This window comes from Paraferrimonas sp. SM1919 (assembly GCF_010993985.1).
Lineage (GTDB): Bacteria > Pseudomonadota > Gammaproteobacteria > Enterobacterales > Shewanellaceae > SM1919.
This window is the reverse complement of the sequence record NZ_WINH01000026.1, coordinates 1-56,594: the sequence shown is the minus strand read 5'-3', so window position 1 is coordinate 56,594 and position 56,594 is coordinate 1. Positions and strand designations below refer to the sequence as shown.

The window sequence follows — 56,594 nt, the reverse complement described above, 5'->3', positions numbered from 1 at the left end:
TGGATGCTCGATTACAACAATGAACGTCCACATGAAAGCATTGGCAATATTCCACCATCGGAATATCACCAGAGCTTAATAGGAGAAACCTCTACTTTAGATGTGACTCACTAATGGGGAAGTGGACAGTAATAAGGGGTATCTTCAACTGAAATTAACGTACTACGGGGTCTATGCATAACAACCTCCTACAACTCGCTATTAAACAAGTTTAGTAGGAGGCTGAAAAAGCAGCAATTAATTATGGCTGTCTATGTGTGTTATTTCTATTCTATTGGCCTTCTATCACTGTGATCATTTCGGTGCCTCTTAAACTCCCATACATGGGAGTTAATTAGGTTATAACAAAATTCAGAATCTATACCTTTAGAAGCACTTAACTGATAAAAGCCTGAACTGCTTTCTATGCTCGATAAGTAATTCTTAATGTTATCATTTTTATAATCAATATTTTTTAGACAGTTAAAAACTGTTAACTTATCTCTTCCTGAAAACTGATGTAAAAGGGTATCTATACTTTCCTTGTACAACCCTGCATTCTCATCTGATATCAACTCCATCAAAAATGGTATTTTCTCTCTGTAGGGGTTAAATCTAAGGGCGTATAAAGCCTCCCTCAAAATCACTTTATGCGTATCTTTTGTCAGATACTTTGCAATATAGTCAGCTGTTATCCATGAATAATACTTTTTTAATCCAAGTAATGTATGTAATTTAAGCTTTAAAATAGGGTGTTGAAGAACTCCTTCATCTCTGCTCTCAACAAGCTTAATTAGCAGCTTAGCCCTATCCAGTTCTTGATCAGGTGTTAAATAGTTCCAATCAGAGTAAAATGCTGTATGTATTTTCGAAAATAAGCCTGAGCATACATCATTAGGTTTTCCTATATCTGTTTCACTATAGACATCACAGCCATGTTTATCTGCTGAATGGATCGCTTCTAGAACTGACTCTTCCCATGTATTAGCAAAAGCAGTACTTGAAAAGAGGGTTAATGTTAAAAAAATTATTTTATACTTAATCATAAATATTTACACATTATCTTGTTAAAGGAGATAGTGCTGGAAGTAGCGTAGGTGGTGAAGGTAGCGGAAACTCCACTGTATCAGACTTCGCTCCCGTCTCAGGAAATTAACTATGCCTGTCCATATGTGTGTCACTTGTTATTCTTAACTATTTGTATTTTTAATTAACAAAGAAACAATTTCATCTTTGGCGTTTCCCTTTGCCCAGGTTACGAACTTAACACCTTCGTGAGTTATAAAGTCAGTACTCGCTCCGTATTCTAATAATAACCTTACTGCTTCGACATTACCTTTTGAAACAGCATAATAAAGTACTCTATCTTCAAACTTTTTGGGGCCTTTGCTACTGAAATTACCATATTCAGTTTGCTCTGAATACAAATGATCAGGTGAAAAGCCATGTTTTAAGAATACTTTCAGCATAGCCATATCATTATATAAAATTGGCCAAAATAAATAACTATGAAATGGGTGGTCTGATAACTTCATACCGTTACTAAGAAAAGCATCGATTATTTCAGCATTTTGGGTTGTGAGTACATGACGCGACATTGTAGGTGCCATTCTATATCTCAACCCCATCCAAGGCTGATTTACATTAGCACCTTGTGAAATCAATTTACGGATATTATTAATATTTTTAACTTCCACGGCCTTCCAGAGCTGTTCGTCGATCTGTTGCTGTTCCCGTTGTGCTTCAGTGAGTGGCTGCTCTAAATATTTCGTAGTTAATTCACTCAATTTAACTTTGAACATCACTCGAACCTGATCATTACCGTCTACAGTGACTAATAACTTTCTAGAAGGGTTACTTCTAAAATTTTTGGGTACCACTGCAGAAAAATCAAGAAATTTTCCTTTAAAAGTGTCTTGGGTTGTACTCCACCTAACAGATATTCTCGAAGGTAACTCTCCACAGTATTTTTGCCGATAACCTTGATAAGCACCATCAACGTACTGTTTGCTTCCTATTTTAACATTGATTCCTAGTGGGTAATCTTTCCAGTTTTTTCTTCCTTTTTTCAAGACTTCTACAGGAAAACATGAAGCCGGTGAACTTTTTGAAAAGGTACAAGAGGTTATAAAGAGTAGTAGCACCACTTTAACTAGATTCTTTATTAAACTATTCATATTTTAGAGTCTCAAGCTCCAAATCATAACTTACTCCATAAATTGGCCTATCAGGTGTGCTACCGAATATTGTAGTATGCAAGATTTGTTTGAAGCCTTCATAAGGTAATGCAAAATGTGGGAAACTAGCTGATGAATCATGATATTTAAAATGAGTATCTGCATCAGGCTTGAGATTAAAAATCCTTTTTTGCACTTTATCACCATGTTCATATGCTGTACGAGATTCATTAATACCCTTTTCGCCACCATCAATAAATTGACGCATATCATTTACTCCCAATATAAGATCATTTTGGTTACTATCCATTCCATTTATTGCATTCATAGCTTTCAGAAAATTTAACTGAGCTAAGTTATCGTTGTCAAGATAGCCACCACCCACATCCGAATGAGCTCCCAACCCACTTATAGTTAAAATATTATCTGGTGAATCATCAACTAAATTTAGACCAAATGAGCTTCTGTATTCATGCTGTGCAACAATATGAACAGCACTAAAATTATTTAACTTATCTGTAGGGAGTTCTAAATTAAGTAATTAATTATGGCTGTCTATATATATTCCTTTGATTTTATCAAACGTTCCTTTACCGTCAGCTCCCTGAGGTTATATTCAATTTTTGATTTTATGTAATCTAACGCTTTCTCTCTATTCTTATTTAAAAAGGCCTCATCTTTATATATAAAAGTTATAATTCCATCCATCGAAAATCTTTCATTTTCAAATTTAGAAAAAGACAACTCACCATATTCGTCAATATAGTGAAGTACAAAAGCCATAGACTCCATTGTATCCAAATCAATTAACATTCCAGACTTTTCATCGCATGAATGTATTCTGCAACTAGAGATAATAACTATACTATCTTGCTTATCAATCTCTTCTGGAAGCTGAGTTATCACAGGTAGAACCTCTAAAATCATATGCTTAGGCTTTTTCTCCCTAAAAAATGATGATTTTTCATCAAGAAAAAACTTGCTTGCATAGTTATAAAAGAGAGGATAATCAACTTCATCATTAGTTTTCGCATTAATAATGCTTTCTTTAAGTAAAACCCTATCTAATATTTGTTTGAGCTCTATATACCTTCTTGAGTATGAACCCATACAAGAATAAACAGATGTACATAGACCGTTTCTTACCTTAAGCCAATCCCTCTGAGTTGAAACAAAGCTCTCAGCTTCATGCTTTGGAAGCGCATTACGAATATCCCTGTATATTTTAGATAACTTTACATCCAGCTCTCCAAGCTCGTCATCATAACATATAAGGTTTTCGACAGATGTTGAACGTTTAGCACAATCAAAACTGGCGGCTTCTGCTGATTCAAACATTGTTAACAACATAACAGTCCACAGCATTCTATTGAGTAACATTTAATTTTCTTCCCACGGCTAGACAAGCCAAATATCAATCACTAATCAATAATCTACAACACTAAAACCTGAGCATCAATTAACGATTATTCATCTTGGTGTGATCCCAAAATTTAAGCTGATGGTTCAATTTACTAACTTCCTCTCCTCCTCAAATACAAAAAAAGCGCCCCCCTTTCGGGCAGCGCTTTGTAGATCGTTTTGAGCCAAGTACTTAAAAGCGAAGCGCCCTAGCCCCTCGCAACCTAGTCCCTGAAAACCTATTTGTTTTCCATCTGATACGCTAACTTCTCAGTCAGGCTGTCGGTTAACACACCTTGGTAATGCCATACTTGCACATCGTGGGGAGCTACTGTGGCTTTAAGTTCGCCTTTAATACCCATGCCATCATCAGACAGTAGTGACTGCCAACGGCCTTGGGGTAAATCAGCCACGCTAAATTCAGCGGCAATATCGCCTTTGTTCAACAGCACCAGTGATACTTCAGCGTTATCTTTAGTGCCTAAAACACGTAAGAAGCTGGCTTTATCGCCGCTAAATTCTAGGTTTAGCTGCACGCCAGATTGCAGTGTTGGGGTAACTTTGCGCAGGTTAGCAATGCGGCTGAGTTTGGCATGGATTTGATGCTGCGCTGCCAGCTCGACATTGTCTTGGCCAAAGTAGTTACGGTTACCCGCATGCTCGCCTGTACCACGCATAAAGCCCATTTCAGAGCCGTAGTAAACCACCGGAATACCACGGGCAGTAAATAACAGGTTATGGGCATCAATAAAGCCGTTATCATCGGCATTCATGCGCGCCATATCATGGTTGTCATAGAACGTAGTGAGTTCGTACACATTACGGTATGGGCCATGGGTTAAATGCAATGCTGGGGCTAAATCGGCAAAGTCTGAGTCCTTATTTTCAAAGGTTTTCAGCATTTGTTCTTTTAGCGGGAAATCCAGCACTGAATAAGCGCCATTCTTCTCTAAGGTATGCTGGGCAATAAAGTTGGCGTTGTAGTCAAAGCTTTCACCAAACATAAAGAAATCTGGATGCTCAGCGCGAATGTTATCGCTAATTTGCTTCCAGAAGTGATGCGGCATGTGCTTAATGGTATCCACGCGGAACGCATCTGCACCTTGGTCAATCCAGTGCAGGTAAGCACGGGTTAGGTAATCCACTACCGCTGGGTTGTCTTGGTTAAAGTCAGACAGCTCGGCAATGTCTTTTTTACGGTTAAAAAAGTCATGCATTGGATTATTGTCATCCAAGTCCTGCGGCATCACATTTTGGTGATCGGCAATCAAAGTGCCGTCTTGGTCGAAGATTTTACCAAACTTAGGTTGCTGGCTTTCCATGGTAAAACTTGGGCTACCGTGGTTGGCCACAATGTCCATAATGGTTTTAATGCCATGCTTATCACGCAGGGTTTGGCTGTACTCTTTAAAACCTAAACCTTCACTTACCCAGTGCTCATCTTCTTTGAAGAAGTTAACGCCCCAATAGCCATGGTAACCAGTTTTACCGCCATCTTTAAACATGCCGCCAAATTCAATTGGGGTGCCGCCAGTAAAGGCTTCATCTGGGTTGTCCCAAATTGGCGTTAGCCAAATGGAAGTAAAGCCCATATCCGCAATGTAATCGGCGTTATTAAGCACACCTTGGTAGTCACCGCCTAGATAACCCACGTTGGCGGTTTTGCCATCTGGGCCCTTTAGCTCACGGTTAAACGTATGGGTCGCATTACCAAACTCACCGCCTTGGGTTTCATGGTTATTGGACTTATCACCATCAACAAAGCGGTCGGTCATTAAAAAGTACACCGACTCTTTGGCAAATGGATGTTTAGTGCCGTAAAACTCAACGGCTGACTCATTATCAGCAGTCGTTTCACCGCAGCCCATCAGTATTAAAGCGGCTAACGGCGCTAGCGTAAACTTCTTCATGTAAATTCCCTTCAACAAAAATTATTGTTTTTGTACTGGCTTAACAAAGGCCACGCTTAACGCCGCAATCACGAAGCTGATTGCACCGATTAATAGGGCGTAGATTGGTTCATTATTAAATAGGTATTTCACCAATAAACCTAAGATGGTCGCCGCTAAAATTTGTGGCAATACAATGAAGAAGTTAAAAATCCCCATGTAAGTACCCATCTTGTTAGCTTTAATCGAGTTTGAAAGCATTGCATATGGCAGTGACAAAATAGAGGCCCACGCAAAGCCAATACCCACCATAGAAATGATCAGGTAATCGGCATTTTCAATCACTAGGAATGAGGCAAAACCGGCAGCGCCCAGTAGTAGGTTGACCGAGTGCGATAAACGAATGCCAATAAAGCGAATAAACACAGGAATAAGCATCGCCGCAACCACAGAAAACGCGTTGTAAGAAGCAAACAGTACCCCTACCCAGTTGGCGCCTTCGTTGTAGGCATCCGAGCTAGTATCTGTGGTGCCAAAATGGAATGAGGTGACTGCCGCTGTGGTGTAAATCCACATGGCAAATAAACCAAACCAAGAGAAGAACTGCACCACCGCCAGTTGCTTCATGGTGCTTGGCATCATGTATAAATCGTCAAACACGCGCCATAGGCCAGGTAGCTCACCTTTCGATGATTTGATTTTGGCAACGATTAACTGCACCACACCAAACACCATCAGTCCGATAGATAGTATATAAAGTTGCTGATCCGCGTCCTGCACATTTACCACAGCTGTAAGCACTGCACCAACGGCTAGGTAAATCGCACCTAGTTTGGCAAACTTAGCACTTGCCAGGCCAGGCTCATTAGCCTCAGCTTCCTCGTCAATACCATCAAAACGGGCTAACTCTTCAGGGGTGTACTCTTTAGATTTAAGTACCGTCCAGCCAACCGCTAAAAACAATACCACAGCACCGGCGTAGAAAGAGTAAGTCACCGAATCCGGTAGGCCACCGTCAACGGCTGAGTTCGATACACCAAACCAATTAGCAAAGATCCACGGCAGCATTGACGCTACAACCGCACCAATACCGATAAAGAAGCTTTGCATGGCATAACCAGTAGGACGTTGCTTCTCGTTAAGTTGATCCCCCACAAACGCACGGAATGGTTCCATAGACACGTTAATCGACGCATCTAGAATCCATAGCATACCCGCCGCAATCCATAGGGTTGGCGAGTTAGGCATAAAGATAAGGGCAATAGAGGTAGCAATAGCACCGTATAAGAAATACGGGCGACGACGACCTAACCCAGTCCAGGTTCTATCTGAAAAATAACCCACAATTGGTTGCACAATCAGGCCAGTAATTGGCGCGGCAATCCACAATAGTGGGATTTGATCCATTTCCGCCCCTAGGGACTGGAAAATACGGCTCATGTTCGAGCTTTGAAGGGCAAAACCAAATTGAATGCCTAGAAAGCCGAAGCACATGTTCCAAATTTGCCAGAAGCTTAAATTTGGTCTTTCAAAAGTATTTTGACTCATTTAATCATTTCCATGATGTTGTAATGCAAAAGCCAAACCCTTAATGGGTTTGGCATTTTTGATAATTAAGACTTAACGACTAGTTTTAATCCGTTGTTATTAAGTTCAGTCTTAACCGTTAACTTACCGCTGCTTTTATCAAAATCAAAATCAACGCTTTGATTATTAATGGTAACCTTTGTCGGCTTAGCGCCAAAGTGATGCAGCACTAGGGTCAGCTCACGAGATTGGGGCTCCCCTTGGTAACCTTTACCTGAAGCGTTAATGCTGATGGCATAGTTATCATCTGCACGGGCAGCTTCAAAACCGAACAGGCGGTAATTGCCAGACTCGATGGTGTTAACACTTACGCCATCGTCTTCAAACATTTGGCCTTTGGCCGCATTGACGCTGGCATCCACATAGTGGTGCAGAGTTAATGCTTTCGAAGAGTAGTTATCCGCCGATTGCACTGAAGCTACCATAGGGATAAAGCTACCTGCCTTTACAAATACCGGTAGGGTTTCAATATCAGTTTTAGTGGTTACAGTTTTGCCACCTTCAAAACGCTGACCATTAAAGTAATCAAACCATACGCCCTTTGGTAGCTCGGTATTAACGGTTTCCACGCCAGCATCGACTACTGGGGTTACGAGGAAATTCTCGCCCCATAGGTAAGAATCTTTATTATCTAGGCTGGCATCATTGTGGTGGTAGAACACTGGACGCATTAACGGCGTACCCTTAGTTGAGTTTTCAAAACTCAGGGTGTAGTTGTACGGCAGCATTTGGTAGCGCAGTTTAATAAAGCGCTTCACTATGGCTTGCGTCTTTTCATCGTGGAAAATAGGCTCAGGGGCGATGTGTTCTTGACCGTGTGGGCGGTATACCGGCTGGAATGAACCAAACTGTAGCCAACGGGTATAAAGCTCGCTGTCAAAGGTCTCGCCACCAGCAAAACCACCAAGGTCCGAGTGAATGTAACCAAAGCCAAACATGCCCATTTGTAGAGCCAGCTCAACCTGTGGTTTTAGGCCGCCCCAAGTACGGTTAACATCGCCCGTCCACGGGATCATACCGTAACGTTGTGAGCCTAAGAAACCGGCACGCATCATAATAAATGGGCGATTTTCAGGGCGTTTTTGCGCTTCAAATTGCGCAACCATCTTAGCCCACTGGTGACCATAGGCATTGTGGATTTCATCCGCGCTGCCTACCGCATGGATGGTGTCTGATGGATGCACCTCTGGCTCACCTAAATCGCCCCACCAGCCTGCTACGCCTTGGTCGGCCAAGTCTGAGTAAATGCCTGATAGCCATTTTTGACCGTCTTTATGGAACACATCAATCAAGCCAGTGTTACCAAAGTAAAAATCAAAGGTCTTTGGCTTACCGTTTAAGCCTTTGGCTAGTACATTTTGTTGTACCGCCTCTTCCCAACGCTTTGAGCTGGTTAGCACAAAAGGTTCTGAAATCAGGATAGTTTTAACGCCTTTAGCTTTAAAATCCGCAATCATTTGCTCTGGATCCGGCCAAGCTTCTTTATCCCAGTCAAGGTTACCCATATGGCCCTTGATGTCTTTACCAAACCAGTATAAATCCAGCACGATGGCGTCTAGGGGAATGTCTTTTTTAATAAAGTCATTCACCACTTGGGTGGCTTCTGCCTGAGTGCGGTACCCAAAGCGTGAAGCAAAATTACCTAGGCTCCAGCGGCTTGGTAAAGGCTGTAAACCGGTGACTTCCGCGTTCGCTTCTACTAATTCTGGGAAAGAATCTGCAGCGCTCACCACGTACGATGTACGCCCTGCGACAGCTTCAAATTGTAAGATGTCTGCTTCAGTGGCACCAAGGTCAATATGCCCCGTTGCTGAGTTATCAAACATGATGGAATATTTGTTTGAACTCATTACCGCAGGCAAGCTGAAGTACATTTGCTTAGATTCCGTCTCGTAACCATAGTGGGCACGGTTATAAAGCGGTAAGCGGTGACCACGACGGTCCATACCTAATACACGTTGGCCTGCACCAAGCAATTTTTCACCATCTTCAAGTTCAAAGCGGAAACCACGCATGGTCTCAGTGGCAAAAAAGCCCACTTCTTCGTTTACTAGTGGCTCGCCTTTATAGAAGTAGCTAATGCGCACTGGGCTTTTATCAACCACGGCCTGCATGTCACCTGCAGTAAAGGTAATGGCTTTGCTTGACGCTTTGACACTGGTTGCCACCTGCTGTGGTTTACCCGCAATGGCATAACTTGGCAGCTGCTTCATGTGCTGCTTTTGGTAAAAGACCTCCATCGCGCCATCATGCTGTGGCGTTAGTTTTAGCTTACCTTCGTCAGTGTAAATAGTCAGCGCACCATTATTTAAGGTGTGCGACACATAATCGGCCGACAGTGCTGGTAGAGCCATCATGCCCGCAGCAATTAATGAGTATTGTAATTTTGTTATCTTCATTTATTTTTCCTGCAAAAAAGCGCCCGATTAAGATGGGCGCTTATAAGCAATAATTATTTTGCTAAACGGTAAACCGCGCTTTGTAGGCCATCAAGTTCAATAGCAGCCGTGTAGCCATTGTCACCCTTAGTAAAGGTAATATCGCCCTTACTGTTTAGGACATCGCTGAATGCTTGGCTGTTATCTAGCTTCCAACTCGTTGCCAAATCGCTAGGAATGGTTAGGGTGAAGCTTTGCTTGTCGTAGGAGAAGTTGTTTAGTACTACCAGCTTTTCGCTATCCGTGTAACGGGCAAATACGTTCACTTTTTGTGGGTAGTCAGTACCTGCAGCTAGGTTTTGGCTGAACAGAGGTAAGTACTCACCTTCACGAACTGATTCTAGCTTGCTAAGTGGTAGCAGACGCTTGTAGAAGTCATGCAGTTTAAGTTCGCTATCGGTTGATTTACCGCCGTCCCAGTTGCCGCCATTGTTAAAGCGAATGAGCGAAGGCACGCCTACGTAATCAAAAATAGAGGTACGGGTTGGCTTACCAAAACCGGCCATCTCACTACCGTCTTCGCCAAACTCTTGAGCGAAGTACATCAGCGTTGGTGAAGTACCTACTAGGGTTGAGTAAACCATAGCTGGGCGGCCCATTTCGGCATCACCGGCAAAGTCTGGAGAAGCAATACGTTGCTCATCGTGGTTCTCAAGGAAATGCAGCATGTGCTCTTCAATGTCCAGCACCTTGTCGTGCTCTGCAATCACCTTCTCAAGGCCGCCTTTATCCTGCATAACCAGTTTCAATGCATCGTAAAAACCCACTTTGTCGTACAGATAATCCATACGACCGATATCGATGTACTCTTTGTACAGGGTTGGGTTGTAAACTTCTGCCACCAATGCTGCATCAGGATTCTTGTGTTTAATGTGACTATTTAGGTAGCTCCAAAACTCCGCAGGAACCATTTCTGCCATATCAAAACGGAAGCCATCTACGCCCTTATCCAGCCAGAAAAAGGCTATGTCACGCATTTTGTGCCAGCTTGGTGGCACGTCTTTACCCTGCCAGAAATCATAATGGGCTGAGGTTGGCGCATTGCGGAAGCTGTCATCCATTTGTGGGAAATCTTCGCTGCCATCAGGGCGCACGCCATAGTTAATTTTTACGGTTTCATACCAGTCATGCATATTTGGCTGGGCTGCGCGGGCGCCGTTGCCTGTCCATTTCGCTGGGCTTTCGGCAAATTTACCGTCTGCTAATGGGTGGGCTTCGCCACCTAGAGGTGCATCACCTTTAGATACGTCAGGCACGATAAAGTCTTGGCCTTCTACGTAGTAAAAGTCGTTATTGCGAGCGTAAGTAACCGAAGTGTCGTCGTTGGCACCTAGGTCTACCACGCCCTCAGGCTTAGAAGTTGAGGCGTAGTTACGGGCCACATGGTTCGGCACGATATCAATGATCACCTTCATGCCATGCTTATGGGTACGGGCAATCAGGGCTTCAAACTCTGCCATACGTGCAGCAGGGTCAACCGCCATATCTGGGTTGACGTTGTAGTAATCTTTAATGGCGTAAGGCGAGCCAGCGCGACCTTTAACGACGTCTGGATCGTCATTAGCGATACCGTAATCGGTGTAATCACGGATCACGCCATGGTGTAATACCCCCGTGTACCAAACATGGGTAGAGCCAAGCTCTTTAATGGCTTCAAGTGCCGCATCGTTAAAGTCGTTAAATTTACCTACGCCGTTTTCTTCAATGGTACCCCAAGGCTTGTTGGTATCGTTCTGGTTACCCCACAGACGGGTAAACACCTGATAAATAACTGGCTTAGATTGCATCTGCACTTCAACTGTGACGGCTTGATTCGTTTGCTTTTTAGGCGCTTCACTACACCCGGCAACAAGGGCAAGTGAAACTACAATAGAACTGGTTAATTTTGATAAACGCATAGTGCACCTAAAATTGTTACTGAGCGGTTCCTTATTAGTGGCAACAGCAATGCTCAGCTTGTAATTATAATGCTAAAAATATTACTTGTTTGCTCGCTTAAGGTATATGTCATGCATACGTATTCAAGAATCATGCTTCAAGCAAATAATTCCATGTAAATAAAGCAAATCCAAAAAAAATGACCTCTCACTTTTATCATAAAAACAGCATAAATTAACTCTAATTGATTGCATCAAAAAAAACTTTAGCTAAAAATCCGCTTCAACTCAGCCACTTAATCAAAGACTCATGAACACGATTCATGTTGTCATAGAGATATTTTACTTGCATACGTATGCACATGATTGGTTTTAATACCTCGGTAAAGTATTCTTTAATGGTCTATATAAAAGAAACCCTTATTCACAAAAAGGCCTGACATGAAAGATTTAACTTGGTGGCGAGGCGCCGTTATTTATCAAATTTACCCACGCTCGCTACAAGACAGCAACGGTGACGGCATTGGTGATCTTCGAGGCATCATCAATCGTTTAGATTACATTGCTAGCCTGAATGTAGATGCGATTTGGATTTCACCTTTCTTTACTTCTCCGCAAAAAGATTTTGGTTACGACATTGCTGATTATCGAAATGTTGATCCTATGTTTGGTACCTTAGCGGACTTTGACGAGCTAATTGCTAAAGCCCACAGCTTAAACGTTAAGGTGATGATTGATCAGGTTCTAAGCCACACCTCTAACGAGCATGCTTGGTTTAAAGAGTCCCGCGAAGACAAAACTAACCCGAAAGCCGACTGGTACGTATGGGCCGATTCCAACGAAGATGGCACCCCACCAAACAACTGGCAATCTATCTTTGGTGGTTGTGCTTGGCAGTGGGAACCGCGTCGTTGTCAGTACTACCTGCACAACTTCCTAACTGAGCAGCCAGATCTGAACTTCCATAACCCAGATGTACAACAAGCCGCCCTTGATAACATTGAGTTTTGGTTAAAGCGTGGTGTGGATGGTTTCCGTTTAGATGCCATTAACTTCTGTTTCCATGATGCTGAGTTAAAAGACAACCCTGCTAAGCCATTAGAGCTTCGCACTGGTCGTGGTTTTGCTGCTGACAACCCGTACGCATTCCAATACCACTACTACAACAACACTCAACCGGAAATGATTCCGTTTATTGAGAAAATTCGAGCCCTACTTGATAAGTACCCAGGTACTGCGGCTTTAGGTGAAATTTCATCAGAAGATTCACTAAAAACCATGGCCGAGTACACTGAAAAAGACACCGGCCTGCACATGGGTTACAGCTTCGAGCTGTTAACGGAAGATTTCAGCCCGCAGTACATTGCCAATACGGTTGCGACTCTTGAAGAAAACATGACTGAAGGTTGGCCTTGTTGGTCAGTTTCAAACCATGATGTTAAGCGTGTGGCTACCCGTTGGGGCGGTGAAAATCCAAGCCCGGCATTAATTAAAATGTTAGCCCGTCTGGTCAGTTCATTACGTGGCAGTGTTTGTATGTACCAGGGTGAAGAGCTTGGCCTGCAAGAAGCCGATGTTGCCTTTGAAGACTTACAAGACCCATACGGCATGACCTTCTGGCCAACCTTTAAAGGCCGTGACGGTTGTCGTACGCCCATGCCTTGGGAAGCAAGCCAAGATAACGCCGGCTTCTCAACCGGCACGCCTTGGCTGCCAGTGAGCAAACAGCACGTACCAATGAGTGTGTCTGAGCAAGAGCAAGACGATGCCTCTATCTTAAACCACTACCGTCGCTTTATGGCATGGCGTAAGCAGCACAACGCCTTAGTTGTGGGCGATATTAACTTCCATGACATCAATAAAGACGTGCTGTGCTTTACCCGTAAATCTGATGAGCAACAGGTTCTGGTTGCCTTTAACCTATCAGATAAACCAGTAAGCATTGAAGCCAGTGGTAAGCTGCTAGCAGACAGCGATGCTGCCACAGCGAGCCTAGCAGGTAGCAGCCTAACCCTACAAGCTTGGGGCAGCGCGTTCATCGAACAATAAAGCTGATAAATTAACGCTTTAACTCAAGGCTGTTACTCGTTAGAGTAACAGCCTTTTTTATAGGAAGTCGTATGAAAACAATAATGAAGATTGCCGCATTAACGGCAGCCGTTGCCAGCTTAAGTGCTTGTCACACCCACACCAACCCACAAACCGACTTTATGGCTAAGCTAAATGCCCTTTGTGGTCAAAGCTTTGAAGGTAAAGTCGTGACGACTGATAAGGCCGACTCTGGTTTTGCCAGTGAACGCCTAGTCATGCATGTAAAAGAATGTTCAACTGAACGTATGGCGATCCCATTTAATGTGGGTGAAAACCGTTCTCGCACTTGGTTAATCACCAAAACTGACAATGGTTTACGTTTAAAGCATGATCACCGCCATGAAGATGGCAGTCATGACGAAGTTACCATGTACGGCGGCGATACTGAAACCCTGGGTAGTGCCAACAAGCAATCTTTCCCTGTGGATCAGTTCTCTATTGATATGTTTAATAAAACGGGCTTAACGGCCTCGGTGACCAACGTTTGGCATGTCCATATTGATGACAACACCTTTAGCTATCAGCTTACCCGTGAGAACCGTAACTTTAAGGTCGACTTTGACTTAAGCCAACCTGTGGCTACCCCCGCGGCGTCTTGGGGCCATTAATAAAATATAGGGCTTGGCTTGAGCCATCGAACTCACAAAACCGCGCCCTTCCCTTTCACATATCATCCTCGCCTGTCGCTTGTACAGTATTGCACCCCTGTCATAGCGCAGGCACAATATCTGCACCCACTGGTAAATTGGAAAAAACATGACCATTGCAATTGTTATCGGCGCAAGCGGTGCTGTAGGTAAAAGTCTTACCAAACAACTCTCTACACACCCTCAGTTTAATAAAGTCATTGCGGTGACTCGTAGACCAATTGATTATGCTAGCCCCAAAATCATTAATATGGTCATTGATGATTTCAAGCAGCTAGATAAAGCGTTAGCAGCAACCAACGCGGATTGTCTATTTTGCGCTTTAGGCACCACTAAAAAAATCGCTGGCTCTATTGCAGCACAAAGAAAAGTGGATGTGGACTTAGCAACCTTAAGCGCCACTATCGCTAAAGATATTGGCATAAATCACTTTTTATTAGTCTCTTCACTAGGAGCAGACCACAACAGCAATAACGCTTATTTAAAAATGAAAGGTGAATTAGAAAATAATATCAAGCAGCTTAATTTCAATAAAACCACGATTGTTCGACCTTCATTACTACTCGCACGCAATCGAGCCGATAACAGAATAGGGGAAACTTTAGGGACTATTTTTATGCCACTAATTTGTAAATTGCCAGGACTAAGAAAATACGCCCCCGTTGCTGTTTCCGCTGTGGCAGCAACACTAATAAAACAAGCGGTAGAGCAATCCCTCCCCCTTGAGATCATAGAATCAAAACATATTCAATGATCTTACAGACCTAAAAAAACAGCCTCACCTTAATGGTGGGCTGCTAACAGGTTAGATGCCATTGGCAAAAAATAATTCACTTACAATTAGTATAGACAGCTTTGATTATAAAAGTTCCTAATAGAACAAACTTTGTTCAAAAAAGAATGAATCAATCATCAACCCATTGCCAGTAAGCCCTCAAAAAAAACCGCTAGGCACTTGGCATAGCGGCGGTACAAAACACACAAAGGTGCTAACATAAAGGGGAATGTTAGCAACATTTATAACGCTCTCCACGGTAAAAGGATCACCGGCCGCATAGTTTTTGATCAAGCCAGTACAAAAAAACCGCCAAATTGCTTTGGCGGTTGCAGTTTGTCGACAGTGTGGCTAACACTTGCTAGTTTTGAGTCACCGTTAATTTCATATCAGCCTTATTAAAGCCGCTAAGAGTAAAGGTATAACTGCCAGCGGTAGCGACATCAATGCTAAGGTTAGCAGGATTGGCGCCATGCGCGACGGCTATCGCTTGCCCCAACTCAACATCAACGGTTCCTGCAGCACCAATATTATTGGTACTCCAGTCCGCTGAAGCAAACTTAAATTGGTATGATTGTGCCGCCAAGGTGGTGGTTACCGAATAACGATAAAAGCCGCTTTCAGTTAATTTAAACTGATCCGTAACATCACCCCAGCTGGTCATTTCACCACGTAAATAGATTGGCGTACCCGCAAAAGGATCGGCATTATAAACTGCCGCTTTTGGTGTTGCTCTATCAGAGTAATCTAAAACAAAGGTATAATCACCATCCACATCTGGGGTGAAGCTTAGGTTTCCAGCTCCGCTGACAAGCTCTGTCTCAGCTGCTAGAGTGATCATACCGTTATCTGCGCCCCAATTGACAGGCCCCCAATCGGCATCAGCAAACTTAAACTGATAAGTTTGACCAGCTGTTAATGAAGCTTTTGTGGAATAAACCCCGTTAACATGATGCACCAATGCATAATTAATATCATTACTCCAACCATTCATATCACCTTTTAAGTAGACAGTGGTATCGGCGTAGAGATCTTCAAAATACACTGAGATAGTCGGTGCCGCTGGATCAATGGCATTAACATTCACCACATAGCGACCGGCCTTGGCTGCATTAAAGAACAAGTTAGCACCGCCTGGGGCCATGGTCACCACATCGCCTTCACCAAAGTTACTGACACTGCCACCACCGAAGTCAACGGTAGACCAATCAGCTGATGCGAACTTAAACTCATTATCACCCACGTTAAATTGGGTGATCACTTGATAAATACCACCACCAATATAACTGAACTCAATATTTTCGTTCCAAACGCCTTCAGGCAAATTACCTTTTAGGTAGACTCCTGTCGAACCATATGGCACGACATCTGGCGCACCAGCGGTAACATCAGCAGCAAGTCCATAGCCTTGCGCTAAACCTTGGGGTTTAACAAATACCGCAGTGGTGTAGGCAGGTACGCTAAAGGTACCGTTGTCGTTGTCTTCATCACGGCTGAAGCTTGATGATTGTACCGTTGCATCAAAACTCATTTGCTGAGTCGCGTGCAGCTCGAAGCCAGCAGCGGTCGCAACCGTGTGGCTTTGCTCATTTGCAGTGGCGTTCACCACTACTACCATAGCGTCTAGGTTAGCATCTAAGTCAGCTAAATCTGCGCCATCATCAATGCTCATCACAATCAGACCATGGGTTTGGTTTTTACCAATATTATGGAAACCTACACGGTCAATAATGTCTTGGGCAGTAGTTAAACGCAGCAGTGGACTTTGGCTACGAATGCTCAGTAACTCATTAAATACATTAGATGCAAAATCAATCTCAGCATAACCCACCTTAGCGTATGGGTTTGAGTTCATTGTATGCATGTAAGCGTACTTTTCTTGGTTATCTTGGGCTAATGGCAAGCCAATGTCCCAGTTATTGGTTGCTTTAGTGAAATCCACATAGTTAAACCAATCGCCAGCATCATAGGAGTTACGGTCTAACGACTTAGAACGAATCAAGTCCCCCCCCATTTGTAAGAAAGGAATTCCCTGACTCACCAGTGGTAAGGTCGCCGCAATATTTTGCATGCGAACACGCTCATCCATGCCTAGGCCAAAAGGCATAATGTACTGCAGTTTATCCCACAGGGTTTCATTATCGTGCTTAGATACATAGTTAATGGTATCAGCAGGGTCTAGGGTGTAACCCGTTTCCTGACTATCCCAACGGAATGCCGTCGCTTTAGCTTGGTTACCGTTAGCATCCATTAAGATGTAATCTTGTAAGCTACCTGCCATAGCAATACGTAGATTGTCTTGCTCACGAATATCAGCATCAACGTCACGGGCTGCCTCTTTCACTTCGCCATCTTGGTTTTCCATGTTGATTGCGACAGGGAATAAATGGCCACGACGAATAGTTTCACGGAAACGGTCGTTAAAGGTACCCACTTCTGTACCAGCCATATCTTGCTGTTTAGCTTGAACAAATAGTGAGTTGTTTGCTACCTCGCCAAAGTTCCAACCCTCGCCATAGAAGTAGTTGTCTGCATCTACTGCCCATACAGCATCACGCGCGGCCAATATGGCATCCTTAGGAATATGACCCATGATGTCAAAACGGAAACCGTCATAGCCGTATTCTTTAGCGAAGTGCACTAAAGAGTCTGACATTAGTTTTGCCATCATCTTATTTTCAGGCGCAGTATTTTCACAACAAGTCGAACGCTCAAGACCCCCCGCTTGGTTGTATCTGTGGTAGTAACCCGGTACGACTTTATCCAGTACTGAGTTGTCCCATAGACCTGAAGTGCTGGTATGGTTGTACACCACATCAAGCACCACTCGTAGACCAATTTCATGCAGTGATTGGTTCATTGAACGCAATTCTTTTACGCGAGCAACACCTTCAGAAGATGAAGCATAGCTGCCCTCTGGGGCAAAGAAGTGCTTAGGATCGTAACCCCAGTTAAAGCCATCTAAACCACGCATTGCTTCAACAATCTCTTGGGCACTGCCATGCATATCATAGCTAGGTAAACCAGTTAAGATATCGATAATTTGAGAGCCTTGATCATGCTTAGCACAAAGCTCTTCATTATCAATTTGCGCACATAGCTCACCGAATGTTGAGGTTAGCTCAATGCGCTTAGACTCATCTTCTTCAATGGAAGATATGTCATTAACTGGTAAGACTTGGAAGTGAGTTAAACCATTATCCGCAAGGGTTTTAAGATGCTGCATAGGGGCAGAATCTTGCTCGGTAAAGGCTAAATACTTACCACGATTGGCTTCAGTAGTAGACTCATCACGTACTGAGAAGTCTCGCACATGGCCTTCGTAAATCACCATGTCCTCTGGTGCGTTTACGGTAGGTACCATGTGGTCATCCCAACCATCAGGTTTGGTTTCATCGCTGCTTAAATTCACTAGCTGCGAGTACATGCCATTGGTAGATACGTTCACCGAATATGGATCTGAGGTAAGCAGGGTTTGTAACTGCTCAGTCTCATGGTGGTAAACGGCAACTTCATACTGGTAATACAGCCCATCGTTACTCGCATCTAGTGTGGTTGACCAAATACCTGTAGCCGCATCTTCAGTTAATGCAACTGAGGCGGTTTCGTTTTTGGCGGCATCAAACAGTTTTACCGCAACCGATTGTGCGGTAGGAGCCCACAACTTCAGCTCGATTCCGGCATCGCCATAAATCACCCCAAGCTGGGCTTCATCGGCGTCATCTTCGCCCATGGTATATAAGCTATCCAGTAGCTTAGCTTGCTGCACATAGGTAGCATAAATCGGTGCATTATCAGCATCAAAGCCGGCAACCATTAGCTGGCCTTTTGCCGCCGCTTTTGCTTGTTCCGCAGTTAAACCCGTTGAGTATGCTGGCCAGCTTTGCATTCCAGGTACACGCGCTTGCTGCTCCTCTGTTAAAGAGGTTTGAGCGAGCACAACGCGCTCACCACCAGTGATATTGTCTGGATCAACATCTATAGTAATATCAGCATTTTGAGCATGTATTAGCTGTAATGATGCAATGAAGCCATTTTCTGGATTGACCAAAATCGTATCGGCATCCAGCCAATAGGCGGAACGGCCAGAAATGGACAGTGGCGGCGTACCAAGGCTTACCACAGGGTATTCAAACACACTTGAATTACCATGGAAGGTCCAATTCATTCGTACAGCACGTTCATCGTCTTGCATTAATGGCATTTTCAGGTCGTTATTCCCCAACGCCTTTTCATCACCATCGTGAATAATGAAGTTGGCACAATCACTGTAACCGTCTTTTAGCTCTAGGATCCAGTAAGCACCATAATTCGCATCAACGCCATCAATTTTATGACCGTTATTCCAATCAGTGGCATCGAACGGCGCGGCATAAGCGTCACAAGCATCATTGTTCCATGTATGCAGCTCAAAGCGAGTATATTCAGGATTGCCGGCTTCATTAGCTGTAAGTTCGTTGTTGTAATACAGCACCGCTTGATTAGGCCCTGGTTTAAATACTGGCTCCGGTGCCGTCTCATCAAAGCCAACAATACAAGCTTCATTCTTCTCATCAGGCACCGTTGGTACTGGACATTCAATAGGTTTCGGGTCGACGCACTCAGTTCCCGCACTATTAGGAACCATAGGAACATCACAGGTCAAAAGTTCCACAGCCTGTTGTTCGTTATCTGAACCACCGCAAGCCGTTAGTCCAAATACTGCCAATGTCAGGGCAGTAAATTTATATAAAGTTGAGACACGCTTCATTAGAAAGCTCCTTGTTCTCGTTTTTTATTCATTAACTAATTAATCGTTTTAGTTAGCTTAGAAATTGATATTGGTGCCTAAGTAGAACTGACGACCGAAGTACTGCAGAGTACCGGTACGAGATTCACTACCGAAATATGAACGAGTCGGCTCATCCGTTAAGTTATTCACTTGGAACAACACGCCAACATTGTCATTGATCTGGTAAGAGGCTTGGTAATCCAATACTGTCTCAGGGGCAAAGTTGACAATTTGTTCGTTAATTGCCACTTGCTCAGACACAAACTCACTACGATAGCGGACTGATAAACGGGTATCGAAACCTTGGTAGCTATAGAAGAATGAGCCATTAGCAACATGCTTAGATAAACCTGGTAGGGTTTGTTTTAAGCTTAAATTGCCGGATTCATTGACCATTTCAACTTCGGACTCAGTTAGCGAGTAACCCGCCGTTAAACCAAGGCCGGCAAACGGCTCAGGCAGGAAGGTAAAGATATGGGTGTACGCCAACTCTAAGCCACGAATGTAACCACCTTCAGCGTTGTTAACTGCAGTAGTGTAAATCCCGTTTTCGGTTGGCGTCTCTACGCCACTTTCAGGATCAATTACATAATCAGGAACGTTAAAGCCATTGCCCTTAAAATCATAATCTTCAATGGATACCGTCTGAATAAAGCTATTAATATTTTTGTAGAACAGGGCTGCCACTAAGGCGCCGCCTTCAAAGTAATGCTCTAAAGAAATATCGTATTGATCAGCATAGAAAGGTTTTAAATAAGGGTTATTAGTACTCGAACCATTAATAATGCCATCATCATTGGCAGAAGCACTAATATCTCCTGCTAAACGGTTGATTGGTGGACGAGACATGACCTTCGCAGCAGCAAAGCGTAGCTGTAGATCGTCCATTAGGGCAAAATTCAAGTTCACACTTGGTAAGTAGTCGGTATATTCTTCGCCTTTGATCGTTGGTGCATACAGACTATTAACAATACCGTTTTCATCCATAATGTATTGGGCACCAAGGCTTGGATCACCATCAACGTTTTCTAACATTGTCGCTTTCTGATCGGTATCCACTCGACGTAAACCGATATTACCAGTCCAAGCTAAGTCCCCAATTTCACCGTCCAAATTAACCATTACATAGCTTGATAGTACTTTTTCAAATACATCGCCCGATTGCAGTACTGACCAGGAATAGTTGGTGGTGTATCCCATAGGGTCGTTAACGCCATTGGCATTACCCCAGGTTTGCACCGGTTGTGGCACACCTTGTGGGAACCAAGCATTTAATGCTGAATCAAGATCGATCGCTAGGTATGATGGGAAGTGAGCAAAGTCGCCTGACCAATCCACTTGAGTCACCATATCTTCAGTTAACTGCAGTGGCGGTTGGCTTGATGAGAAGTCACCATCGTTGCCATATTCAAACACTGAGCGATCATTAGAATATTCACGATCTGAATAACGCACCCCAAACTCAACAGAGGCAATCGGACCAAGCTCTAAATCCCACTGAAAGTCAGCGCGATAGGCATTTAATTTATCTTCATTTAGATAAGGATAAATACCATACTTACTGACCATGACTTTATTAATGTCAGCAAAATAATCCCTTTGGGAAAAACCAACATCCGGCAAATCTAAGCCATTAAGCTTATAGTTAATGCTGACATTGGTGTCTAGTTGCGGGACTTGGGCATTAGCATCTTCAGCCACGAGTGACCAAAGCAGGCCATTTCTAAAATCAGACTTAGCTGAAGAGTGGGACACATCGAAATTGGCACGGAAAGTATCAGTAATTTGCCAATCGGCATTAATACCTAAACTGTTAACTTCATCCTTGTCCTGGTTATCGTCATTAACGATTTCAACTCGAGTCCAACCATTGGTAGTGCGACCAAAGTTGCCCCCAATCACTACGTTGTCATCAATAATTGGGTTGGAAATAGCGGCAGTATCACCACCAAGTTTCACCCTAAAACCACGGGCAAACGCTTCTGAATCAAAACGAGAAATAAAGGCATCGGCTTTTAAGTTAAAGTTATCTACGGGTTGCCATTCAATCGCCCCCATATAACCATTACGAGTTTCAACACCACCTAAATGCTGCATCTCAAAGCCTTCAGAAACAAACTCATGGTTTTCTTTTTGTTCAGGACCCTGCATGTCATTGGCAATGCCATCGACATCTTTTGTAGCATTATAATGCAGACCGATAAACTGGGTAGCAACACTGGGCTGGTACAAGCGAGCATAACCAACGGCAACCCCAAGGGTATCTTCTAGGAACTTACCTTGGTAAGAAAAGCTGGCACGATGGCCCCACTTCTCAGCACCATAGACTTCATCGGCACGGTCATTGGTCATGCCACGCAGGTTAGCGACGAATTTATGATTATCCTCTAAATCGAGCGGACTGGCGGTTTTTAGCTCAACCGTACCCGCAACACCACCTTCAATTAGCGATGCCTTTGGAGATTTGTATACCGAAGCAGCGGAGATCAATTCCGATGGGTATTGGTCAAACTCAATAGAACGCGAACCAGAGGTAGACACCTGCTCACGGCCATTTAAGGTTGAGAAAACAAAGCCACCAGACATACCACGAATGTTAATTTGCGCGGCCTGACCACCGGTACGTACCGCGGAAATACCGGGTAGTCGAGTAAGCGCATCCGCCATGGATACATCAGGTAGTGCACCTAAGTCATCGGCCGATAACTCTTCTGATACCACATCGGCAAATCGTTTTGCGTTAATCGAATCCACTAAGGAGCGACTGAAACCTTTCACTTCAATCACTTCCATTTGTTCTGCTTCGACTGGAGACTGTTCAACTTCAGGCTCTGCTGCCATTGCCGGTAACGACAGTGCACCAGCAGCAAATAAGCCTAAGGTTAACTTATTAGCTTTAAAGTAGGTCATATTAATTTCCCTATTAATGTCACTTGGACGGTTTTGGTGAACCCAGTGAATACTTCAAAAGATTACCCATCCCTCAAAAGCTAACAACTGATTAACAAACCAACAACTGCATGCATACGTATTCATCAATTTAACTCACGCATTAATTGAATAAATTGTGATTATTCAAGGTGTAATCTGTTGCTATTTAGCCTACAAATGTTATGAATACGTATGCATAAGATTGATTCATCTTATACATGATGTTGATAATGCTTTACGCCATTGTTAAGTAAAAAAATAAGGCATGGCGAATAACCATCATAATTTTAAAAGGGAAGCGTGATGAATAAATTTAAACTGAGTGCTCTAACCAGTGCACTACTAGTTGCTGGCATGCAAAATGCTTTTGCCGCTGAAGAAGCAAATACCGCAGTTCAAGCTCAAGAAGAAGTAGAAGTTATTGAAGTAAAAGGTTTCCGCCGCTCACTTCAAGCGTCACAAGCGGAGAAAATGGCCAATGATTCAATCGTTGAAGCGATTTCTGCTGAAGATATCGGCAAACTGCCAGACGTTTCAATTGCTGAGTCTTTAGCACGTCTACCTGGTGTTGCCGCGCAGCGTCTTGATGGCCGCGCCAATGTTATTTCTATTCGTGGTTTAGGTCCTGATTTTACTACCGCCACCCTTAATGGTCGTGAACAAACCACTGTTAACGACAACCGTGGTGTTGAATTTGATCAATACCCTTCAGAATTACTCAACGAAGTTGTTGTTTATAAAAGTTCTGACGCATCCTTAATGACCCAAGCCGTTGGCGGAGTGGTTGACATGCGTACCATTTCTCCACTCGCCCACGGTGAACAAACTGTCGCCGTTAACGTGCGTGGTGAATACAATGACTTAGGTGCCTTAAATGCAGGTACAGAAAACACCGGCTACCGTGCCAGTGTTTCTTATATCGACCAATTTATGAATGACACCCTAGGTGTCGCCATTGGTTATTCAAAAATGAGCTCACCAAACCAAGAGGAACGTTGGCAAGCTTGGGGTTACCCAGAGCTCGATTACGATGCAGCCAACCCACTTGTTCTTGGTGGTGCTAAGCCTTATGTTCGTTCAAGCGAACTTGAGCGTGATGGTGTAATGGCCGTGCTAGAATGGGCGCCAAATGAGCAATTCACTTCGACTTTTGACCTGTTTTACACTAAGTTCCAAGATGAGCAAGTATTACGTGGTATCGAAATCCCAGGTATGTGGGGTGCCGGCTGGGCGAACACTGGTATCACCGCTATCGAAGATGATGGTCAATTAGTGACTGCTGGCATTATTAATAATGCGGCGGTTGTTGTTCGTAACGATGTTAATTTACGTCAAGCCGATACAACCGCAGTAGGTTGGAATAACCAATTTATTGTTAATAACAACCTAACCCTAATGGCTGATGTATCGCTATCTCAAACTAACCGTAAAGACTGGGGTCTAGAAACTTACTCAGGTACCGGTCGTGGCACAGGCAACGGTGCTGTCGATAATCTTGGTTTTGCAATGACTGGCCCTGGTGGTGCTATGTTTAGCCATAATCTGGACTATTCAGATCCTAGCCTAATCAAGCTTGGCGGCGCCTTCAGCTGGGGTAACGGTGTAACCGTACCTAGTGACGGTCAAGACGGTTTCATCAACACCCCAGAAATTGAAGACACTCTTCAAGCCATTCGCTTAGGGGCTAACTACGCCTTTGATGACGCTTTCGTTAGCTCTGTAGATTTAGGTGTTAACTACTCAGACCGTCATAAGAAAAAGCGTGATGAAGGTTTCTTCTTAACGCTTAAAAACTACCCTGATATGTTAGAAGTACCTGCAGAGTACCTACTAGAGCCGACTTCTCTTGATTTCATCGGCATGGGTAACATGTTAAGCTACGATGCAATGGGTCTATACCGTTCTGGTATCTACACAGAGACTTCAGAGAATGCAACCGTTGCCTCTCGTGCTAACAACAGCTGGGATGTATACGAAAAAGTAGCCACGGTATTTGCTAAAGCCAACCTTGATACTTATCTTGGAGATGTTCGCTTAAGTGGTAACATTGGTCTTCAAGCAATCCACACCGATCAAAGCTCAGACGGTACCGCTATCGAAATCAAAGACGGCTTAGTAACCAAAACGCCAAACTTCTCACAAGACAAGTACTGGGAACTATTACCAAGCACCAACTTAAACTTTGATTTAACTGAAACCCAAAAGGTTCGTGTCGGTGTTGGTCGCACTATGTCTCGTGCACGCTTGGATGATCTTAACTCAAACATCAACCTAAGCTACAACCAAAACCCTGGTGCAGGCGATCCAAACTTTACGGGCTCAGTAGGCAACACCGCTCTGAAGCCTTGGATGGCTTGGAACTACGATATCAGCTATGAAAACTACATCGGTGAATCAAGCTACTTTGCGGTTGCCGCCTTCTACAAAAACCTAGAGAACTACATCTTTAAGCAAGTAGAATTCGTTGACCTAACTGGTGTTATCGACATCCCTGATGGCGCTTCTCCAATTGGTCGTTTTGATTCACCACAAAATGGTGATGGCGGTTATGTTAAAGGTATTGAAGCTTCTTTCACTCTAAGTGGCGCTCTAATTCATGATGCATTATCAGGCTTTGGTTTCATTGCCAACGGTACCATGACTGACTCAGAAGTGAAAGAGACACCAGAAAGCGATCCATACCAGCTTCCAGGGCTATCTGATCGAACCTTCAACGCTACTTTCTTCTATGAAGATTACGGCTTCAATGCACGTATCAGCTCACGTTACCGTAGCGACTTCCTAGGTGAAGTCACTGCGATAAGCTTAACTCGTCAGCTGGTTAACGTGAAAGCAGAAACCGTAGTTGATGCGCAATTAGGCTACGACTTCAGCGAAAGCGGTATTGCGTCACTTGATGGTCTGTCAGTAATGTTCCAGGTAAACAACTTAACCAACGAACCATTCACGACTTACCTAGATGGTAATAAGTCATTAGTTCGTGATTACCAAAACTACGGCCGTAACTTTATGTTCGGTGCGAACTACAAATTCTAATTAGAATTTGAGATGATTAAGCCTCAGCTCATTAGCTGAGGCTTTTTTTTAGGATAAAAATAATAATGAAAAATATCGTCATCGTCGGCGGTGGTACATCTGGATGGATGACAGCTGCCATGCTCAGTAAAGTATTAGGCACGCAAATTAATATCACCCTAATACAGTCTAAAGAGATCGCTACCATTGGTGTTGGAGAAGCAAGCATTCCGCCCCTTGTCAGCTTTAATCAATCTTTAGGCATTGACGATAAAACCTTTATCAAAGCCACCCAAGGCAGCTTTAAATTGGCCATTTGTTTCGATGGCTGGAAACAACCACAACATCGTTATTATCACGCTTTCGGAGAGATTGGGCATCAAGTCGGTTTGTCTCCTTTTCACCATATCGCCAGTGCCAATGCTCGCTCAATTTGGGATTTTTCTGTCACCTCAAAAATGTGTGATACTAATAAAATGGCCATTAGCGCTAACCTAGCCGGCACCCCCATAAAAGGCCCTAGCCACGCCTACCATTTTGATGCTGGGCTGTATGCGCAGTTACTACAGCAACAATGCCAAAATGACATCCAGTTAATTGAGGCCACCATTAGTGAAGTCAAACTCAGTGACGATGGAGCAATTACTTCGGTAATTACTGAGCAAGGACAAATCAGTGGCGACCTCTTTATTGATTGCTCCGGTTTTAAGGGCTTATTAATCAAACAAGCCCTCAAGCAAGGGTTTGAAAGCTACGCCAACTGGTTACCAACCGACAGAGCCATCGCCCTGCCCTCAAAAGCATTAGCGCCGCTACCAAATTACACCGAGTCTACCGTACATCAGGCAGGTTGGATGTGGCAAATACCACTGCAACATCGTACCGGCAATGGCATCATCTATAGCTCTAAACATATGGATGATGAGCAAGCCTTACAGACACTGCTCAATAAAGTTGGCGAACAAAATGTAATCGGTAAACCTAATTTTATTAAGTTTACCCCAGGTCGAACCGCTAAACAGTGGCATAAAAACTGTATTGCAATTGGCTTGTCTTCTGGCTTTTTAGAGCCATTAGAGTCAACCAGTATTCATCTGGTGCAAAGTGCTATTTTACGTTTATTAAAGCTGTTCCCAAGGGATAATAATTATCAGCTTTTACAAGAAGAATATAACCAACAGTCGCAAATCGAGTTTGAACACATACGAGACTTTATTATTCTGCATTATCACTTAAACCAGCGTACAGAACCCATGTGGCAAGCTTGTCAGAACATGGCGATTCCGACTGCACTTGCCCATAAGATTGCCCTTTACCAAGCCAGTGGAGAAATTCATGGTAGCAGTGAAGACTTATTCTCTTTACCTGCATGGTTGCAAGTGATAGCTGGACAGTCACAGCAAAGCACCCGCTATAATCCGAGTGTGGACATGATGTCCAAGGAACAACAACGACAGTTATTGACGGATATTAATAATATCCAAGCCAAGGCTTGTCAAAGCATGCCAAATCATCTAGATTTTCTAAATAAAATAATGAATTAGGTTTACTATGAGCATAGCCATAGCCGTTGATCAAGGCACCACCAGTTCCCGTGCCATTGCTTTTAAAGCCGATGGCACGATTGTTGCCAGTCACTCTCAGCCTTTAGCGTGTCATTACCCACATCCAGGTTGGGTCGAACAAGATGCCAATGAATTGTGGCAGGGTCAGCGCCATTGTTTACAATTTTTAGTCGAAAATCATGATCTTGATGGCCAGCAACAATTCTCTGTAGGGATCACTAATCAAAGGGAAACAACCATTATCTGGGATGCCACCACGGGGATCCCCATCGGCCCCGCTATCGTATGGCAATGCCGCCGCTCTGCCAGCTATTGTGATGCCTTAGATTTCAAACAAAAGTTAATGATCCGAGAAAAAACCGGTTTAGTTGCAGACGCTTATTTTTCTGCCACTAAAATTCGCTGGTTGTTGGATAATATTGAAGGCGCTCAAGCCCTGGCTGAACAGGGACAGCTAAGATTCGGCACCGTAGATACTTGGTTAATGTGGAACCTAAGCGATGGTCAAAGCCACATTACCGATGCCACCAATGCCAGTCGCACCATGTTATACAACATCCATCAACACTGCTGGGACAATGAACTGCTGGCTTTATTTAATATTCCTGCATCATTACTGCCAGAGGTCGTTGCATCTGGCGGTTTGCATTGTACTTTTGAGCATCAAGGTAAGCAGCTTCAGTTTGGCGCGATTATTGGCGATCAGCAAGCGGCGTTGTATGGACAAGAATGTACCGAAGCTGGATTGGCTAAGAACACCTATGGCACAGGTTGCTTTATGTTGATGCACACTGGTAACCAAGCTATCGAATCGAATCATGGCTTATTGACCACGGTTGCCCTTAATAGCGATGGCAGTAATGGCTATGCTTTAGAAGGTTCAGTATTCATGGCTGGGGCGACGATGCAATGGTTAAGAGATGAACTGGGTATCATTGCAGATTTGCAAGAATCCAGCGAGATTGCCGCTGGATTAGAATCTAACCTTGGGGTTTATTTGATCCCCGCCTTTACGGGTATGGGTGCCCCCCATTGGCAGCAAGATTGCAGTGCCAGTATCGTTGGATTAACCCGAGGCAGCAACAAAAACCACCTGATCCGAGCGGGCTTAGAATCCATAGCCCACCAAAGTGCTGATGTCATCGCGGCGATGACAAATGATTTACATTCGGTTATCAAAACGTTAAAAGTGGACGGTGGTGCCAGTAATAATGAGTTTCTGATGCAATTCCAGGCAGATCTACTCGATTGCCAAGTGATCAAGCCCTATGTCAGTGAAATCACTGCTTTCGGCGCAGCTAAGCTTGCCGCTCTAAGTCTGGGACAATGGCAATCAGAGCAAATAAACATCGAAATCAATAATCGCTACCAGCCAAAGCTTGATGCTGTTAAAGTTAGAACATTAAGGCATGAATGGCTCCGGGCATTACAGCACTGCCTTAATTATTAATAATAATAAATTTCGCTCTTAACTTATGCGAGTAAAGCAATCATCCGCCTGTACTTGATAAGTCTATTTGCCATGGAAGTTGATGTATGAAAAAGTTACTCCCGATTTATGCCGCTTTATTTTTAGCAGCATGTGGTGGTTCTGATGATGTAGATGAGCCCCAACCAACCCCTCCAGTTCCCAAAGTTGAAATGAACATTGATGTTTGCTACTTGATGCAGACTTCTATGGGTGATATTACCTTTGGACTGGATAAATTAAATGCGCCAAACACCAGTGATAACTTTGAAAAGTATATTGAAGTAAACCATTACGATGGTCTAATCTTCCATCGAGTTATCGAGAACTTTGTGGTACAAGGCGGTGGCTATAATCAAAATTATGAGCCTGTAGAGACCTTTGCTCCAATTGCCAATGAAGCCAATAATGGTTTATCAAATTTACGCGGTACTTTTGCTATGGCTCGAACCAATCAGCCTCATTCAGCAACCGCACAATTTTATATTAACCACCAAGATAACCGCAGCTTAGATTATTCAAGCGACTTACCAAATTCTTGGGGTGAGTATCCAGGTTACGGTTATGCCGTATTTGGTCAGGTGCTTACTGGTATGGATATCGTTGATCAAATGGCTCAAGTTGAAGTGGATTATTGGAACCTGCCAACCACCAATATCGTGATCGAAACGATTTACCCAATTGATTGCCCTAGTGCTGAATAACTCCTAGCACGGTACCTACAAAAATGCCCAGTACGTCTACTGGGCATTTTTTATCTATTATATATTAAGCTGTTGCTTGATCGTGCATCAGCACAGCGTCAAGGGTAAGTTTAATCATGTCATTGAGCGTCTTTTGACGGTCTTCCGCGCTTAGGTGCTGACCTAAGGTTAGGTGATCGGTTACTGTCATCATTGCCATGGCTTTAATGCCATGCTCAACCGCCACACCGTAAAGGCCGGCGGCTTCCATTTCTACCCCTAGGATGCCGTATTTTTCCATATTGTCATAACGACCATCTTCTGGTGCGTAGAACAGATCTGAAGAATACATGTTACCGACGTGGTAGTTAATGTTGTGCTTTTCGGCTGAGTCTACACAGCTGCGCAGTAAGCCGAAGTCAGCAATCATAGCAAAATCAGTATTTGGGAAGCGCATGCGATTCACACCTGAATCCGTTGATGCCCCCATGGCCATGACAATGTCCATCAGCTTGATGTCTTTGCTCATGGCACCGCAAGAACCGATGCGGATAATCTTTTGCACACCATAGTCTTTTACTAACTCTTTTGCATAAATAGAGATAGAAGGAATACCCATACCTGAACCCATGACCGAGATACGACGACCTTGGTATTCACCGGTATAACCGAGCATATTACGCACGTCACAGACTTGTACGGCGTTATCTAAAAAGTTTTCAGCAATGTACTTAGCGCGGAGTGGATCACCCGGCATAATAACCAGATCAGCAAAGGCACCTTGTGGAGCGTTAATATGTGGAGTCATAATTTTTTCCTTATGCACCAAGAGTAAATAGGAGACCGGCAACCGTACCGCTCATTAAGTTTGCTAAGGCAGCAGCAATAAGGGCTCGCATGCCAAGGCGAGTAATGTCATCACGACGCTTTGGAGCGAGAGCAGCTAGGCCACCAATAACCATCGCCAATGAACCAAAGTTAGCAAAACCACAAAGTGCAAATGAGATGATGACTTGAGTCTTTGGTGAAAGTTCTTCTGCCACCTTAATGTAGTCCATGTAAGCCACGAACTCGTTAATAATCATTTTTTGGCCAATAAAAGAAGCGGCCTGTGTCGCTTCAGCCCAAGGCACACCCATTAACCAAGCAAGCGGTGCCAATGCCCAACCTAAGATGGCTTGAATGGTGACACCTTCATAACCGAATAATTCGCCAATATTGCCAATTAAACCGTTACCCATGGCCATTAAGCTCACAAATGACAGTAATAATGCCGCAACAATTGCAACCTGTTGCATGCCCATGATTGAACCATTAGAAATAGCCTCAATAACCGTTTTAGGTTGATCTTCCTGGGAATCGACAATTTTGTTGATGTCTTGGTTAGGCGTTTCAGTTTCTGGATACATAAGCTTAGCGAATAATAAACCCGCTGGCGCAGTCATAAACACGGCGGTAAGCACATATTTAACGTCAACACCTAGGCTAATGTAGCCCACCATAGTGCCACCAGCAACCGAAGCAAGACCGCCAGTCATCACCGCAAATAGCTCTGAGCGAGTCATGGTATTAATAAATGGACGTACCATAGAAGGTGCTTCAATTGGACCAACAAAAATGTTTGCCGTTGCCGATAAACTTTCTGCACGACTGGTGCCTAATAACTTGCGTAAGCCACCGCCGATAACCGCAATCACCTTCTGCATAATGCCGAAATAGTATAGAAGTGAAATCAATGCACCGATGAAAATCACTACACAAAGCACGTTAATAACGAAGATGAAACCTTGGCTAAATTTAGCGAGATCACCAAAAACAAAAGCTAAGCCCTCATTTGAGTAACCAATCACCCCCATCACCCCCTGAGAGATGCTATCGAGTATTGATTGCCCCATTGGCACATACATCACAAAAGCACCAAAAGCGACTTGGAACAATAATGCTAAACCAACGGTTCTTATATTGATTGACTTGCGATCGTTAGACAAAAGCACAGCTAAAGCAATGAGTGCTGCCATACCTAATAAACTGATGAAAACTTCCATACATTTTTACCTGTTAAAGCGGGAACTGAGGCCAGTGTATGAAGTTTGCTGAGCAACACATGTGAGCGGGTTCACAAGTTTCCAACTAGGGATGAAAAATTCCTTTTTAATTGCCAGCGATAACATTAACTTAACGCAAGTTAACCAACCGGCTTACAAGGGCCGTACGCGCCCACTTAGATTGGATCATAACGGCAACATATAAGGTAAGTAAATGCCAGCATAGGGAACCAAAATCCCCATCAGCAATCGGAAACTGACCAACGAAAATGTAATTAAATTACAGTGTGAAATGGGTGTTTCAGTGCTTTAGCTATGGTTATTCCCTAAAACCCCAAGCTAAAGTGTGAGTAAAGCGAACATTAGCCACTGACATCAACCCAGCGCCCCCACCCTTAACCAGCCCCAATAAAAAAGCCCTGTCGACTGACAGGGCTTGGCAACTAAAAGGGTTGCTTAGTGGTTTTCACTCACCATATTAATGGTGTATTTAGGAATTTCGACCACTAAGTCTTCATCGGCTACCCTTGCTTGGCATGATAGACGACTTTCAGGCTCTAAGCCCCATGCTTTGTCTAGCATGTCGTCTTCCAGCTCGTCAGATTCTTCCAGTGAATCAAAGCCTTCTCTGACCACTACGTGACAAGTCGTACAAGCACACACCTTTTCACAGGCATGCTCAATATGTATGCCGTTCTTAAAGGCGACATCAATAATAAGCTCGCCCTTTTCAGCTTCGGCTACAGCGCCATCTGGACAATGCTCTTCATGGGGTAGAAAGATAACTTGAGGCATATTAGGTATCCGTTAAATTTGGTCTACATTGTGACCGGTTAATGCTTGTTTTATCGAGTTTTCCATTCTCAATGCGGCAAACTCGGTACTTTGTTTATCTAGCTGTTCAATAGCCGTTTTAATGGCTTTGCCATCTTCGGCTTGGGCAATCTTGGCTAACTGCTCAAGGGCAAGGGTTAATTCTTCCACCTGCTGCTGAGGTAACAAATTGCCATCTTCTTTTAAAGCAATGGTTAACGATTCAATGACTCGCTGGGCTTCCACTCTTTGTTCAAGCAGCATACGCTTTTCAATGTCTTGTTTGGCATTATCCATCGACGCTTTAAGCATATCGGTAATTTCGTTATCAGAAAGACCAAAAGAAGGTTTAACTTCAATGCTTGATTGCACCCCTGAAGTTTTTTCCATGGCAGTAACGCTCAGAAGTCCATCCGCATCCACTTGGAAGGTCACACGAATAACCGCCGTACCCGCCGCCATCGCTGGAATGCCCCTAAGCTCAAACTTAGCTAATGAACGACAATCGCTGACCAACTCACGTTCACCTTGTACCACATGGATAGCCATCGCCGTTTGCCCATCTTTAAAGGTGGTAAACTCCTGGGCGCGGGCCACAGGGATAGTGGTATTGCGAGAAATCACTTTCTCACTCAAGCCACCCATGGTTTCCAGCCCCAAAGACAATGGAATGACGTCGAGCAGTAACAAATCTGAATCAGGCTTATTACCGACCAAGATATCCGCTTGAATCGAGGCGCCAATGGCAACCACTCGGTCAGGATCAATCGAGGTTAGAGGCTCTGACTTAAAAAACAGCTCAACTTGCTCACGCACTAATGGGACACGGGTTGAACCCCCTACCATCACCACTTCATTGACATCAGCAATAGTGACATCCGCATCTCGTAGGGCTTTACGACAACTGCGAATAGTGCTCTTAACTAAATCACTGATCAAGCGTTCAAATTGTGCCTTAGTCACGGTCAGGGTTTGGCCTGCAACCGTGACTTGGGTTTGCTCATCCGCCGATAACGCTTCTTTAGCAGAGCGGGCAGCCATTAATAGCTCACGTTGCAGTGAAGCATCAATGTCCGTTAAGGCTAATTCACTAATAAAGTATTGGCTTAGGGCATGGTCAAAATCGTCACCGCCCAAAGCCGAATCCCCACCAGTGGCTAATACTTCAAATACCCCACGATTTAAACGCAGAATCGAAATATCAAAGGTACCGCCACCTAAGTCATAAACGGCAATCACACCTTCTTGACCGGAATCTAAACCGTAGGCAATGGCCGCTGCAGTAGGCTCGTTTAATAGGCGTAACACTTTTAGCCCAGCTAACTCAGCGGCATCTTTAGTGCCAGCTCGTTGGGCATCATCAAAATAGGCAGGAACCGTAATCACCGCACCGGATAGTTCACCACCTAGGGTTTCTTCCGCGCGTCGTTTTAATGGCTTTAAAATTTCTGCCGAAGCCGCAATCGCATTGACTTTACCTTGGACGGTTTCAAACAGTGGTAAACCATTGTCAGAAGCAACCAGCTGATAAGGTAAATCTGGGTAGCGTGCGCTTACATCCGCTAAAGAGCGACCCATAAAGCGCTTTACTGACACGAGCGTATTGCTCGGATCACTAATGGCGTGTTGTACTGCACTGTAACCCACGGTTACCGAATCTTGTTGATAACGGACGACAGAGGGCAGTGAGTGACGACCTTGCTCATCAGCAAGGGTGGAGGCTTCGCCGCTGCGCACTGCAGCGACGAGAGAATTTGTGGTACCTAAATCAATACCAACGGCCAATTTGTGGGCATGGGGTGCCGCACTTTGGCCTGGTTCAGCAATTTGCAGTAATGCCATAATATTTTTTAATCAATGAGATCATCTTCAAGTGTACGTAATTGTTCACTCAGTTTCGCCATAAATTTTAGCTTAGGTAAAATGGCTTGGGCATCTAAATAGGATTGGTTGGCAAGTAATCGCTCAACATCTTTAATCATCTGAGCTTGCTGCTCAGCAATCGTATCTTGTAATTCATACAAGCTATCTTCATCATGATTGCTGTTAATGTCTTCAATTTCTTCTTGCCACAGCATTTGTTGCATTAAAAATGCTGTATCCCTAATGGTTTTGCTTTCATCCACAAGCTCAATGCCGGCCAGCTCTATAAGGTGCTCAGCGCGCTTGATGGGTGATTTTAAACGCTCAAAGGCATCGTTAATCTGCGCGGCTTTTTGCATCGCAAACCGTTGCTCAGCTTCGGAGCCATTAGCAAACTTATCGGGATGAACACTTTTTTGCAGCTCTAGATAGTGCTTTGATAACTGGCCTAGATCAATGTTAAAAGTTTGTTCTAGACCAAAAATTTCAAAGTAATTCATGACTGTTTAGACCGTGAAGCTTTCGCCACAACCGCATTCACCGTTGGCATTTGGGTTGCTAAATTTAAAACCTTCATTTAAGCCTTCTTTGACATAGTCAAGCTCGGTCCCTTGTAGGTAAACCACACTTTTAGCATCGATAACGATATTGATGCCATCTATATCAAACACTTCATCATCGATGTTCTTTTCATCAACAAATTCCATGACGTAAGCCAAACCAGAACAACCAGAGGTTCTAACGCCTAAACGTAAACCTAAACCTGTACCGCGGTTCTCTAGGAATGATCTTACGTGTGAAGCAGCAGCTTCTGTCATGGTTACGGCCATTTACTTCTCCAAGCCTTATTTAGTTTGCTTTGCTTTATAATCATCAACGGCTGCTTTAATAGCATCTTCCGCTAGGATTGAACAATGGATCTTAACAGGAGGCAGCGCTAATTCCTCGGCAATGTCTGTATTTTTGATCTTCATCGCTTCATCAACGCTTTTGCCCTTTACCCACTCAGTAACTAATGAGCTTGAAGCAATGGCACTGCCACAACCGTAAGTTTTAAAGCGAGCGTCTTCAATAATGCCTTGATCGTCGATTTTTAATTGTAGTTTCATCACGTCACCACATGCGGGTGCGCCTACCATGCCTGTGGCAACTTGAGGATCATCTTTCGCAAACGCGCCAACGTTACGAGGGTTTTCATAATGATCGATTACTTTTTCACTGTAAGCCATTTTCTAATACTCCAAATTCATCCGAAATTAGTGGTGTGCCCACTCTACCTTGCTAAGGTCAACGCCATCTTTAAACATTTCCCAAAGCGGTGACATTTCACGTAAACCATCAATCGATTTATGAATCGTTTCAATTGCATAATCAATTTCTTCTTCGGTAGTGAAACGACCTACTGAAAAACGAATAGAACTGTGTGCTAATTCGTCGTTTAAGCCTAGTGCACGTAATACGTAGCTTGGCTCAAGACTTGCTGAAGTACATGCCGAACCAGAAGATACCGCTAAGTCTTTAAGCGCCATCATTAGTGATTCACCTTCAACAAAGTTAAAGCTGATGTTTAGGTTACCAGGGAAGCGTTGCTCCATGTCACCGTTCACATAAGTTTCTTCGATATCTTTAATACCGTTGTATAGCTTGTCACGGAGCATTCTTAGACGCTCGTTCTCTGCTGCCATTTCTTCTTTTGCAATGCGCGCGGCCTCACCAAAACCAACTATCTGGTGGGTGGCTAAGGTGCCACTACGCATACCACGCTCATGGCCACCACCGTGCATTTGCGCTTCTAGGCGGATACGCGGCTTACGACGTACGTATAGGGCACCAATACCCTTAGGGCCGTACATCTTATGGGCAGAAATAGAGATCAGGTCGACTTTCATTGCCTGTACATCTAGCTCAACCTTACCTGCACTTTGGGCAGCATCGGTATGGAAGATGATCTTGCGGCTACGACAGAACTCGCCTAAAGCCGCAACGTCTTGAATTACGCCAACTTCATTGTTCACGTGCATAATCGACACCAAAATAGTGTCTTCACGTACGGCGGCTTCTAGCATTTCTACAGAGATTAAGCCTGAAGCAGCTGGCTCAAGGTAAGTCACCTCAAAGCCTTCACGCTCTAGTTGACGACAGGTATCTAAAACGGCTTTGTGCTCAGTTTTAGCAGTAATGATGTGCTTACCTTTATTTTTATAAAAGTGAGCAACACCTTTGATGGCAAGGTTATCTGACTCAGTCGCACCTGAGGTTAATACGATCTCACGAGGGTCGGCATTGATCAGTTCTGCAATCTGATTACGGGCAATATCTACTGCCTCTTCAGCTTGCCAGCCAAAGCGATGTGAACGAGATGCTGGATTGCCAAAATTACCATCTAAGGTAAGACACTCGGCCATCTTTTGAGCCACACGAGGGTCCATAGGGCAAGTTGCTGCATAATCAAGATAGATTGGTAACTTCATTGATTTCTCCGTACTGGCTTATTCGTTAAGCAAACTGCGTACTTTTAAAATTTGCTAAATTAAAACTTATACATTTACATGGATGCGCTGTGGGGCGGTATTAAGCAATTTATCTTGCTCGCTGGCTATCGCCTGCACATCTCTTTTTTCCATTAAATCCGCAAGACTGATGCCATCTAGGAAATCACTAATACGTTGACTTAGGTCACCCCAAAGTGAATGGGTCAAACAACGACCACCATTTTGGCAGTTGCCTTTTCCCTGACAGCGGGTAGCATCAACGCTTTCGTTTACGGCATAAACGACATTAGAGATACTAATCTCAGCAGCATCTTTACCTAAACGGTAACCGCCACCTGGTCCTCTAATCGAGCACACTAGGCCATTCTTGCGAAGCTTGGCGAATAATTGTTCTAAATAGGACAGTGAAATACCCTGGCGTTCCGAAATATCAGCCAATGGCACGGGTCCATGGGGAGCATGGATTGCTACATCAAGCATGGCGGTGACGGCATAACGCCCTTTTGAAGTCAGTTTCATAGTACTTCGCCCTATTAAAAGATGTCGCCATTTGACCATACCCGACTAAAACAGTCAAGTATTTAACCTACTAAATTACTCAAGTATTAATTGTTACCGTAAAATCGGCTGAATGGATTAATCTTGGAGGGTGGCGACTCTCTAAAAATTGGCGGCTATTGTCCTTGTTTCTGTGACTAGAATCAAACCTTTTGCTTGAATTTGTCTAGTTCACACACAAATAAATGCATTTTTGTAACAACATCAAAAAAGCAACCGCCAATTTTAACAAATTGAGCTATTTATCCACTCGTGTTTGGCCACGAGCGGTTCTATCAATAGAACTTAAGATACCGCGTAAAATGTTCATTTCAGGTGCTTCGACCCTAATTCGGTTAAATAAACGGCGCAGTTTATTCATTACCTGACCTGGGTGGGCTTTCACAATAAAACCGGTTTTTAATAGGCTTTGCTCTAGGTGAGTGTAAAAGCGCTCCATACCTTCAGAGTCTACGTAATCCACCTCTGACTCAACCACTGGCTTATCAACAGTTTCTAGATAAGCACAACGCATTTCATAACATAGAATTTGCACCGCTTGGGCAAGGTTCAAGCTTGAGTATTCCGGGTTGGCCTCAATACACACATGGTAATTAGCCAGTTGCAATTCTTCATTAGACAAGCCATTACTTTCACGACCAAAAATGATTGCTACCTTGCCTTTAGCAGCCTCAGCCATGGTTTGACGTCCAGATTCTCTTGGGGTCAACACTGGCCAATCCAAAGTACGATTGCGAGCACTGCAGGCCATGACCAACTGACAATCACTGATGGCTTGTTCTAAGCTGTCGACAATTTGAGTATTTTTGAGAATATCAGAGGCCCCAGCAGCCAAAGCAATCGACTTACCGTCAATTTCAGCTTTGGGCTGTACCAACACTAAATTACTCAATCCCATGGTTTTCATCGCCCTAGCGGCTGAACCAATATTTCCAGAATGCGTAGTTCCTACTAAAATTACTTTGATTTGGTCTAACATTATTGAGTCACTGTACTGAATCACAAATTTACTAAGATCGTAACACAGCTTACGCCCTAACGTTTAGTTCCTTGCTAAAAGAATCTTTTCTGTTAGAATCGCCGCCGCTAAAACGTTCTTTGACAACTTAAAGGTAATTTTCATGCTGCCAATGATGACCATTGCGGTTCGTGCTGCTCGTAACGCAGGCAATCTAATCGCACGCGCTTTTGAAGAAAGCGATAAAGTAGAAGTACAATCTAAAGGTTTAAACGACTTTGTTACTAACATTGACAAAGCCGCTGAAGAAAAAATTATTGAGACGATCCGTAAGTCTTACCCAGATCATTCAATCGTTGGTGAAGAACTTGGCCAAAACCAAGGCAGTGATACAGATTACCTTTGGGTTATCGATCCCCTAGATGGTACTGCTAACTTTGTTCGCGGTATTCCTCACTTTGCGGTTTCTATCGCACTTAAAGTAAAAGGCAAAACCGAAGTTGCTGTTGTTTACGATCCAATTCGTGACGAACTATTCTCTGCCCTGCGTGGCCGTGGTGCACAACTAAACGGTTTCCGTATTCGTGCATCTGAAGTGAAAGATCTTGATGGTACCATTATTAGTACTGGTTTCCCTTTCAAGAACCGTCAGCACAGCGAAACTTACCTACACCTTATCAACGAAATGTTTAGCCATGTTGGCGACTTCCGTCGCTCAGGTTCTGCTGCTCTAGATCTTGCTTATGTTGCTGCGGGTCGTCATGACGGTCACTTTGAGATTGGCCTTAAGCCTTGGGATATCGCAGCTGGCGACCTTATTGCCCGTGAAGCAGGCGCAACCGTTACTGACTTCGTTGGTGGTCACGATTACATGAACTCTGGCAACATTGTCGCTGGTAGTCCAAAAGCGACCTTAGGTCTGTTAAAAGTAATGCGTCCATTACTTTCAGAGGCGCTAAAGCGCTAAGATTGACAACGTAACCTTAATTCAGAAGAACAAATTGCTCACCAACAGTGACGACCTTCTAAGTTCAGGTTAACTTGCAATACTGTGATAAAAAGCGCCTTCTGGCGCTTTTTTGTTAACTGTAACTATTTCCCCAATTTTTTCATTGCTCAAGATCACATTTTGCCAGCGACAACCTGATATTTAGTTCCTAAAAAAAATACAATAGCGCCATTATTTATATGAGGTTTTTAATAATGAGCTGGTTCTTATTATGTGTAGCTGCCCTTATTGGTGGTTATTTTATTTATGGTGCTTTTGTAGAAAAAGTATTTGGCATAGACACTAAACGCCAAACCCCTGCTTACACTAAGCAAGATGGTGTTGATTATGTACCAATGAGTACCAGTCGCGTTTATTTAATCCAACTATTAAATATTGCTGGTGTCGGTCCTATCTTTGGCCCAATTATGGGTGCACTGTATGGCCCAGCCGCAATGATTTGGATTGTATTAGGCTGTATCTTTGCTGGTGCCGTACATGATTACTTCTCAGGTATGTTATCGGTTCGCAACCAGGGGGCTTCTGTACCAACCATGGTTGGTAAGTACCTAGGCAACACCGCTAAATACATCATGAACGCCTTTGCCATCGTCCTTTTACTGCTTGTTGGTGTCGTGTTTGTATCAGCTCCAGCCGGCCTGTTAGCTAACCTTACTGGCGTTTCTGTTGGCATCTTAGTGGTTGTCATTTTTGCTTACTACTTATTCGCCACCATTGTGCCTGTAGACAAAATTATCGGCCGCCTATACCCATTCTTTGGTGCTTTATTAGTATTTATGTCATTGGGTCTCACTATCGCACTTATGGTTTCTAGTGAACATGCGGTACTGCCTGGTTTTGAAATGAGCCAGCTGATGACCAATATGAACCCGAACGATATGCCATTATGGCCAGCACTATTTATTACCATTGCTTGTGGTGCGGTGTCAGGTTTCCACGCAACACAATCACCGCTTATGGCTCGTTGTATGGAAAATGAAGCCAATGGTCGTTTCGTATTCTACGGTGCCATGATTGGTGAAGGTGTGATTGCGCTAATTTGGTGTGCACTCGCATTATCATTCTTCAATGGTGTTGAAGGCTTGAATGAAGCGCTTGCTAATGGTGGCCCATCTAATGTTGTTTATTCTGCATCAACCGGTCTGCTCGGTGCGGTAGGTGGTATTGTTGCTATCTTAGGGGTAATTGTTCTGCCTATCACCTCTGGGGATACCGCTTTTCGTAGTGCACGTTTAATTTTATCTGAGCTATTTGTTGTTTCTCAGGAAAAATTAAACAAACGCATTATGATGGCACTGCCTTTATTCGTCATTGGCGCTATCCTAACTCAAGTCGACTTTGGTGTGATTTGGCGTTATTTCGGCGTAGCAAACCAAGCGACAGCAACGGTGATGCTATGGACCGCAACTGCTTACCTACATGGTAAAGGCAAGTTCCACTGGATCACCACGATTCCAGCACTGTTTATGAACTCAGTCATTTTCACTTTCATCCTAAACAGCAAAACCCTCGGTTTTGGCAATGAAATGACCGTATCGACTATTGCTGGTGTTGCTGCGAGTTTAGTTATCATGGCAATCGTACTGCTACGAAGCAAAAGCCACAACGTTGATGCCCAAGCTGAAACGGCCTAATTAAAAAAACAGCCCAGTATTAACTGGGCTGTTTTGTTTTAGGCGCTAGTGCCTTGATGAAAAATCAACTGCCATTGGTCGCCATTAGCCCGCCATAGCGAACTTCTTAAAGAGTTTTCAAACTCTGTTTGACCGGCCTGTAAAGTCTTAGCCTGGTAACGCACCTGATATAAGTCACTGCTTAATTGAACACAATCAAACTGCTCAACTTTGATATAAGGTGGATTTTCAAGCGGCATTCTCTTCACCACATCGCTCTTATTGTAAATGCTTCCCGTGATTGAAAACTCACAATAATCATCGGCGAGTAATTTTGATAATGCTTGACCGTCCTTTCTGATCACTGGCTTAAAAAGTTGTTTCTCAAGATCTATTATTTGTTGTTTTACCATTATTCGTTACCACTTAGAAATATTTTTCGGTGAACTCAGCAAGTGAACTGCGCTCGACTTCATCAAAAATCAAAACACTGCCCTTTTCATAATCTCGAAATACATTCACTGCTGCACTGGCACCTGAACTTGCCGGGCTTACAAATTTATCATCAATTTGAGATAAATTGCCACAAACGACGGTTCGACAATTTCTGCCACCGCGGGATAACATCCCTTTCATTTGTGCTCGGGTCATGTTCTGAGCCTCATCGATGATCAATACCGCATCATCAATAGAGCGACCTCTAAAATAAGCCATAGAAGTGAACTCTATATTCGCTCGTTCAATAATATGCTCAATTGTCGCAGCAATATTTCTATCATCATTGTTATCGGTGTGCATTGATATTAAAGCGTCGGTGATCCCCGCCAGTAAAGGTAAAGATTTCTCTTTTAAATCCCCCGGCAGATAGCCAGGATCATCATCCATAAAGTCACGGCTTCGAACCACGACAATTTTCTTGTACTGACGCGTTTCTAATACTTGATGCAAAGCAGCGGCGAGGGCTAAAAAAGTCTTACCAGAACCTGCGGGACCTAACAAAATATTTAAATCAAAATGAGGATCGGTTAACTGACTAAGGGCAATAGCTTGACGTGGGTTTTTAGGGCTTATGCCCCATACTTTGTCTTGCTTTCTGGGTAACAGCTTAGTGTAAACATGCTCATTAGTGACTTCGCTTATATAACCAATATGACCTTCTTCATCATACCAATACATATTAAACTGAGCATCGCCATTAAATACTGATCGTGCAAAACGATAAATCTCTCCACTAAGGGAGAACCCCTCTAAATCAGAAGCCCTATCAAATAAATTACCTTCAAAGCTCTGCACTCCACAATACAGCAGGTTAATGTCTGATATTTGCTCTTGGGCGTCAACATCTTCACTGTCTACACCAATGGTTCTTGCTTTGAGGCGCATATTAATATCGCGGCTAACAATAGTAACTTCGCGGCCTAAACTATTTTGCAAATGTAAGGCGTAGTTAATAATTCGGTTATCAGCATCACTACCAATACCATGCTTGAGGCTTTTGGCGATGGGTAACTCGGTATCAATACCAATAAACAACTTAGGGCCATTAATGCCTTTGTCTTTTTGCAGAGCAATTCCCTGCTCTAATTCATTAGCTCCATAGCCATTGACAATATCTTCGAGCATTCTGATCACTACTCGCGCATCCGCGCTTACTGACTTATCTCGTCGCTCTTTAAGATTGTCAAGTTCCTCCAAAACGGTCAAACACACATAAATATCAGATTGGTAACTCCACAGTGAATTGGGATCGTGGACAAGTGCTGAGGTGTCTAATACTCGGGGATTAGAGTTGCTAGTTTGAAGACGCATGTTGACCTCCTTAAGCAGTGCTGGGCGATTGAGAAGACTTTCTCAACCCTCATTTTTAAGCTACAGAGTTCATTAGCAGAAGTAAACTCAGACACCGAAATAAGGATCTTTGTGCGAATTACTAAAGTAATGAAGCACAAAACACTGGTAGGTCATGATAAAGCCAACATCAATCAGTTAATTTGACCATTTATAAGTGCATTAATTCAATCTAGATCAACAGAAAGTTTTACAAGTGAATATTGTTCAACTTACCCCTTGACTTGGTGTGATTTTTAATCAATAAATGGTAGGTGAAGCTCTATTACCGATTTGAATAACTTATTTATTTTCAGGTAAGGCAGGTTTTTGGTTCGTCTGCTGTATCGACGAGATATTAAACGAACACAAGGATTATGTTATATGCAAGTAACTCATTTATGGGGTCTTTATCACCACCCTAAAGGTGAATGGCAACAAATCAAACAACAACAACAAAGTCTTCTTCACCCTTTATTACATGTCATGCTGTTAGCACTGATCCCACCTATTTGTGGGTATGTCGCCAGTGTATACATAGGCTGGGACCTCGGCGCGGGTGATGCCATCAAATTAACCAGCTCAAGTGCTCTAGCCATCGCTATTGCAATGTATTTTGCTTTACTCGCTGGCGTGGCCACACTGACCTACTTAATTCATTGGATGGCCCCAACATTTGGTGCCTCTCCTTCAAAAGTACAAGCCCTAGAACTCGCTTGCTATACGGCTACGCCAATTCTGATGGTGGGTGTGGGAGCATTATTACCACAACTTTGGTTCTTAATGCTAATTGGTCTCGCTGGGATCACCTATTCGGTGTACCTGCTCTACAGTGGCGTCCCCATTATGATGGATATTCCTTATGAGAGAGGCTTTATTTATGCAAGCTCTATCGTAACTTGCGCACTGGTATTGACCGTGGCCATTTTAACTGGCTCAGTGATTTTATGGAGTTTTGGTATTGGTCCAGTGATCAGCTAATAAAAATCACTTATGCAGATAGTAAAACACCCGCACGAGCGGGTGTTTTTATTTGAGCTTTAGAGCTTTAAGGGTGACAAACGTTATGCAGTTCTAGATTGCTGCTATTTTCTCTACTGACTAATTTAGCATCGTCGTTACGCATAGCAGTCAAATAATCTAGATAGCTCTGATCCACATCTTGAGTGATATACACCCCATCGAATACTGAGGTTTCAAAACCATCAATATTCGGGTTTAACTCTTTCACTGCTGCCACAAGGTCGGTTAAGTCTTGGAAAATAATGCCATCAGCACCAATAATTGCACCAATTTCATCGGTATCGCGACCATGTGCAATCAACTCATTGGCCGTTGGCATATCAATACCATAAACATTAGGAAAACGAATTTCTGGTGCCGCAGAGGCAAAATACACTTTCTTAGCACCAGCTTCTCTCGCCATTTCAATAATTTGCTCAGAAGTGGTACCCCGTACAATTGAATCATCGACCAGCAGTACGTTTTTACCTTTGAACTCAACATCAATGGCATTCAATTTGCGTCGAACCGAGCGCTTACGCTCCTGTTGACCTGGCATAATAAAGGTACGGCCAATATAACGGTTTTTTACAAAACCCTGACGATAGGGCTTTTCAATTTGATTAGCAATCTCTAACGCGATATCGCATGAGGTTTCTGGAATGGGGATCACCACATCAATATCAAGATGACGCCATTCTCTTTTGATCTTTTGACCAAGTTTCACCCCCATGTTAACCCTTGAACCGTATACCGAAACCCCATCAATCATAGAATCTGGTCTCGCAAAGTACACATACTCAAAGATACAAGGATGCAAGGTGGCTTGGGTGCTACATTGTTGTGAGAACAACTGCTTATCTTCAGTGATATAGATAGCCTCTCCAGGAGCAACATCGCGCAAGTATTTAAACCCAACCGCATCTAGCGCGACGGTTTCAGAAGCCACCATGTACTCAATACCATCTTCAGCAGTCTCACGCTTACCTAAAACAAGCGGACGAATACCAAACGGATCTCTAAAGGCAACCATACCTTGGCTGACTATCATTGCCGCCACGGCATAACCACCGCGAGCAATCTGATGTAAATTAGAAATGGCGTTAAACACATCTTCAGGGCTAAGTTGATTGCCTTGAATGTTTTGAATTTCTGCCGCCAGTAAATTCAAAAGAATTTCTGAATCAGAAGTCGTATTAATGTGACGACGCTGGGTGATTAAGTGTTGTTTTAACTCTTTTGCGTTAGTTAAATTACCATTATGGGCGAGGGTGATCCCAAAAGGTGAATTCACGTAAAAAGGCTGCGCTTCTGAGGCACTTGAAGAACCCGCTGTCGGATAACGAACATGGCCGATACCTGTGGTTCCTTGTAAACGCTGCATATGTTTAGCTTCAAAAACATCTTTTACTAAACCATTAGCTTTTCGTAAGCGAAATGCGTCATTTTCAATCGTTACTATCCCTGCCGCATCTTGACCACGATGCTGGAGGACGGTCAAAGCATCATAAATGGTTTGATTGACACTATGGTTAGCAACTATTCCAACTATGCCACACATGAAAGCACACCTTATTTTTATTTGTATTTATCTAGTTTAGTACTTCGGTAACAAACTAGAGTTTTGTTTCATTAAATCAAAAAACCACTCAACCACTACCGACAACTCAGGAATTAACACTGATTGTTGCCACCACTGGGACTGGTTTGCTGGAGTAAGGGTATCAAGAAAAAGCAGCATCAAACTGGTAATTAGCACGCCACGGATGGCACCAAAACATAGCCCCAAGACTCGATCAGTCCCAGATAGACCGGTTTTGATAACCAATTGTCCAAGGATATAATTAACCATGGCGCCGATGATTAGCGTTGCTATGAATAATATGCCAATGGCCGACGCTGTTCTAACTGTGGGATTATCGATCTGGGTAAGGTGGACAGACAAGTCTTCATAAAAACGGCTTGAAATAATAAAAGCAGTAATCCAAACCACCAAAGACATCGCTTCTTTAGCAAAGCCTCGCACTAAACTTACCAGCGTAGAAATTGCAATAATGCCAATAATGAGGTAATCAATCCAAACCATCTGCATATCATTTTCCTTGAAATTTGCGGCATTTTAGCTAGGTTAATTGAGAGTTCCTAGCTAACAATTTTCATGTTGTTATTTACTCTATGATCCTTGACTTAACGGACCAACTCAGGTTGATAAGCCACGATTATTGGCTTAGTTGAGAAATCCTTAGCCAACACATCAAGATAAGGCTCTAATTTATTTCTATCTATATTCGGTCCCACAAATACTTTGTTCCACTGGCCATCAACCGGCACCAAAGGCAAGGTATAGACTTTAAATTGTCTTTGCTTCAAAGAGGCCACTAGGTTGTTTACGTTATCAACGCTTTTGAATGAACCTAATTGGATTGTCCAAGCAATCTCAGTTTGAGCAGCGACATCTTGTTTGCTTTGTGATTGTTGCCCATCAGTTTCAGTAGTGCTGTCAGAGCTATCCGTGCCCTTATCAGCATTGACGACTTCGGTCACTTGTTGCTGTGGCGCTTCAAACTCATCCTCGAGTTGCTGGAGTTGTTCAACGATTTGGGGATCTTTATCAATCCCAGGCCTAAGTGGAATAACAGTAAACTCTCCTTCTTGGGATACTTTTTTACTATTAAGCAAATCCGGCAAGATGATCACTGCTAATGCGGCGATGACAACTATCCCTACTAACCGATTTTGAAATGCACTAGACACTGGTTACTCCCTCAAAAAATGCGCTTTAAACTCTGCCACAGTATAAAATGAGCCAAATATCAGTACCATATCATCTTGACACAGTTGTGGCTTAAGCCGCTCCCATGCCGAGGCTACATCTTGATAAATATGAGTATCAAGATCTCCACTATGCTGAGCACACAATGCTTGTTGTAATTGCTCCGCTGTGGCACTTCTGTGTGTTTGTAGGCTCACTAAATGCCAACTGTCGATGTGGTCATTTAGTAAAGATAACACTTGCTGATAATCTTTATCTTTTAACATGCCACAAATCCCATAGGTTCGTCCACTCACCTTGGGCAACTGCTGCTTTAAATAAGCAGCGGCATGGGGATTATGGGCGACATCTAGCAGCACCGAAGGTTGCTTAGATAAATATTCCATTCTTCCCGCTAGTTTAGCAACTTCAAGCCCTTGCTTTGCATGCTCTAGCTGTAAATTGGGGATCAAGAAATGGCAAATAGCCAAAGCCGTTGCCGCATTGGCTAGGGGTAATTTAGGTAACGGTAGCTGTGACCAATGTTGATGCTCAAACTCAAAGGCCCAATGGGAAGACTGCTCAACATAGTTAAAGTCATGACCGACTAAATAGAGCTTGGCACCTATGTCATCAGCATAGTCAATCACTGTCTGCGGGCACTCTGGTTCGCCAATAATCAGTGGTTTGTTAGCGCGAGCGATGCCGGCTTTTTCATATCCCACTTTTTCACGGGTATCGCCTAAGTACTCAACATGGTCAAGACCAATTGAGGTAATCGCGGCGCAATCGCTCTGCACAATGTTGGTGGCATCTAAACGGCCACCCAAACCAACTTCTAAAATGAGGACATCTGGTTGTTGTTGTCTGACTAATTCTAACGCCGCTAGCGTAGCAAACTCGAAGAAAGAGAGTGCTCGATCTGCCCTTGCCTTTTCAACCGTAATAAAAGCACTGATGTGTTGGGCATCGTATAATTCTTCCCCATTGATCCTTAAACGCTCTCGATAATGTTCAAAATGAGGTGAGGAATAAACAGCAACACTGTGACCTTTTGCTAAGCATAATTGCTCGACCATAGCGCAGGTTGACCCTTTACCATTAGTGCCTGCAACGGTAACAACCTTAGTATTTTCAAAATGGGTTAAGCCCATTTCCTGAGCGATATCCGTAATACGCTCAAGGCCAAGATCAACTTCGATATTGTGTAGGGATAACAAATGATCAAGCCAGTCGCTCATGGACTGGCTTGTTAATGGTGCTTTAGGAGTCATTAGTACCTTAGGCAGCTGGCAAATTTTGGAACTTACGAAGCAGTCTTGAAAGCGTATCACGCATTTCACGACGGTCAACGATCATATCAATAGCACCTTTTTCTAAAAGGAATTCACTACGTTGGAAACCTTCAGGTAGCTTTTCACGTACGGTTTGCTCAATAACACGAGGACCAGCAAAACCAATTAAGGCTTTTGGCTCTGCAATATTAATATCACCGAGCATCGCAAGGGAAGCCGATACACCACCCATAGTTGGATCTGTTAATACCGAAATGTAAGGAATGCCGCGGTCACTCATTTTAGCTAAAGCTGCAGAAGTCTTAGCCATTTGCATAAGAGAGAATAGCGCTTCTTGCATACGGGCACCACCAGAAGCAGAAAAACACACCAGTGGGATGTTCTTAGCAAGTGATAGCTCACAGGCTTTAATAAAGCGTGCACCCACCACTGATGCCATTGAACCGCCCATGAAGGCAAATTCAAAGGAAACAACAGCAACTGGCTGGCCATTCAAAGTACCTTCAGCGGCGATCAGAGCATCTTTTTCTTTAGAAGCTTTCTGAGCTGCAGATATTCTATCTTTGTACTTTTTAGAATCTTTAAATTTAAGTAAATCTTGAGGCTCTAGCTCCTCACCAATTTCTTTGAATGAGCCTTGGTCAAGCAGCGCCAGCAAGCGTTTACGAGCGCCAATGCGCATGTGATGACCACATTTCGGGCACACTTCTAAATTCTTTTCTAAATCAATTCGATAAAGAACTTGCTCACATGAATTACATTTGCTCCAAATCCCTTCTGGAACCTTAGAAGCACCGCTGCCTTTATTTTTTGATAATATTTTTTCTAGCCAACTCATTATAAAACTTCCTAAATACCTGCCTCAAAAAGAGACTATAAATAGGCGACTAAGATTAGCAAATACTAACCCAGAGATCACACCTATCAAAATCTGCCCGTATTAAAGCATAAAAATTCAAAGCAAGCACATCAAAACTGGTCATACCCTATCAATTACCAGGCTGAAACTGATAAGCATATAAGTTTTCTGGGAAAAACAATGGTCCCGTAGCCATTTTAGGTAGCTCAAATTGGGCTGGATAAGTCACTGAAACTAAGTAAAGCCCATTGGGTTTGGCCGTTGGTGCGGCTAAGTCACGATTCTTTGCCTCTAAAACCGATTTAAACCAAGCGGCATCTTTATTACCTGAACCGACCTCTAATAATGAGCCGACAATATTTCTGACCATATGGTGTAAGAATGCATTGGCACTAATTTCAACCACCAAATAGTCACCATGGCGAGTCACTTGTACATGATGAACATTACGAAAAGCGGAGTTAGATTGACATTGGGCAGCCCTAAAGCTGGTAAAATCTTGTTCACCAATAAGCACTTGAGCGCATTCATGCATTAACTCAGCATCCAATGATTCATAATGGTGGGTCACTCCGGATTGCATGATTCCGGGTCGCAATGGCTTATTAGAAATAACATAACGATATTTTCTCGCGGTGGCACTAAATCGCGCATGGAAATCAGCATCAACCTCTTTCGCCCATTTTATTGCGATATCAGCAGGTAAATTGGCATTAATTCCCATAGTCCAAGCTTTTAGTGGACGCACCGCATTGGTTTCAAAATGGATCACCTGATTGGTAGCATGAACCCCCGCATCGGTTCGGCCTGCACATTGCAGTTCAATGGGCTCATTCGCAACCGTAGATAGTGCCTTTTCCAATCGAGCTTGCACTGTATCGACTTCTCTTTGGCGTTGCCAACCGTAATATTTGGAACCATCATATTCCAAACCTAAAGCAATTCTCATTTTCTTTCCAACAACTTAAAACAGTAATTTTATACTATGGAGCAGAAATAGAAAAACCCCTTGAATAAGGGGTTTACTATCGAAAGGTTATTTAGCTATTAGCTAACCAATTAAAAGTGATACTCAGCTACTTGTTTAAACTCACTCTTAGCTCTTGAGCCTCAATTTTTTGCTCATCGGAACCCATACTCTCAACTTCCTCAAGCAAGCTTATGGCATTATCAATATCACCAATTTCAATGTAAGCTTTGGCCAGATCAAGTTTCGCATTGATACTATTTTCGGTTGAATCGACATCAACTACAGGCTCTTTTTCGATTAACTGTTCGATGTTGCTAAAGTCGATGTTTACTTCATCATAGGGATCTTTTTCTAACTCGACTTCTTTGGTCTCATCAAGCAGTTTTTCGATATCAATAAATTCTTGTATATCCTTTTGCTCAGACATATCAATCTCCTTATCCTCAATGCCTACTGGCTCAACATCATCTAAGTCATCTATTGCTAATGGCTGATATTCATCACTTTGCTCAAGTTCAATATCAACGGCTGATTCTGATTCTGATTCTGATTCTGAGTGATTTTCATCATTGGTTAAATCTTCTTGTTTAACCTGCTCTTCAATCCCCATCGCTTCTTCCCAAAGGGCATCTAACGAACGAGTATCTTCCATTGAAAAAGCATCAACCGCTTTCTCATTTTCGATATCAGTAAGAGTGTCACTATCGAGTTTTGCCTCTGGCGGCGTTATGCTCTGCTCCGCTGTCGACTCTTCAGCAACCACAGTGTCAAGTTGCGCATCTTCTGCGTCTGGCTGTTGCTCATTTTCTTGTGCCGATTCCTGTGTGAGTTCATCAGTTTCTGGCAAAACCGTTAGATTCTGTACGGGTTGTTGAGTCTGTAACTTCTTCCAAATTAATAATGCAATCGCAATCACGATTATCATCATCAAAGCAATGACCAGCACTATGTTATCAAGTAGGTTTTTCCATAAACCGCCTTTTTTAGCTTGCAGAGCATAAGAGTCGAGTTCATTTTGAATATCTGCCATCCTACTGGCAAGTTGCTTACTCTTTTCATCACTGATCAACGCTTTAGCTTCAGCCTGTTCAATAAGCGCTTCTGAACTTTCAACTCGAGTTAATAAGTTATATTTTTGTTGCTCCAATATTTGCAATTGTTGTTGCAATTCTTCGGTATTGGCAACATGTTCTTGCTGAAGTTGTTCTAATTGTTGCTGTTTTTCTTCTAATTGTGCTTTTAAAGCGGCCACCTCAGCTCTCAGATTCTGCTCTGATTTAGATGGTTCAAGTGGGATCTTAATTGAAGGCTTTAAAGCTTTGATCGCTTTGATTTTAGCCGGATTAATTTTGGCGGTAGCCGATATTTTTTCATCGTTAGGAATCGATAGAATCATGCCAACTTCTAGGGCATTAATATCATTATTCAAAAAAGCATGGGGATTTGCTTCATAAATAGCAGCAAGTGTTCGGTAAACATTAAGGTCATGGGCTTTGGCATGTTTAAATGCGATGCTCCATAAGGTTTCGTCTAGTAGTGTTGGCCCATATTGCTTGGCTGGTACTACTTTGGTTTCACCATTAGGACCAATAATACTGATGTTATTTGCATTAGCTACTAGAGGTAAACTGACTGCGAGCCACATCCAAAAAATGGCTTTCCCTAGTTTGTTCATAAGGCTTCCCTTTAAATCATTAAGCACAGGTTAATGTACACAATCTTTAACAATACAGCTACATTAAAAAAGCTCACTTTGAAAAAGTGAGCTTTTTTACATTTCCCACTTATGTGCCTTCAGTGAACTAACAGCGGCATAAATGGTATATCGACATTTTTTTTGAAAACTTAATAATAGTTTGCGATTAACTCTTCAGCGATTTGAATGCTATTTAAGGCGGCGCCTTTACGGACGTTATCTGCGACCACCCAAAGGTTTAAGGCATTGTCACGATGTAAATCTGCTCGAACACGACCTACGTGAACTTTATCCACACCAACGGCATCACCCACCGCTGTTGGGTAATCACTATCATTGGCTTGTAATACGATGCCAGGGGCGTTACTTAATAACTCTTTTGCTTCTGCCACATCAACCGGTTGAGTCGTCTCAATATGTAAAGCTAACGAGTGACCGTAAAAAACTGGCACTCGAACGGCCGTTGGATTTACCTCTATCGACTGATCAGAAAAAATCTTATGGGTTTCATTGACCATTTTCATTTCTTCTTTGGTGAAACCGTTGTCCAATATCTCATCGATTTGAGGGATCACATTAAAAGCAATTTGGCGGCTAAAGGTTTTGGCCTCAACGGGTTGCCCCTGCAGTAACGTAGTGCATTGAGACGCGAGTTCACTGATCCCACTATTACCAGCGCCTGATACCGATTGGTAAGTGGCAACATTAATTCTTTCAATTCCATATCTATCGTAAATTGGCTTCAGTGCAACTAGCATCTGAATAGTAGAACAATTTGGATTACTAATAATATTATGATTTCTAAATTCCACTAAAGCAGCTGAGTTAACCTCTGGGATCACCAAAGGAATATCATACTCTTGGCGGAATTGGGAAGTATTGTCAATCACCACCACCCCGGCCTCTGCCGCGATAGGCGCCCATTTCTTTGATGCTTCTGAGCCGGCACTAAAAAAAGCAATCTGTACCTGAGACCAATCAAATGTTTCTACATCGATAATTTCAACGTCATCGCCTTCAATTTCTACGGTTTTTCCAGCACTTCGTGAACTGGCAAGTGGAAAGATATCTGCAAAGGGAAAATTCCTCTTTGGTAGCAATTCCAGCAAAGTTTTGCCTACGGCACCGTTTGCACCAAGGATTGCAACATTAAATAATTGGCTCATTCTAGCCCCTTGTAAATCCGAAATTAAATAAGTATTCAAGCTCTGCAGGCAGGCTTGTTTGGTCAATAGTAATAGCCGAAAATTCTCGTCTATAAGTATGTTTCTTTCTTAATTGGTCAAAGCCACCAGGGCGGCATGCGTATTGCCTAAATAACCAATCATCGTGTTTGATATCATAGCCCAAATTGATTAGAGCATTTAACTGTCGCAGATCTAATGGCCCTGTAATGGCCACTTTAGGGATCCCCGCCCCAGGTAAAAGAGAGGCTAAGCTTGGTGTTGCTGGCCAATCATAAAAACCTTGCAACCAATCATAAAGCATGAGCGTTCCCCTTGCTTTACCTTCAACGGAATAACCCGCTATGTGGGGAGTGGCAATATCCACCAGTGGAATAAGTTCAGGAATAGGGTTAGGTTCATTATGCCAAACATCTAAGACTAATTTGGCTTGGGGACGCTTGTGCTTCCAGTCTAAAACCGCCTGATTATCGATGACATCGCCACGACAACAATTAATGAGCCAAACATCTTGCGCCAGCGCCTCGAGTTGTTGCGCATCAAACATATGAAATGTTTCATCTGTTAACGGCACATGTAAACTCAGCACATCAGCTTCATTGATGAGAGTTTGCCAATCTTGATAATCATTATCTGGATCCGTATTGGCTTTGTATGGATCATACAACAAGGTCTCAATCCCAAGCGCTTGGTAACATTTTTGAGCCGCTGAACCGGTGTTGCCAAGACCGATAATGCCCACTTTTTTATCCTGAGGCTGGGTTTGAGTGCGTTGGCATAATTCTAAAAAGGCGGTTACCGAGTACTCGCCTACCCCTAGAGCATTACACCCAGGTGCGTTACTGTAAGCGATGCCGCGCTGTTGAAGCGCATTGGTGTCCAAGTGATCCATACCAATAGTCGCAGTACCAACATATTTTAATTTGTTGGCCAGTTCGAGTAAGGTTTCATCGACGACAGTCACTGAACGAATTAATAAAATATCAATATCGATAAGATCAGTAGCTTTGATATTACGACCATTTTTTGTTATGACCTCAGCCAGAGGTGAGAAAATCTGCTCGGCATAAGGCATATTTTCATCAATTAGGATCTTCATGGTAATTGGCAAGCGCTTGGAAAAGAGATGAATTTTAGGTTAAATTGCGGCAAATAAAAAGGGGAGACAGATACTGCCTCCCCATTTATTTTTTATGTTAAGCATTCCAGCTATTATTTATGCGCTCCTTGCCCATCCTTGCGTAAACTCATCCTGAGTTCATCCTAGATTCCAAATCCTATTGGAATGATTGTTAAGCTATCCCGCTATAATTTTGCTTCCTGCCCATCCATGCGTTATCACTATCCATAGTGAGTCCAAGTTCCCTATGCGATCCATCCTAGACCGAAACTCTTCCTGAGCTATTCATTGCAATACTATCCTGTATTGGAAATCCTTTAGCGTCCTGTTAACCATACTAATCCATTAGTATCTGCTGTCCATTGCTGCAAAGTCCTTGCAAAGTGGCTCCGCCACCATTAGGCATCATGCCTAAGCGTTGTAAACGCTGTTAGTTGATCCATCACCTTAAAATTAGACTGTCCTTTTGTCTTCTTTAAGAATTCCGTCTCCCTAACCACAAAATCAATTGTAATGATTAAACGGCTACCATCCACCTGGGAAAACTTTTATTTATGATTATCGTTAAATAGCAAAACAACCATAAAAAACATAAAGCATTGAAATTAAAGGGGTTTAATTAAATATTTCTATTTATCTCAAGCTTTATCGCCGAAAATATTACAACCTTGTGAGAGATCGCTTACAACAATGACTGACAATTTCTGAATTTCATACGGGTAAACCTAACAATAGGCTCACAAAAAATAAACCTAATGCTAAATTTCACTTAACAATAACTCACCTGCTACCGCATCAATAACAAATTGCCCTTCAGAGTGAAAACCATTATTCAAAAACAGTGATAACGGCCCGCCCTCAGGGACAAAAACCGCCAAAGCTTGGCCAGCGGCATATTTACGACGCCAATGGTCAGCGGTCTTTAATAATTGCTCTCCAATTCCCCTACCTTGATAGTGTGGATCGACAGCAATGAAGTGCAATAGTGAGTAGTCGACATCTTTTAGCCTATCTTTAAGGAGCTGCTCTTTGGCCATTAACTCTTTGGTTGAATACCAACCCGCACCAATCATCATTTTGAGTCGCCAATGCCATTGCCTATCGTCTCCTAAACAATAATATTCATCAGCGATGGCGGTTAAAGCAACCAGCTTGTGCTCCTGAAAAATACCAATTAAAACCTGTTTTTGTTGCCACAAAGATTGCAGCTCTTCACGAATAGCGGCCCTAAGCTTTTGTTTGTATTGCTCAGGGTTTTCATCGGCTAAAATTTGTTTAAATAAAGGATCGTCCTGATAGGCATTAAACAGAATAGAAGCCGCAACGCGATGATCATCAGGAGTTAAGAAACTTGCAGTGAATGCTGAAATACTATCCATGGTAGACTCTTTTTTTTAATTGTTTAACATAAAAATAACAAAGCCGGAGTGTATTTAGCAACATCAATTTTAATGGCTCCCCAATAAACTCAATGTTGAAATTAACACCGAAAAAAATAGCCCATAAATATTAGTCTATTTATGGGCTATGAAAGGGAGATGGGCAAAGCAGTTAGTGATTTCTTACTCGATGGTAAGCCGTTTCACCAAAGCCTGTTAACACGTTATCAACCAGCACCACAGGCGTGCATTCGTCTTTCGTGGTTTCACCGTCACCGTGTTTATGTTGGGTACGGTAGAACCAAACTTGTACAGATTGCTCACCATTATTAAAAATCTCATTCAGATCAGGCGCCCCCATCAATGCTTGCACCTGCTCAGTAGTCATCCCTACCTTTAACTGAGAAAGATTGGCTAAATTTTCCGCTTGTTGAACTTTCCAATCATTAGATTCGTGGTATTTATCGCCACCAACATGAACCACACAGCCTGATAATAATGCTGTGGCTAAAAATAAAGTGACTATTTTAGGTGAATGAGTTTTCATTGTTGTTTCCTTAACATATATAATGATTCACATTATGTTATAAGCAGTAGTTGTGCCAAAACATAAGCCACTGAATTTATTGCATTTTAATTTTTACAGCACTTTTGTTTAGCTAACTTTTAGGAAATTTAACTACTAATGAGTCAATTACAACAAGTTCTATTAACCTGCCAACTCATTGAACAGAAAGGGCTTAATTTAGCTGTTGCGACCGTTAAAGCCCACATCGCTCAACCCACAGCGTTGCCTATTATCATCCAAGGCATTCAAGCGTATAAAGCAGGCTCAAGGGCAGAAGCGCCCCTACAGAATCAAGCCCCTGCCCCAAAATTGGATATCACTCAAGAGCAACTGGTTGAAAAAGTGCTGCAATTAGAAGCGACGGTAAAACAGCTACAAGCAAAATTAGAGTCCCTATCCAATGTATAGCGCTGAAATTCATTTCGAATGTTACGCCGACACCACCATTACGGCAGTAGAGCAAGCGATCAATTTTTTACTTGAAGGCTATAGAAATAACGGTCAAATACTTGGGCGTGAATTTCCGATTGCCGCCCAAGGTGCTGAATTTAAAGTCCGAGTGTTACTGCCTGACGAAGATGCGCTCAAACCCAGCAATAACAGTCCTTGGGTAAAAGTCGCTTTAGAGCGGTTAAAGAATGCAAAATTATTAAGCCCCCGCAGTCGGATCTTAGGGCTTGACCTAAACTCGCAAACGGCCACCGAATTGCCGATTCAATGGCAAGTACTTTATACCAGCTATGTTCATAACTGTTCGCCATTACGAAATGGTGCCGACCTAATGCCAATTCCCCTTTATAAGATCCCAGCGACATTCAACGGCGACCATAAACAAATTATTCGCTGGCAAACCCAGTGGCAAGCCTGTGATGAACTGCAAATGGCCGGTAATAATAAAGCTGAATTTGCCGCCCTAGATGAACTTAAAGAAATTGACAGTGATCTATTCAGGCAGGGTTGGGATTTACGCGGCCGCATTGAGTACCTGACGAAAACCCCGACGTATTACTACCAATATCAAGTGGGGGGCCAATCATTAGCCGAACAAAAGCAAAGACCTTGCCCCAAATGCGGCAATCCACACTGGTTACTGGAACAACCGTTACTGGATATCTTTCACTTTAAGTGTGATGACTGCAGAATCGTATCGAATATTTCTTGGGAATACGTTTAGCGCCAAAATTTTAGGTGTCCAAGCATATGTCTAATACGCTCACCTAGCCCCATATTGGCTTGTGGTGGTTGCTCAAGTTGTTGTTCAAATTGCTGTTCTAACACCAATCTTGGGGATATCTGA

At 43.1% G+C, this 56,594-nt stretch carries 45 protein-coding genes; 12 read left to right on the top strand and 33 right to left on the bottom strand.

Annotated elements, in window-relative coordinates:
• Window positions 1-266: 266 nt before the first annotated feature.
• The 8 genes from GFB48_RS14785 to GFB48_RS14750 all read right to left on the bottom strand — a co-directional run bounded on the left by GFB48_RS14785 (window position 267) and on the right by GFB48_RS14750 (window position 11,369).
• Window positions 267-1,025, bottom strand: a complete 759-nt coding sequence (locus GFB48_RS14785; RefSeq protein ID WP_163937457.1) for a hypothetical protein — start codon at window positions 1,023-1,025, stop codon at window positions 267-269.
• Between the two features lie 144 nt (window positions 1,026-1,169).
• Window positions 1,170-2,156: an ankyrin repeat domain-containing protein gene (locus tag GFB48_RS14780; RefSeq protein ID WP_163937454.1), complete on the bottom strand. Its 987-nt coding sequence runs from the start codon at window positions 2,154-2,156 to the stop codon at window positions 1,170-1,172.
• Window positions 2,149-2,541: a hypothetical protein gene (locus tag GFB48_RS14775; protein ID WP_163937451.1), complete on the bottom strand. Its 393-nt coding sequence runs from the start codon at window positions 2,539-2,541 to the stop codon at window positions 2,149-2,151. The genes GFB48_RS14780 and GFB48_RS14775 overlap by 8 nt, the downstream gene beginning before the upstream one ends.
• Before the next feature lie 170 nt (window positions 2,542-2,711).
• Window positions 2,712-3,494 (bottom strand): lysozyme inhibitor LprI family protein, encoded by a 783-nt coding sequence (locus GFB48_RS14770; protein ID WP_163937448.1) that lies wholly within the window; start codon window positions 3,492-3,494, stop codon window positions 2,712-2,714.
• Between the two features lie 302 nt (window positions 3,495-3,796).
• Entirely contained in the window at window positions 3,797-5,467 is a 1,671-nt protein-coding gene (locus GFB48_RS14765; RefSeq protein WP_163937446.1) for an alpha-amylase family glycosyl hydrolase, read from the bottom strand.
• Window positions 5,468-5,488: 21 nt separating this feature from the next.
• On the bottom strand, window positions 5,489-6,994 hold the full coding sequence (locus tag GFB48_RS14760; protein WP_163937443.1) for an MFS transporter: 1,506 nt from the start codon (window positions 6,992-6,994) through the stop codon (window positions 5,489-5,491).
• Between the two features lie 65 nt (window positions 6,995-7,059).
• Window positions 7,060-9,432 carry a TIM-barrel domain-containing protein gene (locus GFB48_RS14755; RefSeq protein ID WP_163937440.1) on the bottom strand — a complete coding sequence of 791 codons (2,373 nt, stop codon included), beginning with the start codon at window positions 9,430-9,432 and terminating at the stop codon, window positions 7,060-7,062.
• A 53-nt stretch (window positions 9,433-9,485) separates the two neighbouring features.
• Window positions 9,486-11,369, bottom strand: coding sequence for an alpha-amylase family protein (locus GFB48_RS14750; RefSeq protein ID WP_163937437.1), 1,884 nt, complete (start codon window positions 11,367-11,369; stop codon window positions 9,486-9,488).
• A gap of 420 nt (window positions 11,370-11,789) precedes the next feature.
• Here GFB48_RS14750 and GFB48_RS14745 point away from each other — a divergent pair, with 420 nt between their 5' ends.
• The 3 genes from GFB48_RS14745 to GFB48_RS14735 all read left to right on the top strand — a co-directional run bounded on the left by GFB48_RS14745 (window position 11,790) and on the right by GFB48_RS14735 (window position 14,840).
• Window positions 11,790-13,397 carry an alpha-glucosidase family protein gene (locus tag GFB48_RS14745; protein ID WP_163937434.1) on the top strand — a complete coding sequence of 536 codons (1,608 nt, stop codon included), beginning with the start codon at window positions 11,790-11,792 and terminating at the stop codon, window positions 13,395-13,397.
• A 71-nt stretch (window positions 13,398-13,468) separates the two neighbouring features.
• Window positions 13,469-14,047, top strand: coding sequence for a hypothetical protein (locus GFB48_RS14740; protein ID WP_163937431.1), 579 nt, complete (start codon window positions 13,469-13,471; stop codon window positions 14,045-14,047).
• A 148-nt stretch (window positions 14,048-14,195) separates the two neighbouring features.
• Complete coding sequence (locus tag GFB48_RS14735; protein WP_163937428.1) at window positions 14,196-14,840, top strand: NAD(P)H-binding protein; 645 nt, start codon at window positions 14,196-14,198, stop codon at window positions 14,838-14,840.
• Window positions 14,841-15,222: 382 nt separating this feature from the next.
• On the opposite strand, the gene pulA is transcribed toward GFB48_RS14735, so the two are convergent.
• Together pulA and GFB48_RS14725 are read right to left on the bottom strand one after the other, a co-directional pair.
• Entirely contained in the window at window positions 15,223-19,611 is a 4,389-nt protein-coding gene (pulA, locus tag GFB48_RS14730) for a pullulanase-type alpha-1,6-glucosidase (RefSeq protein ID WP_163937425.1), read from the bottom strand.
• A gap of 57 nt (window positions 19,612-19,668) precedes the next feature.
• On the bottom strand, window positions 19,669-22,542 hold the full coding sequence (locus GFB48_RS14725; RefSeq protein ID WP_163937423.1) for a TonB-dependent receptor: 2,874 nt from the start codon (window positions 22,540-22,542) through the stop codon (window positions 19,669-19,671).
• A gap of 324 nt (window positions 22,543-22,866) precedes the next feature.
• Here GFB48_RS14725 and GFB48_RS14720 point away from each other — a divergent pair, with 324 nt between their 5' ends.
• The 4 genes from GFB48_RS14720 to GFB48_RS14705 all read left to right on the top strand — a co-directional run bounded on the left by GFB48_RS14720 (window position 22,867) and on the right by GFB48_RS14705 (window position 29,315).
• Window positions 22,867-25,599, top strand: a complete 2,733-nt coding sequence (locus GFB48_RS14720) for a TonB-dependent receptor (RefSeq protein WP_163937420.1) — start codon at window positions 22,867-22,869, stop codon at window positions 25,597-25,599.
• A 65-nt stretch (window positions 25,600-25,664) separates the two neighbouring features.
• A complete protein-coding gene (locus GFB48_RS14715; protein ID WP_163937417.1) occupies window positions 25,665-27,122 on the top strand; it encodes a tryptophan halogenase family protein in 1,458 nt (485 codons plus the stop codon).
• Between the two features lie 7 nt (window positions 27,123-27,129).
• A complete protein-coding gene (glpK, locus tag GFB48_RS14710; protein ID WP_163937414.1) occupies window positions 27,130-28,593 on the top strand; it encodes a glycerol kinase GlpK in 1,464 nt (487 codons plus the stop codon).
• Between the two features lie 86 nt (window positions 28,594-28,679).
• Entirely contained in the window at window positions 28,680-29,315 is a 636-nt protein-coding gene (locus GFB48_RS14705; RefSeq protein ID WP_163937411.1) for a peptidylprolyl isomerase, read from the top strand.
• 64 nt (window positions 29,316-29,379) lie between these two features.
• On the opposite strand, the gene deoD is transcribed toward GFB48_RS14705, so the two are convergent.
• The 10 genes from deoD to trmJ all read right to left on the bottom strand — a co-directional run bounded on the left by deoD (window position 29,380) and on the right by trmJ (window position 38,044).
• Complete coding sequence (gene deoD, locus GFB48_RS14700) at window positions 29,380-30,102, bottom strand: purine-nucleoside phosphorylase (RefSeq protein WP_163937408.1); 723 nt, start codon at window positions 30,100-30,102, stop codon at window positions 29,380-29,382.
• A gap of 10 nt (window positions 30,103-30,112) precedes the next feature.
• Complete coding sequence (locus GFB48_RS14695) at window positions 30,113-31,339, bottom strand: NupC/NupG family nucleoside CNT transporter (RefSeq protein ID WP_163937405.1); 1,227 nt, start codon at window positions 31,337-31,339, stop codon at window positions 30,113-30,115.
• A gap of 456 nt (window positions 31,340-31,795) precedes the next feature.
• The gene (fdx, locus tag GFB48_RS14690; protein ID WP_163937402.1) at window positions 31,796-32,134 is read right to left on the bottom strand and encodes an ISC system 2Fe-2S type ferredoxin; all 339 of its coding nucleotides are present in this window, start codon (window positions 32,132-32,134) and stop codon (window positions 31,796-31,798) included.
• 12 nt (window positions 32,135-32,146) lie between these two features.
• Window positions 32,147-33,994, bottom strand: coding sequence for a Fe-S protein assembly chaperone HscA (hscA, locus tag GFB48_RS14685; protein WP_163937399.1), 1,848 nt, complete (start codon window positions 33,992-33,994; stop codon window positions 32,147-32,149).
• An 8-nt stretch (window positions 33,995-34,002) separates the two neighbouring features.
• Window positions 34,003-34,515 carry a co-chaperone HscB gene (gene hscB / locus GFB48_RS14680; RefSeq protein WP_163937396.1) on the bottom strand — a complete coding sequence of 171 codons (513 nt, stop codon included), beginning with the start codon at window positions 34,513-34,515 and terminating at the stop codon, window positions 34,003-34,005.
• A gap of 6 nt (window positions 34,516-34,521) precedes the next feature.
• Window positions 34,522-34,845, bottom strand: coding sequence for an iron-sulfur cluster assembly protein IscA (iscA, locus tag GFB48_RS14675; protein ID WP_163937393.1), 324 nt, complete (start codon window positions 34,843-34,845; stop codon window positions 34,522-34,524).
• Window positions 34,846-34,860: 15 nt separating this feature from the next.
• Window positions 34,861-35,244, bottom strand: coding sequence for a Fe-S cluster assembly scaffold IscU (iscU, locus tag GFB48_RS14670; RefSeq protein ID WP_163937390.1), 384 nt, complete (start codon window positions 35,242-35,244; stop codon window positions 34,861-34,863).
• A 27-nt stretch (window positions 35,245-35,271) separates the two neighbouring features.
• Entirely contained in the window at window positions 35,272-36,486 is a 1,215-nt protein-coding gene (locus tag GFB48_RS14665) for an IscS subfamily cysteine desulfurase (RefSeq protein ID WP_163937387.1), read from the bottom strand.
• Between the two features lie 66 nt (window positions 36,487-36,552).
• On the bottom strand, window positions 36,553-37,026 hold the full coding sequence (iscR, locus tag GFB48_RS14660; protein ID WP_163937384.1) for a Fe-S cluster assembly transcriptional regulator IscR: 474 nt from the start codon (window positions 37,024-37,026) through the stop codon (window positions 36,553-36,555).
• 277 nt (window positions 37,027-37,303) lie between these two features.
• Window positions 37,304-38,044 carry a tRNA (cytosine(32)/uridine(32)-2'-O)-methyltransferase TrmJ gene (gene trmJ / locus GFB48_RS14655; RefSeq protein WP_163937382.1) on the bottom strand — a complete coding sequence of 247 codons (741 nt, stop codon included), beginning with the start codon at window positions 38,042-38,044 and terminating at the stop codon, window positions 37,304-37,306.
• Window positions 38,045-38,186: 142 nt separating this feature from the next.
• Between trmJ and suhB the strand changes: the two genes are divergently transcribed.
• On the top strand, window positions 38,187-38,990 hold the full coding sequence (suhB, locus tag GFB48_RS14650; RefSeq protein ID WP_163937378.1) for an inositol-1-monophosphatase: 804 nt from the start codon (window positions 38,187-38,189) through the stop codon (window positions 38,988-38,990).
• A gap of 236 nt (window positions 38,991-39,226) precedes the next feature.
• Entirely contained in the window at window positions 39,227-40,666 is a 1,440-nt protein-coding gene (locus GFB48_RS14645) for a carbon starvation protein A (RefSeq protein WP_163937375.1), read from the top strand.
• A 38-nt stretch (window positions 40,667-40,704) separates the two neighbouring features.
• On the opposite strand, the gene GFB48_RS14640 is transcribed toward GFB48_RS14645, so the two are convergent.
• Together GFB48_RS14640 and GFB48_RS14635 are read right to left on the bottom strand one after the other, a co-directional pair.
• A complete protein-coding gene (locus GFB48_RS14640; protein WP_163937372.1) occupies window positions 40,705-41,058 on the bottom strand; it encodes a DUF4440 domain-containing protein in 354 nt (117 codons plus the stop codon).
• 13 nt (window positions 41,059-41,071) lie between these two features.
• A complete protein-coding gene (locus tag GFB48_RS14635; RefSeq protein WP_163937370.1) occupies window positions 41,072-42,454 on the bottom strand; it encodes a PhoH family protein in 1,383 nt (460 codons plus the stop codon).
• A 402-nt stretch (window positions 42,455-42,856) separates the two neighbouring features.
• Between GFB48_RS14635 and GFB48_RS14630 the strand changes: the two genes are divergently transcribed.
• Window positions 42,857-43,453 carry a Yip1 family protein gene (locus GFB48_RS14630; protein WP_163937367.1) on the top strand — a complete coding sequence of 199 codons (597 nt, stop codon included), beginning with the start codon at window positions 42,857-42,859 and terminating at the stop codon, window positions 43,451-43,453.
• Window positions 43,454-43,520: 67 nt separating this feature from the next.
• On the opposite strand, the gene purF is transcribed toward GFB48_RS14630, so the two are convergent.
• The 11 genes from purF to GFB48_RS14575 form a co-directional block, all read right to left on the bottom strand.
• Window positions 43,521-45,035 (bottom strand): amidophosphoribosyltransferase, encoded by a 1,515-nt coding sequence (gene purF, locus GFB48_RS14625; protein ID WP_163937363.1) that lies wholly within the window; start codon window positions 45,033-45,035, stop codon window positions 43,521-43,523.
• Window positions 45,036-45,071: 36 nt separating this feature from the next.
• Window positions 45,072-45,560, bottom strand: a complete 489-nt coding sequence (locus GFB48_RS14620) for a CvpA family protein (protein WP_163937460.1) — start codon at window positions 45,558-45,560, stop codon at window positions 45,072-45,074.
• A 101-nt stretch (window positions 45,561-45,661) separates the two neighbouring features.
• Window positions 45,662-46,228 carry an SPOR domain-containing protein gene (locus GFB48_RS14615; RefSeq protein WP_163937361.1) on the bottom strand — a complete coding sequence of 189 codons (567 nt, stop codon included), beginning with the start codon at window positions 46,226-46,228 and terminating at the stop codon, window positions 45,662-45,664.
• Window positions 46,229-46,231: 3 nt separating this feature from the next.
• A complete protein-coding gene (gene folC / locus GFB48_RS14610; RefSeq protein ID WP_163937358.1) occupies window positions 46,232-47,500 on the bottom strand; it encodes a bifunctional tetrahydrofolate synthase/dihydrofolate synthase in 1,269 nt (422 codons plus the stop codon).
• Window positions 47,501-47,507: 7 nt separating this feature from the next.
• A complete protein-coding gene (gene accD / locus GFB48_RS14605) occupies window positions 47,508-48,359 on the bottom strand; it encodes an acetyl-CoA carboxylase, carboxyltransferase subunit beta (protein ID WP_163937355.1) in 852 nt (283 codons plus the stop codon).
• 151 nt (window positions 48,360-48,510) lie between these two features.
• The gene (gene truA, locus GFB48_RS14600) at window positions 48,511-49,329 is read right to left on the bottom strand and encodes a tRNA pseudouridine(38-40) synthase TruA (RefSeq protein WP_163937352.1); all 819 of its coding nucleotides are present in this window, start codon (window positions 49,327-49,329) and stop codon (window positions 48,511-48,513) included.
• 127 nt (window positions 49,330-49,456) lie between these two features.
• Window positions 49,457-51,025 carry a FimV/HubP family polar landmark protein gene (locus GFB48_RS14595; RefSeq protein WP_163937349.1) on the bottom strand — a complete coding sequence of 523 codons (1,569 nt, stop codon included), beginning with the start codon at window positions 51,023-51,025 and terminating at the stop codon, window positions 49,457-49,459.
• Between the two features lie 170 nt (window positions 51,026-51,195).
• The gene (locus GFB48_RS14590) at window positions 51,196-52,212 is read right to left on the bottom strand and encodes an aspartate-semialdehyde dehydrogenase (RefSeq protein WP_163937345.1); all 1,017 of its coding nucleotides are present in this window, start codon (window positions 52,210-52,212) and stop codon (window positions 51,196-51,198) included.
• A gap of 1 nt (window position 52,213) precedes the next feature.
• Window positions 52,214-53,329, bottom strand: a complete 1,116-nt coding sequence (locus GFB48_RS14585) for a 4-phosphoerythronate dehydrogenase (protein WP_163937342.1) — start codon at window positions 53,327-53,329, stop codon at window positions 52,214-52,216.
• A 779-nt stretch (window positions 53,330-54,108) separates the two neighbouring features.
• Window positions 54,109-54,729, bottom strand: a complete 621-nt coding sequence (locus GFB48_RS14580; RefSeq protein ID WP_163937339.1) for a GNAT family N-acetyltransferase — start codon at window positions 54,727-54,729, stop codon at window positions 54,109-54,111.
• A 172-nt stretch (window positions 54,730-54,901) separates the two neighbouring features.
• Complete coding sequence (locus GFB48_RS14575; protein WP_163937336.1) at window positions 54,902-55,276, bottom strand: DUF3192 domain-containing protein; 375 nt, start codon at window positions 55,274-55,276, stop codon at window positions 54,902-54,904.
• A gap of 138 nt (window positions 55,277-55,414) precedes the next feature.
• On the opposite strand from GFB48_RS14575, the gene GFB48_RS14570 reads away from it, so the two are divergent.
• Together GFB48_RS14570 and GFB48_RS14565 are read left to right on the top strand one after the other, a co-directional pair.
• Complete coding sequence (locus tag GFB48_RS14570; protein WP_163937333.1) at window positions 55,415-55,705, top strand: hypothetical protein; 291 nt, start codon at window positions 55,415-55,417, stop codon at window positions 55,703-55,705.
• Entirely contained in the window at window positions 55,698-56,471 is a 774-nt protein-coding gene (locus tag GFB48_RS14565) for a Zn-ribbon-containing protein (RefSeq protein WP_163937330.1), read from the top strand. The genes GFB48_RS14570 and GFB48_RS14565 overlap by 8 nt, the downstream gene beginning before the upstream one ends.
• The last annotated feature ends 123 nt before the right edge of the window (window positions 56,472-56,594 follow it).

Excerpts from the sequence above, each read along its gene's own strand:
- GFB48_RS14785 (WP_163937457.1), bottom strand. The coding sequence starts at position 1,025 with ATGATTAAGTATAAAATAATTTTTTTAACATTAACCCTCTTTTCAAGT.
- GFB48_RS14780 (WP_163937454.1), bottom strand. The coding sequence starts at position 2,156 with ATGAATAGTTTAATAAAGAATCTAGTTAAAGTGGTGCTACTACTCTTT.
- GFB48_RS14770 (WP_163937448.1), bottom strand. The coding sequence starts at position 3,494 with ATGTTTGAATCAGCAGAAGCCGCCAGTTTTGATTGTGCTAAACGTTCA.
- GFB48_RS14765 (WP_163937446.1), bottom strand. The coding sequence starts at position 5,467 with ATGAAGAAGTTTACGCTAGCGCCGTTAGCCGCTTTAATACTGATGGGC.
- GFB48_RS14760 (WP_163937443.1), bottom strand. The coding sequence starts at position 6,994 with ATGAGTCAAAATACTTTTGAAAGACCAAATTTAAGCTTCTGGCAAATT.
- GFB48_RS14755 (WP_163937440.1), bottom strand. The coding sequence starts at position 9,432 with ATGAAGATAACAAAATTACAATACTCATTAATTGCTGCGGGCATGATG.
- GFB48_RS14750 (WP_163937437.1), bottom strand. The coding sequence starts at position 11,369 with ATGCGTTTATCAAAATTAACCAGTTCTATTGTAGTTTCACTTGCCCTT.
- GFB48_RS14745 (WP_163937434.1), top strand. The coding sequence starts at position 11,790 with ATGAAAGATTTAACTTGGTGGCGAGGCGCCGTTATTTATCAAATTTAC.
- GFB48_RS14740 (WP_163937431.1), top strand. The coding sequence starts at position 13,469 with ATGAAAACAATAATGAAGATTGCCGCATTAACGGCAGCCGTTGCCAGC.
- GFB48_RS14735 (WP_163937428.1), top strand. The coding sequence starts at position 14,196 with ATGACCATTGCAATTGTTATCGGCGCAAGCGGTGCTGTAGGTAAAAGT.
- pulA (WP_163937425.1), bottom strand. The coding sequence starts at position 19,611 with ATGAAGCGTGTCTCAACTTTATATAAATTTACTGCCCTGACATTGGCA.
- GFB48_RS14725 (WP_163937423.1), bottom strand. The coding sequence starts at position 22,542 with ATGACCTACTTTAAAGCTAATAAGTTAACCTTAGGCTTATTTGCTGCT.
- GFB48_RS14720 (WP_163937420.1), top strand. The coding sequence starts at position 22,867 with ATGAATAAATTTAAACTGAGTGCTCTAACCAGTGCACTACTAGTTGCT.
- GFB48_RS14715 (WP_163937417.1), top strand. The coding sequence starts at position 25,665 with ATGAAAAATATCGTCATCGTCGGCGGTGGTACATCTGGATGGATGACA.
- glpK (WP_163937414.1), top strand. The coding sequence starts at position 27,130 with ATGAGCATAGCCATAGCCGTTGATCAAGGCACCACCAGTTCCCGTGCC.
- GFB48_RS14705 (WP_163937411.1), top strand. The coding sequence starts at position 28,680 with ATGAAAAAGTTACTCCCGATTTATGCCGCTTTATTTTTAGCAGCATGT.
- deoD (WP_163937408.1), bottom strand. The coding sequence starts at position 30,102 with ATGACTCCACATATTAACGCTCCACAAGGTGCCTTTGCTGATCTGGTT.
- GFB48_RS14695 (WP_163937405.1), bottom strand. The coding sequence starts at position 31,339 with ATGGAAGTTTTCATCAGTTTATTAGGTATGGCAGCACTCATTGCTTTA.
- fdx (WP_163937402.1), bottom strand. The coding sequence starts at position 32,134 with ATGCCTCAAGTTATCTTTCTACCCCATGAAGAGCATTGTCCAGATGGC.
- hscA (WP_163937399.1), bottom strand. The coding sequence starts at position 33,994 with ATGGCATTACTGCAAATTGCTGAACCAGGCCAAAGTGCGGCACCCCAT.
- hscB (WP_163937396.1), bottom strand. The coding sequence starts at position 34,515 with ATGAATTACTTTGAAATTTTTGGTCTAGAACAAACTTTTAACATTGAT.
- iscA (WP_163937393.1), bottom strand. The coding sequence starts at position 34,845 with ATGGCCGTAACCATGACAGAAGCTGCTGCTTCACACGTAAGATCATTC.
- iscU (WP_163937390.1), bottom strand. The coding sequence starts at position 35,244 with ATGGCTTACAGTGAAAAAGTAATCGATCATTATGAAAACCCTCGTAAC.
- GFB48_RS14665 (WP_163937387.1), bottom strand. The coding sequence starts at position 36,486 with ATGAAGTTACCAATCTATCTTGATTATGCAGCAACTTGCCCTATGGAC.
- iscR (WP_163937384.1), bottom strand. The coding sequence starts at position 37,026 with ATGAAACTGACTTCAAAAGGGCGTTATGCCGTCACCGCCATGCTTGAT.
- trmJ (WP_163937382.1), bottom strand. The coding sequence starts at position 38,044 with ATGTTAGACCAAATCAAAGTAATTTTAGTAGGAACTACGCATTCTGGA.
- suhB (WP_163937378.1), top strand. The coding sequence starts at position 38,187 with ATGCTGCCAATGATGACCATTGCGGTTCGTGCTGCTCGTAACGCAGGC.
- GFB48_RS14645 (WP_163937375.1), top strand. The coding sequence starts at position 39,227 with ATGAGCTGGTTCTTATTATGTGTAGCTGCCCTTATTGGTGGTTATTTT.
- GFB48_RS14640 (WP_163937372.1), bottom strand. The coding sequence starts at position 41,058 with ATGGTAAAACAACAAATAATAGATCTTGAGAAACAACTTTTTAAGCCA.
- GFB48_RS14635 (WP_163937370.1), bottom strand. The coding sequence starts at position 42,454 with ATGCGTCTTCAAACTAGCAACTCTAATCCCCGAGTATTAGACACCTCA.
- GFB48_RS14630 (WP_163937367.1), top strand. The coding sequence starts at position 42,857 with ATGCAAGTAACTCATTTATGGGGTCTTTATCACCACCCTAAAGGTGAA.
- purF (WP_163937363.1), bottom strand. The coding sequence starts at position 45,035 with ATGTGTGGCATAGTTGGAATAGTTGCTAACCATAGTGTCAATCAAACC.
- GFB48_RS14620 (WP_163937460.1), bottom strand. The coding sequence starts at position 45,560 with ATGGTTTGGATTGATTACCTCATTATTGGCATTATTGCAATTTCTACG.
- folC (WP_163937358.1), bottom strand. The coding sequence starts at position 47,500 with ATGACTCCTAAAGCACCATTAACAAGCCAGTCCATGAGCGACTGGCTT.
- accD (WP_163937355.1), bottom strand. The coding sequence starts at position 48,359 with ATGAGTTGGCTAGAAAAAATATTATCAAAAAATAAAGGCAGCGGTGCT.
- truA (WP_163937352.1), bottom strand. The coding sequence starts at position 49,329 with ATGAGAATTGCTTTAGGTTTGGAATATGATGGTTCCAAATATTACGGT.
- GFB48_RS14595 (WP_163937349.1), bottom strand. The coding sequence starts at position 51,025 with ATGAACAAACTAGGGAAAGCCATTTTTTGGATGTGGCTCGCAGTCAGT.
- GFB48_RS14590 (WP_163937345.1), bottom strand. The coding sequence starts at position 52,212 with ATGAGCCAATTATTTAATGTTGCAATCCTTGGTGCAAACGGTGCCGTA.
- GFB48_RS14585 (WP_163937342.1), bottom strand. The coding sequence starts at position 53,329 with ATGAAGATCCTAATTGATGAAAATATGCCTTATGCCGAGCAGATTTTC.
- GFB48_RS14580 (WP_163937339.1), bottom strand. The coding sequence starts at position 54,729 with ATGGATAGTATTTCAGCATTCACTGCAAGTTTCTTAACTCCTGATGAT.
- GFB48_RS14575 (WP_163937336.1), bottom strand. The coding sequence starts at position 55,276 with ATGAAAACTCATTCACCTAAAATAGTCACTTTATTTTTAGCCACAGCA.
- GFB48_RS14570 (WP_163937333.1), top strand. The coding sequence starts at position 55,415 with ATGAGTCAATTACAACAAGTTCTATTAACCTGCCAACTCATTGAACAG.
- GFB48_RS14565 (WP_163937330.1), top strand. The coding sequence starts at position 55,698 with ATGTATAGCGCTGAAATTCATTTCGAATGTTACGCCGACACCACCATT.